The organism is Blastococcus sp. SYSU DS0973 (assembly GCF_054051055.1).
The window spans coordinates 113091-169417 of sequence record NZ_JBJHAN010000002.1 but is presented as its reverse complement, the minus strand read 5'-3'; the positions used below and the strand labels follow the sequence as shown (position 1 = coordinate 169417).

The 56327-nt window shown below is 74.6% G+C and carries 54 protein-coding genes and 2 tRNA genes (2 of these 56 cut by a window edge); 33 read left to right on the top strand and 23 right to left on the bottom strand.

Translation table 11 applies throughout. The annotated features are described in order from the left end of the window. Positions 1-934, top strand: the 3' portion of a protein-coding gene (locus tag ACI791_RS04595; RefSeq protein ID WP_456584963.1) for a circularly permuted type 2 ATP-grasp protein. Its footprint begins 536 nt before the window's first position; the window shows 934 of its 1470 coding nt (coding positions 537-1470); the start codon falls outside the window, past its left edge; it ends in the stop codon at positions 932-934. A gap of 13 nt (positions 935-947) precedes the next feature. On the opposite strand, the gene ACI791_RS04590 is transcribed toward ACI791_RS04595, so the two are convergent. The 3 genes from ACI791_RS04590 to ACI791_RS04580 form a co-directional block, all read right to left on the bottom strand. Then, positions 948-3608 (bottom strand): ATP-binding protein, encoded by a 2661-nt coding sequence (locus ACI791_RS04590; protein WP_456584962.1) that lies wholly within the window; start codon positions 3606-3608, stop codon positions 948-950. Between the two features lie 47 nt (positions 3609-3655). Continuing rightward, positions 3656-4768, bottom strand: coding sequence for a phosphoserine transaminase (gene serC / locus ACI791_RS04585; protein WP_456584961.1), 1113 nt, complete (start codon positions 4766-4768; stop codon positions 3656-3658). A gap of 105 nt (positions 4769-4873) precedes the next feature. Continuing rightward, positions 4874-5992, bottom strand: coding sequence for a citrate synthase 2 (locus ACI791_RS04580; protein WP_456584960.1), 1119 nt, complete (start codon positions 5990-5992; stop codon positions 4874-4876). Positions 5993-6195: 203 nt separating this feature from the next. On the opposite strand from ACI791_RS04580, the gene pdxH reads away from it, so the two are divergent. Both pdxH and ACI791_RS04570 read left to right on the top strand, forming a co-directional pair. After that, positions 6196-6843: a pyridoxamine 5'-phosphate oxidase gene (gene pdxH, locus ACI791_RS04575; protein WP_456584959.1), complete on the top strand. Its 648-nt coding sequence runs from the start codon at positions 6196-6198 to the stop codon at positions 6841-6843. Beyond that, entirely contained in the window at positions 6840-8177 is a 1338-nt protein-coding gene (locus ACI791_RS04570) for an MFS transporter (RefSeq protein ID WP_456584958.1), read from the top strand. The genes pdxH and ACI791_RS04570 overlap by 4 nt, the downstream gene beginning before the upstream one ends. 118 nt (positions 8178-8295) lie before the next feature. Here ACI791_RS04570 and ACI791_RS04565 read toward each other — a convergent pair whose 3' ends face one another. Further along, on the bottom strand, positions 8296-8979 hold the full coding sequence (locus tag ACI791_RS04565; protein WP_456584957.1) for a UdgX family uracil-DNA binding protein: 684 nt from the start codon (positions 8977-8979) through the stop codon (positions 8296-8298). A 142-nt stretch (positions 8980-9121) separates the two neighbouring features. Here ACI791_RS04565 and ACI791_RS04560 point away from each other — a divergent pair, with 142 nt between their 5' ends. The 6 genes from ACI791_RS04560 (at position 9122) to ACI791_RS04535 (ending at position 17270) form a co-directional block, all read left to right on the top strand. Then, on the top strand, positions 9122-10039 hold the full coding sequence (locus ACI791_RS04560) for an ABC transporter ATP-binding protein (RefSeq protein ID WP_456584956.1): 918 nt from the start codon (positions 9122-9124) through the stop codon (positions 10037-10039). Further along, positions 10036-11226, top strand: a complete 1191-nt coding sequence (locus ACI791_RS04555) for an ABC transporter permease (protein ID WP_456584955.1) — start codon at positions 10036-10038, stop codon at positions 11224-11226. Before ACI791_RS04560 ends, ACI791_RS04555 begins: the two co-directional genes overlap by 4 nt. Before the next feature lie 38 nt (positions 11227-11264). Further along, positions 11265-12245 (top strand): TIGR03557 family F420-dependent LLM class oxidoreductase, encoded by a 981-nt coding sequence (locus ACI791_RS04550; protein ID WP_456584954.1) that lies wholly within the window; start codon positions 11265-11267, stop codon positions 12243-12245. Positions 12246-12362: 117 nt separating this feature from the next. Continuing rightward, complete coding sequence (locus tag ACI791_RS04545; protein WP_456584953.1) at positions 12363-13259, top strand: tetratricopeptide repeat protein; 897 nt, start codon at positions 12363-12365, stop codon at positions 13257-13259. A gap of 107 nt (positions 13260-13366) precedes the next feature. Next, positions 13367-16171 (top strand): phosphoenolpyruvate carboxylase, encoded by a 2805-nt coding sequence (gene ppc / locus ACI791_RS04540; RefSeq protein WP_456584952.1) that lies wholly within the window; start codon positions 13367-13369, stop codon positions 16169-16171. Next, complete coding sequence (locus tag ACI791_RS04535; protein WP_456584951.1) at positions 16164-17270, top strand: inositol monophosphatase family protein; 1107 nt, start codon at positions 16164-16166, stop codon at positions 17268-17270. The genes ppc and ACI791_RS04535 overlap by 8 nt, the downstream gene beginning before the upstream one ends. Here ACI791_RS04535 and ACI791_RS04530 read toward each other — a convergent pair whose 3' ends face one another. After that, the gene (locus ACI791_RS04530; protein WP_456584950.1) at positions 17271-18674 is read right to left on the bottom strand and encodes an NADP oxidoreductase; all 1404 of its coding nucleotides are present in this window, start codon (positions 18672-18674) and stop codon (positions 17271-17273) included. An 83-nt stretch (positions 18675-18757) separates the two neighbouring features. Here ACI791_RS04530 and ACI791_RS04525 point away from each other — a divergent pair, with 83 nt between their 5' ends. Next, on the top strand, positions 18758-19066 hold the full coding sequence (locus tag ACI791_RS04525; RefSeq protein ID WP_456584949.1) for a putative quinol monooxygenase: 309 nt from the start codon (positions 18758-18760) through the stop codon (positions 19064-19066). Here the strand turns inward: ACI791_RS04525 and ACI791_RS04520 are convergent. Genes ACI791_RS04520 through ACI791_RS04510 form a run of 3 tightly spaced genes read right to left on the bottom strand, consistent with a single transcriptional unit; the run spans position 19063 to position 21258 of the window. Beyond that, on the bottom strand, positions 19063-19911 hold the full coding sequence (locus ACI791_RS04520; protein ID WP_456584948.1) for a hypothetical protein: 849 nt from the start codon (positions 19909-19911) through the stop codon (positions 19063-19065). The genes ACI791_RS04525 and ACI791_RS04520 overlap by 4 nt on opposite strands. A gap of 48 nt (positions 19912-19959) precedes the next feature. Then, positions 19960-20769 (bottom strand): Fpg/Nei family DNA glycosylase, encoded by an 810-nt coding sequence (locus tag ACI791_RS04515; protein ID WP_347059342.1) that lies wholly within the window; start codon positions 20767-20769, stop codon positions 19960-19962. Positions 20770-20802: 33 nt separating this feature from the next. After that, positions 20803-21258 (bottom strand): GNAT family N-acetyltransferase, encoded by a 456-nt coding sequence (locus tag ACI791_RS04510; RefSeq protein ID WP_456584947.1) that lies wholly within the window; start codon positions 21256-21258, stop codon positions 20803-20805. A gap of 48 nt (positions 21259-21306) precedes the next feature. On the opposite strand from ACI791_RS04510, the gene ACI791_RS04505 reads away from it, so the two are divergent. After that, positions 21307-21379 (top strand) — tRNA-Arg (locus ACI791_RS04505). Here ACI791_RS04505 and ACI791_RS04500 read toward each other — a convergent pair. Further along, positions 21341-22147, bottom strand: coding sequence for an alpha/beta fold hydrolase (locus ACI791_RS04500; RefSeq protein WP_456585326.1), 807 nt, complete (start codon positions 22145-22147; stop codon positions 21341-21343). The two genes, ACI791_RS04505 and ACI791_RS04500, sit on opposite strands and share 39 nt — an antisense overlap. 234 nt (positions 22148-22381) lie before the next feature. Between ACI791_RS04500 and ACI791_RS04495 the strand changes: the two genes are divergently transcribed. The 5 genes from ACI791_RS04495 (at position 22382) to ACI791_RS04475 (ending at position 26445) form a co-directional block, all read left to right on the top strand. Next, positions 22382-23077 (top strand): response regulator transcription factor, encoded by a 696-nt coding sequence (locus tag ACI791_RS04495; RefSeq protein WP_347059344.1) that lies wholly within the window; start codon positions 22382-22384, stop codon positions 23075-23077. Between the two features lie 45 nt (positions 23078-23122). After that, on the top strand, positions 23123-23968 hold the full coding sequence (locus ACI791_RS04490; protein ID WP_456584946.1) for a sulfotransferase family protein: 846 nt from the start codon (positions 23123-23125) through the stop codon (positions 23966-23968). 90 nt (positions 23969-24058) lie between these two features. Beyond that, on the top strand, positions 24059-24505 hold the full coding sequence (locus ACI791_RS04485) for an SRPBCC family protein (protein WP_456584945.1): 447 nt from the start codon (positions 24059-24061) through the stop codon (positions 24503-24505). Positions 24506-24567: 62 nt separating this feature from the next. Then, complete coding sequence (locus ACI791_RS04480) at positions 24568-25425, top strand: NAD-dependent protein deacetylase (protein ID WP_456584944.1); 858 nt, start codon at positions 24568-24570, stop codon at positions 25423-25425. A 105-nt stretch (positions 25426-25530) separates the two neighbouring features. Next, entirely contained in the window at positions 25531-26445 is a 915-nt protein-coding gene (locus tag ACI791_RS04475) for an MSMEG_6728 family protein (protein ID WP_456584943.1), read from the top strand. Here ACI791_RS04475 and ACI791_RS04470 read toward each other — a convergent pair. Both ACI791_RS04470 and ACI791_RS04465 read right to left on the bottom strand, forming a co-directional pair. Continuing rightward, positions 26442-26858 (bottom strand): PaaI family thioesterase, encoded by a 417-nt coding sequence (locus ACI791_RS04470; protein WP_456584942.1) that lies wholly within the window; start codon positions 26856-26858, stop codon positions 26442-26444. The genes ACI791_RS04475 and ACI791_RS04470 overlap by 4 nt on opposite strands. Then, positions 26855-27214 (bottom strand): VOC family protein, encoded by a 360-nt coding sequence (locus ACI791_RS04465; RefSeq protein ID WP_347059351.1) that lies wholly within the window; start codon positions 27212-27214, stop codon positions 26855-26857. Before ACI791_RS04465 ends, ACI791_RS04470 begins: the two co-directional genes overlap by 4 nt. A gap of 134 nt (positions 27215-27348) precedes the next feature. Here ACI791_RS04465 and ACI791_RS04460 point away from each other — a divergent pair, with 134 nt between their 5' ends. Further along, positions 27349-28059 carry a YbaK/EbsC family protein gene (locus ACI791_RS04460; RefSeq protein ID WP_456584941.1) on the top strand — a complete coding sequence of 237 codons (711 nt, stop codon included), beginning with the start codon at positions 27349-27351 and terminating at the stop codon, positions 28057-28059. Between the two features lie 10 nt (positions 28060-28069). Here the strand turns inward: ACI791_RS04460 and mscL are convergent, their stop codons facing one another. The 3 genes from mscL to ACI791_RS04445 form a co-directional block, all read right to left on the bottom strand. Then, positions 28070-28507, bottom strand: coding sequence for a large conductance mechanosensitive channel protein MscL (gene mscL, locus ACI791_RS04455; protein ID WP_456584940.1), 438 nt, complete (start codon positions 28505-28507; stop codon positions 28070-28072). A gap of 38 nt (positions 28508-28545) precedes the next feature. Beyond that, positions 28546-29169 (bottom strand): Flp pilus assembly protein CpaB, encoded by a 624-nt coding sequence (cpaB, locus tag ACI791_RS04450; protein ID WP_456584939.1) that lies wholly within the window; start codon positions 29167-29169, stop codon positions 28546-28548. Positions 29170-29261: 92 nt separating this feature from the next. Further along, positions 29262-29597, bottom strand: coding sequence for an FmdB family zinc ribbon protein (locus ACI791_RS04445; protein WP_456584938.1), 336 nt, complete (start codon positions 29595-29597; stop codon positions 29262-29264). Between the two features lie 264 nt (positions 29598-29861). On the opposite strand from ACI791_RS04445, the gene ACI791_RS04440 reads away from it, so the two are divergent. After that, positions 29862-32252, top strand: a complete 2391-nt coding sequence (locus ACI791_RS04440) for an ATP-binding cassette domain-containing protein (protein WP_456584937.1) — start codon at positions 29862-29864, stop codon at positions 32250-32252. Positions 32253-32265: 13 nt separating this feature from the next. On the opposite strand, the gene ACI791_RS04435 is transcribed toward ACI791_RS04440, so the two are convergent. From ACI791_RS04435 to ACI791_RS04415, 5 genes are all read right to left on the bottom strand, one after another. After that, a complete protein-coding gene (locus tag ACI791_RS04435) occupies positions 32266-32739 on the bottom strand; it encodes a DUF5313 family protein (RefSeq protein ID WP_456584936.1) in 474 nt (157 codons plus the stop codon). 56 nt (positions 32740-32795) lie between these two features. Further along, the gene (locus ACI791_RS04430) at positions 32796-34325 is read right to left on the bottom strand and encodes a carboxyl transferase domain-containing protein (protein ID WP_456584935.1); all 1530 of its coding nucleotides are present in this window, start codon (positions 34323-34325) and stop codon (positions 32796-32798) included. Then, on the bottom strand, positions 34322-35509 hold the full coding sequence (locus tag ACI791_RS04425; protein ID WP_456584934.1) for a CaiB/BaiF CoA transferase family protein: 1188 nt from the start codon (positions 35507-35509) through the stop codon (positions 34322-34324). Before ACI791_RS04425 ends, ACI791_RS04430 begins: the two co-directional genes overlap by 4 nt. Positions 35510-35592: 83 nt before the next feature. Next, positions 35593-36930 (bottom strand): SLC13 family permease, encoded by a 1338-nt coding sequence (locus tag ACI791_RS04420; RefSeq protein WP_456584933.1) that lies wholly within the window; start codon positions 36928-36930, stop codon positions 35593-35595. Between the two features lie 41 nt (positions 36931-36971). Further along, on the bottom strand, positions 36972-37565 hold the full coding sequence (locus ACI791_RS04415; RefSeq protein WP_456584932.1) for a 5-formyltetrahydrofolate cyclo-ligase: 594 nt from the start codon (positions 37563-37565) through the stop codon (positions 36972-36974). A gap of 26 nt (positions 37566-37591) precedes the next feature. On the opposite strand from ACI791_RS04415, the gene galU reads away from it, so the two are divergent. The 6 genes from galU to ACI791_RS04385 all read left to right on the top strand — a co-directional run bounded on the left by galU (position 37592) and on the right by ACI791_RS04385 (position 42560). Next, complete coding sequence (galU, locus tag ACI791_RS04410; RefSeq protein WP_456584931.1) at positions 37592-38512, top strand: UTP--glucose-1-phosphate uridylyltransferase GalU; 921 nt, start codon at positions 37592-37594, stop codon at positions 38510-38512. 112 nt (positions 38513-38624) lie between these two features. Beyond that, complete coding sequence (gene glp, locus ACI791_RS04405; protein ID WP_456584930.1) at positions 38625-40076, top strand: molybdotransferase-like divisome protein Glp; 1452 nt, start codon at positions 38625-38627, stop codon at positions 40074-40076. A gap of 9 nt (positions 40077-40085) precedes the next feature. After that, a complete protein-coding gene (locus ACI791_RS04400) occupies positions 40086-40718 on the top strand; it encodes a GNAT family N-acetyltransferase (RefSeq protein WP_456584929.1) in 633 nt (210 codons plus the stop codon). A gap of 190 nt (positions 40719-40908) precedes the next feature. Continuing rightward, the gene (locus tag ACI791_RS04395; RefSeq protein ID WP_456584928.1) at positions 40909-41628 is read left to right on the top strand and encodes a hypothetical protein; all 720 of its coding nucleotides are present in this window, start codon (positions 40909-40911) and stop codon (positions 41626-41628) included. 79 nt (positions 41629-41707) lie between these two features. Then, a tRNA-Ala gene (locus tag ACI791_RS04390) sits at positions 41708-41784 on the top strand. 131 nt (positions 41785-41915) lie between these two features. Further along, a complete protein-coding gene (locus ACI791_RS04385) occupies positions 41916-42560 on the top strand; it encodes a ScbR family autoregulator-binding transcription factor (protein ID WP_456584927.1) in 645 nt (214 codons plus the stop codon). A gap of 150 nt (positions 42561-42710) precedes the next feature. On the opposite strand, the gene ACI791_RS04380 is transcribed toward ACI791_RS04385, so the two are convergent. After that, entirely contained in the window at positions 42711-44246 is a 1536-nt protein-coding gene (locus tag ACI791_RS04380; protein WP_456584926.1) for a dolichyl-phosphate-mannose--protein mannosyltransferase, read from the bottom strand. Between the two features lie 104 nt (positions 44247-44350). Between ACI791_RS04380 and rsmI the strand changes: the two genes are divergently transcribed. Both rsmI and ACI791_RS04370 read left to right on the top strand, forming a co-directional pair. Further along, positions 44351-45187, top strand: a complete 837-nt coding sequence (gene rsmI, locus ACI791_RS04375) for a 16S rRNA (cytidine(1402)-2'-O)-methyltransferase (protein WP_456584925.1) — start codon at positions 44351-44353, stop codon at positions 45185-45187. 250 nt (positions 45188-45437) lie between these two features. Then, a complete protein-coding gene (locus ACI791_RS04370; RefSeq protein ID WP_456584924.1) occupies positions 45438-46202 on the top strand; it encodes an endonuclease domain-containing protein in 765 nt (254 codons plus the stop codon). Between the two features lie 76 nt (positions 46203-46278). Here the strand turns inward: ACI791_RS04370 and corA are convergent, their stop codons facing one another. Continuing rightward, positions 46279-47403, bottom strand: a complete 1125-nt coding sequence (corA, locus tag ACI791_RS04365; protein WP_456584923.1) for a magnesium/cobalt transporter CorA — start codon at positions 47401-47403, stop codon at positions 46279-46281. Between the two features lie 200 nt (positions 47404-47603). On the opposite strand from corA, the gene ACI791_RS04360 reads away from it, so the two are divergent. The 7 genes from ACI791_RS04360 to ACI791_RS04330 all read left to right on the top strand — a co-directional run bounded on the left by ACI791_RS04360 (position 47604) and on the right by ACI791_RS04330 (position 55257). Then, complete coding sequence (locus ACI791_RS04360; RefSeq protein ID WP_456584922.1) at positions 47604-48275, top strand: hypothetical protein; 672 nt, start codon at positions 47604-47606, stop codon at positions 48273-48275. Positions 48276-48335: 60 nt separating this feature from the next. Next, complete coding sequence (gene metG, locus ACI791_RS04355; RefSeq protein WP_456584921.1) at positions 48336-50135, top strand: methionine--tRNA ligase; 1800 nt, start codon at positions 48336-48338, stop codon at positions 50133-50135. After that, positions 50132-51034: a TatD family hydrolase gene (locus ACI791_RS04350; protein ID WP_456584920.1), complete on the top strand. Its 903-nt coding sequence runs from the start codon at positions 50132-50134 to the stop codon at positions 51032-51034. The genes metG and ACI791_RS04350 overlap by 4 nt, the downstream gene beginning before the upstream one ends. A gap of 120 nt (positions 51035-51154) precedes the next feature. After that, positions 51155-51994, top strand: a complete 840-nt coding sequence (locus tag ACI791_RS04345; RefSeq protein ID WP_456584919.1) for a hypothetical protein — start codon at positions 51155-51157, stop codon at positions 51992-51994. Between the two features lie 347 nt (positions 51995-52341). Further along, positions 52342-53433, top strand: a complete 1092-nt coding sequence (locus ACI791_RS04340) for a ubiquitin-like domain-containing protein (RefSeq protein ID WP_456584918.1) — start codon at positions 52342-52344, stop codon at positions 53431-53433. Between the two features lie 145 nt (positions 53434-53578). Continuing rightward, on the top strand, positions 53579-54307 hold the full coding sequence (gene rsmA, locus ACI791_RS04335) for a 16S rRNA (adenine(1518)-N(6)/adenine(1519)-N(6))-dimethyltransferase RsmA (protein WP_456584917.1): 729 nt from the start codon (positions 53579-53581) through the stop codon (positions 54305-54307). Beyond that, the gene (locus ACI791_RS04330) at positions 54304-55257 is read left to right on the top strand and encodes a 4-(cytidine 5'-diphospho)-2-C-methyl-D-erythritol kinase (protein ID WP_456584916.1); all 954 of its coding nucleotides are present in this window, start codon (positions 54304-54306) and stop codon (positions 55255-55257) included. The genes rsmA and ACI791_RS04330 overlap by 4 nt, the downstream gene beginning before the upstream one ends. Here the strand turns inward: ACI791_RS04330 and ACI791_RS04325 are convergent. After that, positions 55254-55934, bottom strand: a complete 681-nt coding sequence (locus tag ACI791_RS04325; RefSeq protein WP_456584915.1) for a TetR/AcrR family transcriptional regulator — start codon at positions 55932-55934, stop codon at positions 55254-55256. The two genes, ACI791_RS04330 and ACI791_RS04325, sit on opposite strands and share 4 nt — an antisense overlap. A gap of 89 nt (positions 55935-56023) precedes the next feature. Beyond that, positions 56024-56327, bottom strand: the end of a protein-coding gene (locus tag ACI791_RS04320) for an acyl-CoA desaturase (RefSeq protein WP_456584914.1). The gene runs 662 nt beyond the window's last position; the window shows 304 of its 966 coding nt (coding positions 663-966); its start codon lies off the right edge, out of view; its stop codon occupies positions 56024-56026.

Here is a 56327-nt window from a genome sequence, read left to right as displayed (position 1 = left end):
CCTGTGGGTGCCGTCGGGGATCGGGTACGCGCTGGCCGACCGGGCGAGCGCGCGAGCGGCCGTGCCGGAGCTGTTCGCCGGCCTGCAGCCGAGGGAACCGGCCGAGGCCGTCGCGCTGCTGGCCGAGGCGCTGACCGCCGCTGCGCCCCCGGCGACGGCCCGCCCGCCGGGGATCGCCGTGCTGACCCAGGGTGAGAGCGCCGGCGCCTGGTTCGAGCACCGGGTGCTCGCGGAGGCGCTGGGAGCGCCGCTGGTACGGGCCGGTGACCTGTGGCCGCGCGGCGACGGGGGGCTGGAGGCCGCCGTGGACGGCGGCCGGGTGCCGGTCGACGTCCTCTACCGGCGGTTCGACGACGCGCTGCTCGGCGGCTACCCCACGGGAGCGGGCCTGCCGCTGGACCTCGCCCTCACCGAGGCCGTCCGGGCCGGCCGGCTCGGGGTCGCCAACGTGCCCGGGAACGGGGTGGCCGACGACGCGGCGGCTTACGCCTGGGTGCCGGCGCTGATCGGCTTCTACCTGGGGGAGGAGCCGCTGCTGGACTCGGCGCGGACGTGGGTGCTCGCCGACCCCGCCGCGGAGGCGGCCGTCCGGGACCGGTTGCACGAGCTGGAGGTGGAGTCGGTCGCCGGGTACGGCGGCCGGGACGTCGTCTCCGGCCCGGCCTGCTCGGGGGCCGAGCTGGCCGCGTTGCGCGAGGAGATCGCCGCGGCGCCGCACCGGTTCGTGGCCCGCGAGCCACTGGAGCCCTCGACGTCCCCGACGCTGGTCGACGGGGTGCTGCGGCCGCGTCCGGTGGACCTGCGGGTCTTCTCCGTGGCCGGTGCCAGCACCACCGCGCTGCCCCTGGCCCTGACCCGGGTGGCCGCCGGGGACGGGCCGGACCTGCCAGGCGTCCCCGGCGACGGGAGCAAGGACACCTGGCTGCTGCGCTGAGACCGGCCGTCGGTCAGACGGCGGAGAGCCCCGACCGGATCCGCACCGTCGTGCCGGAGGGGCTGGGCACGGCGGTGACGTCGCCGAAGGCGCTCATCAGCGTCGAACCGCGACCGCGGTCCATGCTGGGCACCCGTTCCCGCCACTGCCCGTAGTCGCGGATCGTGATCTCGACGAGGTCGCTGCCGACGGCGGCGGACACCTCGACGAACGGCTCGGTCGGGTGCTGGGCGTGCTCGATCGCGTTGCTGGCCGCCTCGCACGCGGCGAGGAGCAGGTCGTAGGCGTGGTCGGGGTCGACCCCGGCCTCGTCCAGCAGCGCGCGCAGCCCGCGCCGCACGACCGGGATCGACGCCGGTTCCGACGGCAGCCGCCAGTGCGCCCGGTGGGGGCCGGCGGAGGTGGCGGCCGGCGGCACGGGCGACGGATCCGGACCGCCGACCGGGGTGGCGGCCGGCGGTGCGGGCAGCGGCACCGGCTCCGGGGCCCGGACAGCTGCCGGCTCCGGTGAGCCGGCGGGGGCCACAGCGCGCCCGGCGGCCCGCTCGAGCGCCACGCGCACCCGGGCGATGAGCTCGGCGGCGCGGAACGGCTTGGCCAGGTAGTCGTCGGCGCCGGCCTCCAGCCCCTCGACCGAGGCGTCCTGCCCGGCCCGGGCGGTGAGCATGATCACGGGGATGTGCCGGGTGGCCGGATCCGCCCGCAGGGCGCGCAGCAGCTCGAAGCCGTCGATGCGCGGCATCATCACGTCGGTCAGCACCAGGTCCGGCGCGCGCTCGGCGACCGCGGCGAGCGCCTCCTCGCCGTTCGCCGTCGTGCGCACCGTCCAGTGCGGGCCCAGCAGCCGGGTCAGGTAGGCGCGCATGTCGGCGTTGTCGTCGACGACGAGCACGTCGGCGCCGCCGACCGTGCCCGGAGCCGTGCCGGCGGGCCGCGAGGTCTCCTCCTCCCAGCTGGCCGCCTCGCCGCGAGCGGCCTCGGACGGAACCGCGGACGGGCCGGCCGCCGCGGCGTCGGGGTGCCCGGACGGGAACGCCACGGTGAACGTGCTACCCCGCCCCGGCTCGCTGGTGACCGTGACGGCGCCTCCGTGCAGCGCGGCCAGCTCCTGCACCAGGGCCAGGCCGATGCCGGTGCCCTCCCGGGTGCGCGCGGCGGCCCCCCCGACGCGGTGGAACCGCTCGAACAGGTGGGGCAGCTCGTCGGCGACGATGCCCACGCCGGTGTCGGTGACGGTGAGCACGAAGCCGTCGTCCGCGCCGCGCAGGGTCACGCCGATGCCGCCGACGAAGGTGTACTTCACCGCGTTGGCCAGCAGGTTGACGACGATCTTCTCCCACATCCGCGGGTCGACGAAGGTCGGCCGGTCCAGGGGCGGGCAGTCCACGGTGAGCCGCAGGCCGGCCCGCTCCGCGGCCGACCGGAAGACGCCGGCGAGCTCCGCGGTGAAGGCGGCGACATCGGTCTCCACCCGGACCGGCGTCGCCCGTCCGGCCTCGATGCCGGCGAAGTCCAGCAGGTCGTTGACCAGCCGCTGGAGCCGCTGCCCGTTGCGCAAGGCAAGGGTGAGCTGCTCGCGGACGTCGTCGGTCAGCGGCGGCTCGGCGTCGTCCAGGACGTCGTTGATCGGCCCGAGCAGCAGGGTGAGCGGCGTGCGCAGCTCGTGGCTGACGTCGGCGAAGAAGGTGGTCTTGGCGCGGTCCAGCTCAGCCAGCGACTCGGCCCGCTCGCGCTCGCGCTCGAACGCGCGGATGTTCACCACGGCACCGGCGAACTGGCCGGCCACGAGCTCGAAGAACGAACGGTACTCGGCGTCGAGTGCCCGGTTCGGGCTCTTCCCGAGCAGGAGCAGGCCCACCGGCTCCTGCTCGCCCGCAGCCGTGAGCGGGAGGACGACGGCCTCGGAGACCGGGTCACCGAAGGGGCCGCCGGTGATGCGGAGCCCGTGCACAGCCGAGCGGAGCTGCTCTCCGTCGCCCGCCGCGGTCTCCGTGAGGAGCGCGCTGTCGCAGCCGATCGATGCCACGCGGCGGAGCACCGGTTCCCCGGGCTGTGACAGGTAGAGGGCCGCGAAGGGCACGTCCAGGCCGTCGTCCCCCAGTGCCCGGCACATGGCCGTCACCGTGTCCCGCTCGTCACCGAGCCTGTTGCCGACCGTCGACAGGTGGTGCAGCAGCCGCTGGCGCCGGGCGCCCAGCACCTCACCGGTCACCTCGGTGCAGACGGCGTGCATGCCGGCCACCCGACCGGCGTCGTCGAAGGCGGGTGCGTGGGAGACCGTGAAGTAGGTCTCCTCGCGGTAACCGGAGCGGGTCAGCAGCACCAGCAGCTTCGGGATCCACGAGGACTCCATCGTCGCCATGGCGTGCTCGATGGGCGGGCCCACCGTGTGCCATGTCTCGGCGAGGGTGTCCCGGATGCGGTCACCGATGGCCGGGTGCTTCTCGCCGATGACCGGGGCGAAGGCGTCGTTGTAGAACTGCAGCTCGTCCGGTCCCCAGGTCAGCAGCATGGGGAAGCGGGACACCAGGACGGTCCTGATGGCGAACCGCAGGCTGGCCGGCCAGGACTCCACGGGGCCGATGGACGTGCTCGCCCAGTCGATGCCGGCCATGATCCGCCCAGCCTCACCGCCGATGGCGAAGAGGTCGCCCCCGTCGGGACCCGATGACATGCCGAACTCCATCGCCATCTCGCGCCGGGGCACCTGCTCGTCCCCGTTCAGAGACGCTCAGCCACGTAATCGATGCAGGCGGTCAGCGCCGTCACGTCGTCGGGGTCGACGGCGGGGAACATGCCGACGCGCAGCTGGTTGCGGCCGAGCTTGCGGTACGGCTCGACGTCGACCACGCCGTGCGCGCGCAGCGTCGTGGCCAGCGCGGCGGCGTCCACCGAGTCGGCGAAGTCGATCGTGCCCACCACGTAGCTGCGGTGGTCGGGGTCGGCGACGAACGGCGTCGCGTAGGACGACCGCTCCGCCCAGCCGTAGAGGCGGCTCGAGGACTCCCGGCTGCGGCCGACGGCGCCGGAGAGGCCGCCGAGGGAGAGCATCCAGTCGATCTGGTCGGCCAGGAGGAAGAGGGTGGCGACGGCCGGGGTGTTGTAGGTCTGGTCCCTCGAGGAGTTGTCGACGGCGATCGACAAGTCGAGGAACCCGGGGATCCAGCGGCCCGACGCCTTGATCTCGGCGATCCGCTGCAGCGCGTCCGCCGACATGAGGGCCGCCCAGAGGCCGCCGTCGGCGGCGAAGGACTTCTGTGGCGCGAAGTAGTAGACGTCGGTCTGCGAGACGTCGACGGGCAGGCCGCCGGCGCCGCTGGTGGCGTCGACGAGCACGAGCGCGTCCTCGGTGCCCGACGGGCGGGCGATGGGCGCCATCACGCCGGTCGAGGTCTCGTTGTGCGCCCAGCCGTAGGTGTCCACGCCCGCGGTGGCGGTGGGGAGGGCCAGCGAACCGGGGGCGGCCGACACGATCACCGGGTCACCGAGGAACGGGGCCTCGTTCGCGCTGGAGGCGAACTTGGCGGAGAACTCCCCGTAGGTGCCGAAGGCGGCACGGTCGCGGATGAGCCCGAAGAGCGCGGCGTCCCAGAAGGCGCTGGTGCCGCCGTTGCCCAGCACGACCTCGTAGCCGTCGGGCAGGTCGAACAGCGCGGTGAGCCCCTCGCGGACCCGCCGGACCAGGGCCTTCACCGGTGCCTGCCGGTGCGAGGTGCCCATGACGGCCGCACCCTCGCCGGCCAGCGCCCGCAGCGCCTCGGGGCGCACCTTGGACGGCCCACACCCGAACCGGCCGTCGGCAGGCAGGAGCTCGGCGGGGATGGTGATGCTCATCCGTGGGAGCCTTCCGGTTCACGTGCGTGGGGTGTGCCAGGCCCGGACGACGACGGCCCGGGTCGCGGAGTGCGGCCGGGCCGTCGTCGTCGGGAGCGGGCCTGCTCAGATCGAGGCGGCCTCGGGGTTGATGGTGTCCCAGCCCTCGACGTCCTGGGGCTTGCGGGAGTCGGGACCGATGTAGCGGGCCGACGGTCGCACGAGGCGGCCGGTGTTCTTCTGCTCGAGGATGTGCGCGCACCAGCCGGCGGTGCGGGCGCAGGTGAACATCGAGGTGAACATGTGGCTGGGGACCTCGGCGAAGTCCAGGACGATGGCCGCCCAGAACTCCACGTTCGTCTCGACCGGCCGGTCGGGACGCCGCTCCCGCAGCTCCTTGAGGGCGGCGTTCTCCAGGGCGAGGGCGGCTTCGAAGCGGGGCGCACCGAGCTCCTGGGCCGAGCGGCGGAGCACGCGGGCGCGGGGGTCCTCGGCGCGGTACACCCGGTGGCCGAAGCCCATCAACCGCTCCTTGCGGTCGAGCAGGTCCTTGACGTACTTCTCGGCGTCGCCGGTCTTCTCGACCTCGTCGAGCATGTGCAGCACGCGAGAGGGGGCGCCGCCGTGCAGCGGGCCGGACATCGCGCCGATGGCGCCGGACATGGCGGCGGCGACGTCGGCACCGGTGGAGGCGATGACGCGGGCGGTGAACGTCGAGGCGTTCATGCCGTGCTCGGCGGCCGACGTCCAGTAGGCGTCGACGGCGGCGACGTGGCGGGGGTCGGGCTCGCCGCGCCAGCGCACCATGAAGCGCTCGACGATGGTGGAGGCCTCGTCGATCCGGCTCTGCGGAACGGCGGGGACGCCGATGCCCCGGGCGGACTGCGCGACGTAGGACAGCGCCATGACCGCGGCGCGGGCCAGCTGGTCGCGGGCCTCCTCGGCGCTGATGTCGAGCAGCGGGCGGTAGCCCCAGAACGGCGCGAGCATGGCCAGCGCGGCCTGCACGTCGACCCGCACGTCACCGCTGTGCACCGGGATCGGAAACGGCTCGGCCGGTGGCAGGCCCGGGCCGAACTTGCCGTCGACCAGCAGGGCCCAGACGTTGCCGAACGTGACCTTGCCGACCAGGTCCTCGATGTCGACGCCGCGGTAGCGCAGCGAACCGCCGTCCTTGTCGGGTTCGGCGATCTCGGTCTCGAAGGCGATGACGCCTTCGAGGCCGGGTACGAAGTCGTCGGCCATCTGGCATGCTCCTCTGCGCGCGGACCCACGTGCGCGCAGTGGCCTGGCGCACGATTGCGCAACGACCCTAAAGCCGTCGGCCCGGTCCTGGCACATGGGGGGCGCTCCCGTGATCTCCGGGCGGCACGCCGGGTGCCGGGGCGCCGCACCCGGCGTGGCGCCCCTCGCGCGCCGACGCCGCCCGGCGGTGCCAGCATGTCGGCGTGCCCGACCTGACCCGCATGCGCAACGACTACACGCTCGGCAGGCTGCGCGAGGAGGAGCTGGCCCCCACCTGGGTCGAGCAGTTCGACCGCTGGTTCGCCGACGCCGTCGCCGCGGAGATCCCCGAGCCCAACGCCGTCGTGGTGGCGACCGCCGACGCAGACGGAGCGCCGGACGCCCGGATCGTGCTGATGAAGGGCTATGACGCCGACGGCATCGTGTTCGGCACCAGCTACGCGTCGGCCAAGGGGGCGCAGCTGGCGGTCAACCCCCGGGCGGCGCTGGTCTTCCCGTGGCACGCGCTGCAGCGCCAGGTGCGGGTGACCGGGCGGGTGGAGCGGATCGGCGACGCGGCCTCGGACGGGCTGTGGGACCCGCGGCCGCGCGGGTCGCAAGTGGCGGCGGCCGCCTCGGTGCAGTCGACCGTCGTCGACTCCCGGCAGGAGCTCGAGCGGCGCGTGCGGCTGCTCGACGAGCAGACGCCGGAGGGCAAGCTGCCCCGGCCGGCGGCGTGGGGCGGCTACCGGGTGGTTCCGGAGCGGGTCGAGTTCTGGCAGGGCGGGAGCGACCGGCTGCACGACCGGCTGCGCTTCGTGCTCGACGAGGCCGAGGGCGGGGGCTGGCGCGTCCAGCGGCTCGTGCCGTGACGTCTCCGGTCGACCCGGGGGAGGGCGGCGCGCCGGTCGAGGAGCCGGTGCCGGAGCGGGTGCGCACGCGCGGCTGGGCCATCGACACCACACCGTTGCGCGACCCGGGGTACCGGCGGCTGTTCTGGGGCATCGCCACGACCACGATCGGCCAGCAGATGACGCTGGTGGCCGTTCCGTTCCAGGTCTACGCGCTGACCGGGTCCTCGTTCATGGTCGGCGTCACCTCGATGGTCGCGCTCGTCCCGCTCATCGTCTTCGGCCTGCTCGGCGGCGCGATCGCCGACGCCATGGACCGCCGGCGGCTGCTCGTGATCACCTCGGTCGGCGCGGCGGTCACCAGTGCGCTGTTGGCGGCGCAGGCGTTGCTGCCCGGCGGCGGGAACCTCGTCCTGCTGTGGGTGCTGACTGCCGCGGTCTCCGCCTTCACCGCGGTCAACTCCCCGGCGCGCTACGCCGTGATCCCGGCGCTCGTCGGCCCGGCCGGCGTGCCGGCGGCCAACGCCCTGGCCATGACCGTCCGGCAGATCGGCGTCGTCGCCGGCCCGCTGGTGGCCGGCCTGCTGATCGGGCTCGGTTCCCTGTTCACCGCATACGCCATCGACGCCCTGGGATTCCTTGTCGCCGTGCTGCTCCTGCGGGGGCTGCCGCCTCTGCCGCCGGGACGGGAGGCCGGCCCCATCCGGCTGAGGGCAACCGTGCACGGGGTGTGGGAGGGCTTCGCGTTCCTGCGCACCCAGCCGGTGCTGCTCATGACGTTCGTCGTCGACATCGTCGCGATGCTCTTCGCCTGGCCGCAGGCGGTGTTCCCGGAGCTGTCCGCGACCCGGTTCGAGGGCTCGCCGAACGCGCTGGGCTGGCTGTTCGCCGGCATCTCGATCGGCGCGCTGGCGATGGGGCTGACGTCGGGCTGGGTGTCCCGGATCGACCGGCAGGGCGCGGTCGTGGTCGTCTCGATCGCGGTGTGGGGCGTGGCGATCATCGGCTTCGGCTACGCCCCGACGCTGTGGCTGGCGGTGCTGTGCCTGGCCGTCGCGGGGGCGGGGGACATGGTCAGCGCGGTGCTGCGGTCGGCGATGCTGCAGCTGGCCGCGCCGGAGGAGATGCGGGGGCGGATGCAGGGTGTCTTCATCGTCGTGGTGACCGGCGGCCCCCGGCTGGGCGATCTGCGCGCCGGCGGGGTGGCCAGCGCCGCCGGCGTCACCTTCGCCATGGCCTCCGGCGGGGTCGTGGTGGTGCTGGCCATGGTCGCCGTCGCGCTGCTCGTGCCGTCGTTCTGGCTTTTCCGCGCCTCCCGGTCGACCGTCGACCGGGCCCCGGGTCCTACCGCCTGACCGCGGGGCGGGTCCGACCGAGCTCGCCCGCCCCCGAGAGTGGCGAGGTCGGCCGGACCCCGGGTCTGCATATCCGATCCTCCCCGGTCCTACCCACCGGTGATGGAACGGGGCGGAGTCAGGCCAGCGCCGCGGCGACCACCGCGAGGTCGGCGACCAGGGCGTCGTAGGCGGCCGCGCGGGCCTCGTCGGGGGTGCGCAGGATCGCCGACGGGTGCGTGGTCGCGAGGATCCAGGTCTGGTGCGGGGCGTCCTCCTCCTGGTCGGCCTCGGGCAGCGTGGCCTCGGCCGTCCGCACCCCGGGCGGGGTCCAGGGCATCAGCTGCCCGTGCTCGCGGGTGATCCGGAACGACGGCGAGATCAGCGCCTTGGCCGCTGTCGCGCCGAGGGCGACGACGACCTCCGGCTGCAGGACGACGAACTCCGCCTCCAGCCACGGCCGGCACGCCCGCAGGTGCTCGGGGCGCGGCGTCTGGTGGATCCGCCGCTTGCCCTTGACCACGTGCCCGAAGTGCTTCACGGCGTTGGTCACGTAGGTCGCCGACCGGTCGATCCCGGCATCGGTCAGCGCCTTGTCCAGCAGCCGCCCGGCGGGGCCGACGAACGGCTCCCCCCTGCGGTCCTCCTGGTCGCCGGGCTGCTCGCCGACGAACACCACCCGGGCGGTCTCCGGGCCCTCCCCGAACACGGTCTGGGTCGTCTCCTGCCACAGCTCGCAGGCGCGGCACCCGGCTGCGGCGCCGCGGAGCTGGTCCAGGCCGGCGCCGGGGGGCGGCTGGGCCACTCCGTCGTGCTCGCTCATGCCCCCGATGACACCGCACGCAGGCACCGGCCGCGAGGCGGGCGGTCACCCGCCGTTGACCTGCGGGCCGCGACATCCCACCCTGCGAGATCGTGAGGACCGCTACGGTTCGGCGCGGCAGCGCTCGACGGCAGGGGGACAGGTGCTCGAGTTCGACGGCCTCCGCAAGAGCTACGGCGACGACCAGGTGCTCGACGACGTGGGCTTCAGCGTCCGCCCGGGATCGATGTTCGGCTTCTGCGGCTCCAACGGGGCGGGGAAGACGACGACGATGCGGATCGCCATGGGGCTGGTCGTCGCCGATGCCGGCGAGGTGCGCTGGCACGGCCGGCCGCTGGACCAGCAGCTGCGCCGCCGGGTGGGCTACATGCCCGAGGAGCGCGGGCTCTACCCGAAGATGAGGGTCGGTGAGCAGATCACCTACTTCGCCCGGCTGCACGGGCTCGACGCCGCCGCCGCCGGGCGGGCGTCGGCGGAGTGGGTCGAGCGGCTGGGCCTGGGCGCCCGACGGGGTGATCCGGTCGAGAAGCTGTCCCTGGGCAACCAGCAGCGCGTCCAGCTCGCCGCCGCGCTGGTGAGCCGGCCGGAGGTGCTGATCCTCGACGAGCCGTTCTCCGGACTGGACCCGGTGGGCGTCGACTCCCTGGCCGAGGCGCTGCTGGACCAGGTGCGCACCGGCGTCCCGGTCGTCTTCTCCAGCCACCAGCTCGACCTGGTCGAGCGGCTCTGCGACTCCGTCGGCATCCTCGCCCGCGGCCGCATGGTGGCGGCCGGCACCGTCGACGCGCTGCGCCGGCGGGAGGCCGGCCGGCTGCTGCGTGTCGTCGTCCCCGACGCGGCTCCGGGCTGGGCCACCGCGCTCCCTGGCGTCCGGGTGGTCTCCGAGCAGGCGGGCGACACGCTGCTGGAGCTCGCCCCCGGCACCGACGACCAGACCGTCCTGGCGGCCGCCCTGGGCACCGGCCGGGTCGCGCACTTCGCGTGGCGCGAGCCCAGCCTGGTCGAGCTGTTCCGCGAGGCGGTCGCCGATCCGCGCACCGACGAGGAGGTGGCGGCGTGACCGTCTCGACCCGTTCTCCGGAGCAGACGCCGGGCAGCGCCGAGCTCGTGCGGCTCGTCGCCGGCCGCGAGATCTCCACCCGCCTGCGGGACAAGAACTTCATCGTCGGCGTGGTGCTGACGGTCCTGCTGCTCGTCGGGATCATGGCGTTCCAGGTGGCCATCGGCTCCGGCGCCCAGGAGAGCCGGCTCGGTGTCGTGGGCGACGCCTCGCGGCTGGGTCCGGCCGTCGAGGCGCAGGGCGAGGCAGTCGGCCTCGACGTCACCGTGGTCGAGCTCGCCGACGAGGCGGCCGGGCGGCAGGCCCTCGCGGACGAGGACGTCGACGGCGTCCTGCTTCCCGGCGCCCGCCCCGAGCTGCTGGTCGACGACCGCGACTCGACGATGGAGGCGGTGGTGAGCGCGGCGGTCAGCGGGGTCGCCGTCGGCCAGCAGCTCGCCGAGGCCGGGGTCGACCTCACCGCGGTGCCGGAGGTCGAGGTCACGGCCCTCCAGGGGGACGGCGACGAGCAGCAGGTGCTGGTCGCGATCATCGGCGTCGCGCTGCTCTACGGCCTGCTGATCCTGTTCGGCCAGTTCGTCGCGCAGGGGGTGGTCGAGGAGAAGGCCAGCCGCGTGGTGGAGCTGCTGCTGGCCACGATGCGGCCCTGGCAGCTGCTCGCCGGGAAGATCATCGGGCTGGGCGTCCTCGGCCTCGCCCAGATCGTCCTCATCGGTGTGATCGCCGTGGGTGGTGCGTTCGCCTTCGACCTCGTCGCGGTGCCCGGCGACCTCATCGGCACCGTCGTCTCCGTGGTCGCCTGGTTCGTGCTGGGATACGCCTTCTACGCGGCGGCCTTCGCCGTTGCGGCGTCCCTGGTCAGCCGGCAGGAGGACCTGGGCAGCGTGCTGACGCCGATGATGCTGCTGCTCGTGGTCGGCTTCTTCATCGGCATCCAGGCCGCCGCCGAGCCGGGCGGCACGCTCGCCGTCGTCACCTCGTACGTGCCCGGGCTCTCGCCCCTGGTCATGCCGGTCCGGCAGGCGGCGGGTGAGGCGGCGCTGTGGGAGGTGGCTCTGGCGGTCGTGCTCATGCTCGTCGCCATCGTCGCGGCGGTCCGGCTGGGCGGGCGGGTCTACGCCGGGGCTCTGCTGCGCACGAGCGGGAAGACGAAACTGCGGGAGGCGCTGCGCGGCGGTCGCGGCTGAACCGGTTGGGCGCAACCGGGCCGGGGTAGCCGCGCGGCATGGCGATGCAGCTGGGCTACACGATGATGACCGAGCAGGCCGGCCCCAAGGACCTGATGGGGCACGTGGTGGGGGCCGAGGAAGCGGGCTTCGACTTCGCGGTAAGCAGCGACCACTACTTCCCGTGGCTGGACGAGATGGGCCACTCGCCCAACGCCTGGGTCACCCTCGGCGCGGCCGCCCAGGCCACCAGCCGCATCCCGCTCATGACCTACGTGACGTGCCCGAGCTTCCGGTACCACCCGGCGGTCGTCGCGCAGCAGGCCGCCACGCTGCAGATCCTCTCCGACGGACGCTTCACGCTGGGGCTGGGCGCCGGGGAGAACCTCAACGAGCACGTCGTCGGCGCCGGCTGGCCGCCGGCCGACGTCCGCCAGGAGATGCTGGTCGAGGCCATCCAGATCATCCGGAGCCTGTTCGACGGCGACGGCTACACCAACTTCCGCGGCGAGCACTTCGACGTCGAGTCGGCCAAGCTCTGGGACCTGCCGGAGAAGCGGGTGCCGATCGGCGTCGCCTCCGGGGGCAAGCAGGCGTCCACGATCGCCGGGGAGCACGCCGACGCGCTCATCGCCACCGAGCCCAAGCCCGGGCTGGTGGAGCAGTTCGACGCCGCCGGCGGCACGGGCAAGCCGCGGATCGCCCAGATGCCGATCAGCTTCGGCACCGACAAGGCCGCCGCCATCAACCGGGCGCACGCCCTCTTCCGCTGGTTCGGCCTGGGCTGGAAGGTCAACTCCGAGCTCCCCGGCCCGACGGCCTTCGACGCCGCCAGCCAGTTCGTCCGCGAGGAGGACGTGGAGGGCAGCATCCCGTGCGGGGACGACGTCGAGGCGGTGATCGCGGGTGCGAAGGAATACGCCGACGCCGGCTTCACCCACCTGGCGCTGGTGCAGATCGGCGGCGACCAGCAGCAGCCCTACCTCGAGTGGGCCCGGCGCGACCTCATGCCGGCCTGGCGTGAGGCGTTCGGCAGCTGATCTCCGGGCCCGGGGACAGCTGATCGGGTGACCGGAGACCCCCGGGCCGCTCCCTTGGGGTGAGGTTCCCGCGCAGAGGGGCGCGCGAGCGGTCATGGCGCCGCGATCATCGACGTCATGACCGAGGACCTGGACGGGCGGCTGCGGCGGCTGCTCGGCTCCGACGACGCCGACGCCGACGCCGACGCCGACGCCGACGCCGACGCCGACGCGCTGATCGACCTCGGCTGCGACCTGGCCGACGCCGGCCGGCAGACCGACGCCGAGCACTGCTTCCGGCGCGCCTTCGACCTCGGTGACTCGATGGCCGCGTTCAACCTCGGGAACTCCCTCGCCGCCCAGAACCGCTGGGCCGAGGCGGTGGACGCCTACGAGACCGCCCTGCGCGGCGGCGAGGCCGACGCCTGGCGCAACCTCGGCCTGGTGCTGGAGGACCTCGGCGACCTGGCCGGCGCGATGCGCGCCTACCGGGGCGCCGCGGCCGCCGGCGACCTGGAGGGCGGGCTGCAGCTGGCCTTCCTGCTGCGGGAGCAGGGCGAGCGGGAGCAGGCGATGGCGGTGGCGGAGGAGTTCGCCGCTGCCGGTGACGAGGAGGCGGCGGCCGTCGTCGCCTGCTGGCGTTGGTGCTCGACGCTGGACCCGGCCCTGGAGGACGCGCTGCGCGCCGGCCAGCACCACTTCCCGGCCGCCCGCGCCGACCTGGCGCACCTGCTGCGCGAGACCGGCCGCTCGGCCGAGGCCCGTGCGGTGCTGGAACGCGGCGCCAAGCTGGGGGAGCAGGTGGCCTGGCTGCCGCTGGGCAACCTCTACCGCGAGGAGCTGGGCGACGAGGAGGCAGCCGAGGAGGCCTACCGCAGCGGCATCGCCGCCGGTGATCCGTACTGCCACCAGAACCTGGCGGTGCTGCTGGCCGACCGCGGCGATCTGGAGGGCGCCGTCGAGCAGTTCCGGCTCGGCGCCGAGGCCGGGGACCAGCTGGCCGCCCAGTGCCTGCGGGAGCTCGAGCTGGACTGAAGAAGGACCCCGCCCCCCTCACCCTTCGCGAGCTCAGGGCGAGCCTCCGGACGGGGCCGTTGCGGGCAGGACATGAACGTGACACCTGCGTCCCCGATACTCGGGATGTGTCCGAAGCCACGGTTGACGTCGCCGATCTCCGCCACCACGGGTCCTCCGGTCCCGGGGACCGCGCCGACGACGAGCCGCTGCGCGCGGACATCCGGCTGCTGGGCCGCGTCCTCGGCGAGGTGATCGGCGAGCAGGCCGGCCCCGACGTGCTGGAGCTGGTCGAGTCCACCCGCGTGGAGGCCTTCCGCATCCGCCGCTCGGAGGTCGACCGGGCCGACCTCGCCCGCCGGCTGGCCGGGCTCGACGTGCGGTCGGCCAACCACCTGATCCGCGCGTTCAGCCACTTCTCCGTGCTGGCCAACCTGGCCGAGGACATCCACCACGAACGCCGCCGCCGGCACCACCGGCGCGCCGGGTCCCCGCCGCAGCAGGGCAGCCTGGCGGCGTCCTTCGCGCTGCTCGACCAGGCGGACATCCCGGTCGACACGGTGGCCCGCGAGCTCGCCGGCGCCCTGGTCTGCCCGGTGGTCACCGCGCACCCCACCGAGGTCCGCCGCAAGACCGTGTTCCAGGTGCAGCGCCAGGTCAGCCGGCTGATCCGGGAACGGGACCGCGCGGGCGACGGCGACGGCGACGCCGACTGGTCCGCGCAGCTGTGGCGCTCGGTGCTCACCCTCTGGCAGACGGCTCTGCTGCGGCTGTCCCGGCTGCGGCTGCAGGACGAGATCGACGAGGCGCTGCGCTACTACGAGCTGTCGCTGTTCGACGTCATACCTGCCATCAACGCCGAGCTCCGGCAGGCCGTCGAGCAGCGCTGGCCCGGCGCCGGGGTGCTGCGCCGGCCGATGCTGCTGCCCGGCTCGTGGATCGGCGGGGACCGGGACGGCAACCCCTTCGTCACCGCCGAGGCGCTGCGCCGGGCCACCACCCGGCAGGCGGAGACGGCGCTGGGCCACCACCTGGCGGAGCTCGCGCAGCTGCGCAGCGAGCTTTCCATGTCCGACCGGCTGGTCACGCCCACCCCGCAGCTGTACTCGCTGGCCGAGGCCTCGCGCGACGACTCCCCGTTCCGCGCCGACGAGCCCTACCGGCGGGCGCTGACCGGGATCTCCGCGCGGCTGGCGGCCACCGCCGTCCGGGTGCTGGGCTCCGTTCCCGGCGGCGCCGAGGCCGCTGGCATCCTCCCGCCCTACGAGAGCCCCGACGAACTGCGCGCCGACCTCGACGTCGTCGACACCTCGCTGCGCAGCCACGGCGCCGGGCCGCTCGCCGACGACCGGCTGCTGCGGCTGCGGGGGGCGGTCGAGGTCTTCGGCTTCCACCTGTGCGGGCTGGACCTCCGGCAGAACTCCGCCGTCCACGAGCAGGTGGTCGCCGAGCTGCTGGCCTGGGCGGGGGTGTGCGAGGACTACGCATCCCTCGACGAGCCGGCGCGGGTGGCGCTGCTGGCCGGCGAGCTGACGCTGCGCCGGCCGCTGGTGCGCCCGGACGCCGAGCTGTCGGAGGAGACCCGCAAGGAGCTCGACGTCCTGCTCGCCGCCGCCGACCAGGTGGCGCTGCTGGGCCCGCGGACCATTCCCAACTACGTGATCAGCATGTGCGGGTCGGTGAGCGACGTGCTGGAGGTCGCGGTCCTGCTCAAGGAGGTCGGTCTGCTCGACCCGGCCGGTGCCGACGGCCCCACCTGCCCGGTGGGCATCTCGCCGCTGTTCGAGACGATCGACGACCTGCAGGCCGCCGCCACCACGCTCGGCGCCGTCCTCGACCAGCCGCTCTACCGCTCGCTCGTCGCCGCCCGGGGCGACGCGCAGGAGGTCATGCTGGGCTACTCCGACAGCAACAAGGACGGCGGCTACCTCGCCGCCAACTGGGCGTTGTACCGGGCCGAGCTGGACCTGGTGGAGGTCGCCCGACGCGAGGGCATCCGGCTGCGGCTGTTCCACGGCCGCGGCGGCACCGTCGGCCGCGGGGGCGGCCCCAGCTACGAGGCGATCCGGGCCCAGCCGCCGGGCGCGGTGGCCGGCGCCCTGCGCATCACCGAGCAGGGGGAGGTGATCGCCGCCAAGTACGCCGACCCCGACCTCGCCCGCCGCAACCTCGAGGCCATGGTCGCCGCCACCCTGGAGTCCACCCTGCTGGACGTCGAGGGCCTCGGCGACGACGCCGAGGAGGCCTACGCGCTGCTCGACGACCTCGCGGCCCGCGCCCGGCAGGCCTACCGGGAGCTGGTGCACGAGACGCCCGGCTTCGTGCAGTGGTTCCGGGCGGCCACCCCGATCGGGGAGCTGGCCGAGCTGAACATCGGCAGCCGGCCGCCGTCGCGCAAGGCCGGCGACTCGATCGCCGACCTGCGCGCGATCCCGTGGGTGTTCAGCTGGTCGCAGACCCGAATCATGCTGCCCGGCTGGTACGGCACCGGATCGGCGCTGGAGTCGTGGGTGGACGGCTCCGAGGAGCGGCTGGAGCGGCTGCGCGACCTGCACCGGCGGTGGCCGTTCTTCCGCACCGTGCTGTCGAACATGGGCATGGTCCTGGCCAAGACGGACCTGGGGCTGGCCGCCCGGTACGCGGAGCTGGTGCCCGACGAGGAGCTGCGGGCCCGGGTCTTCGACCGGATCACCGAGGAGCACGGGCGCACCTGCCGGATGGCGCTGGCCATCACCGGCGACGACGACCTGCTGGCCGACAATCCGGCGCTCGCCCGCTCGATCCGCAACCGGTTCCCGTACCTGGAGCCGCTGCACCACCTGCAGGTCGAGATGCTGCGGCGCCGGCGCAGCGGCGAGGACGACGAGCTCACCAGCCGCAACATCCAGCTGACGATCAACGGGATCGCGACCGCACTGCGCAACAGTGGCTGAGCGCTGGTTCCTGCGTCGGCCCGCACCGGACGGTGACCACCTGCGGGTGGCGGTCGGCGGCGCCGACGTGCGGGCCGCGGCGCTCACCCTGGGGATGCCGCCCGCCGGGCTGGCGCCGGCGGTGCACGACCCGCGGTTGCGGGCGCTGCTGGGCGGCGGGCAGGCCGCGCTGGTGCGACGGCAGTGGCATCCGGACGGCTACGCCGAGGCGGTCGTGCTCCGGCGCACGGGCGTTCCCCTGGACCACCCGGCAGTGCGCGCGCTGGCCGCCGGGTGGGGCTGCGAACGGGCCCGGCTGGGCAGCACCGACCGGTCGATCGCCGTCCCGGCGCCCGGGCCCGACGCGGCCGAGGCCGACCGGTTCCGCCACCTGGCGGCGCTGGCCGCGACCCGGGTGGAGATCGCGGTGGCGCTCGCCCGCGACAGCGGCGAGGAGCGCACCAAGGGCGACGGCAGCCCGTCGATCGCCGCGGACGAGGCCGCACACGCTGCCGCCGTGGAGGTGCTGGGCCCGCTTGGGATCACCGTGCTGAGCGAGGAGCGGCGGGACCGCCCGGTCGGCGCCGGCGAGCCGTGGATCGTGCTGGACCCCCTCGACGGCACCGGCAACTTCTCCGCGGGGCTGCCGCCGTGGGCGTTCTCGGCGGCGCTGGTGCGCGACGGCGTCCCGGTCGCCGGTCTGGTGGCCGACCTGGCCGCGGGGCGGCGGTGGACCGGGCTGGGCGGGGTGGGCGCCGAGCGCGACGCGGTGCCGATCTCCCCGCGGCCCGGCAGCACCGTGGTGGTGCCGAGCGGGCCCGGGGGCGGGGCGGTCGCCGTCCCCTCGACGGCGCGCCGGGTCCGGGTGACCGGCTGCACCGCCGTCGACCTGTGCCTGGTGGCCGACGGCTCGGCCATGGCCTGGCACGACCTCGACCGCAGCGGCACCCACGTGCACGACGTCGCCGGTGGCCTGGCGGTGCTACTGGCGGCGGGCGGGGTGGCGCGCACCGGCGACGGGCGGCCGCTCTCGCTGGACCCGGACACCGACGGGCTGATCCGGTTCGTGGCCGCCGGGTCGGCCGGGGCCGCCGAGGAGCTGATCCGCGCGGTGAGCTAGCTAGCCCACCGTGGCCGCGCGGACGGCGGCCATCAACGTCTCCCGCTCGTGCAGCGTGGTCCGTGCCCGGCCGCGGGTGGCGCCCAGGGCCTGCTCGGCGGCGTCGATCGCGCGCCAGTCGTCGAGCAGCACCGGTTCCGCGCCTCGGGCCTGGAGGGTGTGCACGAGGTCGTCGACCGGCCCCCGCACGCGCAGCGTGCCGTCCGCGGCGTCGGCCAGGAGCCCCGCGACGGTCTCCCGCGCGTCGTGCTTGTTGTGCCCGACCACGCCGCTGGGACCCCGTTTGATCCACCCGGCGACGTACTCGCCGGCTGAGGGACGGCCGTCGCGCAGCACCCGCCCGATGCCGTCGTGGGAAACGGTCCCGGTGCGCTCGTCGACCGGCAGCCCGGGCAGCGGCGACCCGAGGTAGCCCACCGACCGCACCACCAGGTCGGCCGGGACCACCTCGAACCGGCCGGTGCCGATCGCCCGGCCGTCCCCGTCGACGGCGGTGCGCTCCACCTCGACGCCGGTGACCCGGTCGGTGCCCAGCAGCCGCACCGGCCGCGCGTAGAAGCGCAGCCGCACGCGGGTACGGCCGGCCTCGGGCACGTGGCGCGACCAGTCGCGCAGCACCTTGAGGTTGCGGCTGGCGTTCCGGTCGGTGGCCGCGCGCGCCTCGGCGTCGGCGTCGAGCTCGAGGTCGGCGGGGTCGACCAGCACCGTGGCCGCGGCCAGCTCGCCGAGCTCGCGCAGCTCCTGGGTGGTGAAGGTGGCCTGTGCCGGGCCGCGGCGGCCGAGCACGGTGACCTCCTCCACCGGCGCGGCGGCGAGCACGTCGATGACGTGCTGCGGCATGTCGGTGGGCTCCAGCTCCTCGGCGGTGCGGGCGAGGATCCGGCCGACGTCGAGCGCGACGTTGCCCACCCCGATCACCACGGCCGACCGGACGCCGGCGAGGGCCGCCTCCACGGTGGCGCGGTCGGCGTCGGGGTGCCCGGTGTACCAGGCCACCACGTCGGTGGCCGCCAGGCTGCCGGGCAGCTCCTCGCCCTCGATGCCCAGGTGCCGGTCGAGGGCGGCGCCGTAGGTGTAGACGACGGCGTCGACGTGCGCGCGCAGCTCGGCCAGGGTGAGGTCCGTGCCGACCTCCACGTTGCCGACGAACCGGACCAGTGGGTGGTCGAGACTGCGGTGCAGGGTGTCGCGGATGGCCCGCATCTTCGGGTGGTCGGGGGCGATGCCGTGGCGGACGAGGCCGAACGGTGTCGGCAGCCGGTCGACCAGGTCGACGGCGACGGGGATCTCGCTCTGCCGGGTGAGCGCGTCGGCGGCGTAGATGCCGGCGGGGCCGGCGCCCACGATGGCGACCCGCAGCGGGGCGCCGATGGTCGGGGGAGGGGGAGCGCTGTCGTCGACCACGACTGGCATCCTGACCCGACCGGGGCCGCTCCACCAGAGCAATTGCCCGGGCCGTCCCGTTCCCGCTGCCCCAGGAGGCATCCGTGTCCGTCGTCGTCGTCGCCACCATCACCCCGAAGCCGGACGCGGTGGACGCCGTCCGGGAGGCGATCCTCGCCGCCGTGCCGAAGGTGCACGCCGAACCCGGGTGCGAGCTCTACGCCCTGCACGAGGCCGACGGCGTCTTCGTGATGGTGGAGCGGTGGGAGAGCCCCGAGGCGCTGCGCGCGCACGGCAAGGCCGAGGCCCTCACCACCCTGGGTGCGACGCTGGCCGACAAGCTGGCCGCCCCGCTGGACGTGCGCCGGCTCGCCGCCTGTCCGGCCGGGGACCCGGACAAGGGCGCGATCTAGCCCCGGGCGGGCGCTTCGCGGCAGGCGTGGTCGTGGTCGAGGTCGTCCTCGACGTACTGGACCAGGGCCACGCCGCCGCCGGGCACCAGCGGGTCGTCGTCGCAGGCGGTGCGGGCGTCCGCGCGGTCGTCGGCCCCGGCGAGCCAGCTGTCGAGGCCGGCCAGGTTGCTCTCCCCGGGCACCTCGCCGACGATCCGGCGCCACTGGTGGCCGGTCGAGTACACGCCTACCCGGCCGCCCCGGTCGGTGAGGTACTCGGTCATGCCCTCGAGCGTCGCGCGGTTGCGCTCGAGGGCGTCACCGGACCCCGACTGCCAGGTGTTCGTGGTCTCGACGTCCAGCCACCAGGTGTAGTGCTCCGGCCGGCTGTCCAACTGCACCGCCTGGGTGGCGGGCCGGAAGAACGACTGGACGCTGGTGCGCGCCCGTTCCCAGCCGTACTGCCAGCTGCAGGCCGTGGAGTTGGCGCCGTCGCAGTCGCCGTAGGGCGTCTCCCCGGCGGACGGCCACGTGGTGACCAGGCCGCGCACCTGGCCGGGGTTGGCGGTGTTGAGGTACAGCTGCAGCGGCGGCTGACCGGGCACCGCGCCCGACGAGCCCACCGCCCACTCCAGCTGCTCGGACAGGCAGGGGTTGGTGCGGGTGGCCAGCCCGCCGTTGACCCCGACGACGGCGAACGCGGCGTCGCCGGGCAGGTCGGTGCCGCACTGCGGGTAGGAGACGTCGTAGCCGGTGCTGCGCGAGGACTCGCTCCGCTCCACGGGGGCGGCCGAGGCCGCGGCGGGGACGCCCAGCAGGCCGGCCACCGCGGTCAGCGTGGTGGTCCATCGTGACCGGCGCCTCATCCTTCCCGACGGTACACGCGAGGAAGGGCGTCGAGGCGGAGCCGCAGGTCAGACGGCCTGGCAGACCGGGCACCAGTAGAGATTGCGCCCGGCCATCACCTGGGTGCGGATCTCGGTGCCGCAGAGCCGGCACGGCAGGCCCGTGCGGCGGTAGACGTAGTGCGCGTCCTCCCGCCGGACCGCGCCGCTGCGCCGGGAGCGGTCCTCGGGCCGGGTGGTGACGATCCGGCCCATCCGGACGCCGCTCCGCAGCAGGGTGACCAGGTCCCGCCACATCGCCGCCCACAGGTCGGCGTCGACCTGCCGGCCAGGGCGGAACGGCGAGACGCGGTGCCGGAAGAGCACCTCGGCCCGGTACACGTTCCCGACGCCGGCCAGCACCGACTGGTCCATCAGCAGGGCACCGATGGCGGTGCGGCTGCCGGCGATGCGCCGGTGGGCGGCGGTGCCGTCGGCGCGGGGGCGGAGCGGGTCGGGGCCCAGCCGGTCCAGGATCCGGTCCACCTCGGGGGTGGCCAGGACCTCGCAGGCGGTGGGCCCGCGCAGGTCGGTCCACACGCCGGCGCCGTCGGGCCCGTCGGCCTCCCAGCGCATCCGCAGCGCACCCTTCGCCGGGGGCGGCGTGCCGGCGCCGGTGGTGAAGCTGCCGTAGAGGCCCAGGTGCACATGCAGGCTGTCGCCGCCGAAGCGCGCGAAGAGGTGCTTGCCGTAGGAGAAGACCTCGTCGAGCACCCGGCCGTCGAGCAGACCGGCGCCGGCCTCGAAACGCCCCTGCGGGCTCGTGACGTGCACCGGCCGGCCGGCGAACAGCAGCTGCTGCTCGCGCGCGAGGCGGAACAGGGTGTGGCCCTCGGGCATCCGCGCAGCCTAGGTGGCCCCGCAGAACGGCGCTCAGTGGTCGGCGGTCTCCAGCCCGAAGTGCGGGCGGTCGTCGACGGCCACCAGGTGGGTCAGCTCCGGGTGCTGCTGGATGTAGCGGCGGACGAAGGAGCAGTACGGCAGCACGGTCAGCCCGCGCTCGCGGGCAGCGTCGAGCACGCCGGCGACGAGCGTCGTCCCGATGCCCTGGCCGCCCACGGACGGGTCCACCTCGGTGTGCGGGAGGGTCATCTGCCCGTTCTCCACGTGGTAGCTGGCCAGTCCGACGACGCGCTCGCCCTGCCGGACTTCGAAGCGTCCCCGTTCGGGGACGTCGACCACCGTGGTCTCCATCGTTCGTCCACCCTCCCTGGGCTCCGGCGTCGGTGCCGGAACTCGGCATGCGTCCCAGCACGGTAACCCGCTGGAACCGCGCCGTCTCTCCTCCGTACGGGCGAGTCGGGTGCAGCGCGGGTTCCACCAGGCCACCCGCTAGCCTCTCGGCGAAGGTCCGGGCGCGGGTCAGACCGCGCCGAGGCCCCCGTAGCTCAGGGGATAGAGCATCGGTTTCCTAAACCGTGTGTCGCAGGTTCGAATCCTGCCGGGGGCACGTCGAGCGCGCCGAGGCATTCCCGGCGGCTCGGTCGGGGAGCTCCCGGCCGCGGGCGGCGGTCTGCTCGACGATCCGGACGATCGTCCCGGGCCGGTCCGAATGGGGCGCGTGACCGGCGGCCAGCAGCGGGCGGAACCGGGAGCCCGGGATCCAGGGCAGGTAGCGGACGGTCTGGCCGGAGCTGATCCAGTCGGCGGCGCCCTGTACCAGGGTGACCGGGCACCCGATCCGGTCCATGCCGCGGGGGACGTCGAGCAGCAGCGCCCAGAGCAGGATCCGCCAGTAGTCGCGGGAGTCGGCGAACCCCTCGCGGGCGCCGATCGCCTCGTCGCGCCGGGTCGCCCACGGACGGGCCTTGAGCGGGAACAGCATCGCCGCCCGGCCGACGGCGGAGCGGGAGAGCGGCTCCACCAGCGGCTGCGCGGTGCGCATGACGACCCGGGCGAGCGCCATGCCGCTGCCCTGGACGACGCGCTCGGGCAGGACGTTCAGCCCGGACGGGCCGATGGCGACCACCGAGCGGGCGCGGCCGCGACGGGCGAGCTCCAGCGCGAGCCGGGCGCCCAGGGAGTTGCCGAGCACGTGCACCCGCTGGAGTCCCGCCTCGTCCAGGGTGCGTTCCACCGCGTCGGTGAGCGCGGCGACGGTCGGGCGCTCGGGCAGGTGCGGCGAGCGGCCGGTGCCCGGGAGGTCGACGTTGAGCACGTCGAAGCGCTCGGCCAGGGCGGGGACGACGGCGGTGAAGTCGCGGTGCGAGCTGCCCATGCCGTGCATCAGGAGCAGAGGCTCGCCCGATCCGGATCGGGATCCCCACAGCAGCGGTGCGGTCATCGTCCGGTCGTACCCGCCGGGACGCCAGCCGTGGCGTGACGTGCACCACCGGGGGTGCGGTCCGCGAGCGCCGTGTCCGCTGCCGGGAAACTGCTGCTCAAGCACTGGGTTCACACGGTCGATGGAATGCAGGTCAGGTCGTCACCCCACGTGAGCGGAGCAACCAGCGTGTCCATCCCCAGTGCCGCCGTCACCCGGGTTCTCGTCCTCGCCGATGCGCCGGTCCTGCGTCGCGGCCTCGTCGGCATGATCGACGAGACCGCCGGCATGCAGTCCGTCGGCGCGCCCGGGGAGACCCGGCGGGCGGTCCCGCTGGCCGAGTCCGCCCGCCCCGACGCCGTCGTCGTCGAGCTCGGGGCCGGACGCGGCGCCACGCTGAACGCCTGCCGCGACCTGCGGCGCCGTTTCCCGCGGGCGGCGATCGTCGCCGTGTCGACCTCCGAGGACGCGGCCGTGGTCAACGAGGCGCTGGCCGCCGGCATCCGCGGCTACCTGCTGATGAACACCTCCGCGACCCTCCTCGGCTGGGCGATCCTGGCCGCCCGCGCCGGGCGCACGGTCGTCGACCCGCAGATCCGCCGGGTCGAGGGCGGCGCCGCGCCGGTGGGCCGCGAGCTGACCCCCGAGGTGCCGCTGACCCGACGCGAGTCCGACGTCCTCGACGAGCTGATCCTCGGCCAGTCGAACCGGAAGATCGGCGAGAACCTCTTCATCTCCGAGGACACCGTGAAGTCCCACGTCAAGGCCATCCTGCGCAAGCTCGGCGCCCGCGACCGGGCGCATGCGGTCTCCATGGTCCTGTCGGCCCGCAACGGCTGCACCTGCGGCGCGCACAGCCTGACCGCCGCGCCCGTCGAGGTCTGACCCGGGCAGGCGGCGAGCACCCCGGGGTGGCGCTAGGTTGCCCCGATGCGTCGTCCGACCGTCGACAGCGGCGGTGCCCGTGCGCAGGTGCAGCGGCTGTTCGTCGTCGGCTGCCCGCGGTCGGGCACCACGCTGCTGCAGTCCTTCCTGGCCGCCCACCCCGACGTCCACTCGTTTCCGGAGACGCACTTCTTCTACCGGCTGCGGGCCGCCGGTGACCGCGCCGAGCGGGGGCTGATCGGCGCCGAGCTCGCGGCGGACCTGCCCCAGGTCGCCCGTTTCCTGGGCCGGCCCGGTCTGCCCTGGCCGGTCCCCCCGACCGTGCGGTCCGTGGCCGGTTCGTTCGTGGCGACCGCGGACGAGGTGACCAGGGACGCGGGCCGCACCGCATGGGTGGAGAAGACCCCGGCCAATCTCTACGCGATCGACCTCATCGAGCACCTCGTGCCCGGTGCGCGCGTCCTGCACATCGTCCGGGACGGTGCCGACGTGGTCACCAGCCTCTGCGCCGTGGCCGGCGGCTGGGGCAGCACCTACACCGTCGACCAGGCCCTCGACCTGTGGAGCGAGTGCGTCGCCCTCACCGCAGCGCACCGCGACCGGCCGGGCCACCACGTCGTCTCCTACGCCGACCTCGCTCAGCAGCCCGAGCCCACGCTGCGGGCCACCTGCTCGGCGGTCGGGCTGGAGTACTCCCCGGCGATGGTCGAGGGCCGGGCCGCCGCCGCGCGCGGCCTGATCAAGGACTTCGAGCACTGGAAGGGCGACAACGTCGGTCCGCTGCGGAACCGCCCGCGCGAGAGGTTCGCGCAGGCGTTCGACGCCGCGACCCGCCGTCGGATCGAGGCGCGGGTGGGCGCCGTGCAGCTGCCGGAGGCCGCCGTCCGCTGAGCCGTGGAGCCCGGCCGGGCGGGCCCCTGCGGGTTCCCGTGCTGGGCCACGGTGGGCACAGCCGGTCCACCGGCGGGCAGGATGGGTGGCATGGGTCAGGTCGTCGCCACCACCGAACGGGTCCTTCGCGCACCGGCGGACGTCGTCCGTGCCGCGCTCGCCGACTACGCCGTCACCCGGCCGCAGGTGCTGCCCGAGCAGTACAGCGACTACCGGGTGGACGCCGGCGGGCAGGGCGCCGGCACGAGGGTGCACTGGCGTCTGCAGGCCACCTCCAAGCGGGTGCGCGAACAGGACGTCGTCGTCACCGAGACCCCGGACGGGGCGCTCGTGGAGACCGACACCAACTCCACCATGGTGACCACCTGGACCGTCTCCGGCGCCGACGCCGGAGTCAGCACGGTGCGGGCCCGCACCACCTGGACCGGCGCCAGCGGGATCGGCGGCTTCTTCGAGCGCACGTTCGCCCCGAAGGGGCTGGCCCGCATCCAGGACGCCATGCTGACCCGGCTCGAGCAGGTGCTCTCCGCTCGCTGACCGGGAGGCCCGGGCGACCGGTGCCGGCGGCGCATCCGCCGTTCGGCAGGGACGATGGGCGGGTGACCCTCGCACCACCCGCCGTCCCGGGGGCCGGCGCCGCGCTGGACGCCCTCGCCGACCTCGTCGCCGACGGAGACGTCGTGGTCCTGTCCGGGGCGGGTCTCTCCACCGACTCCGGCATCCCCGACTACCGGGGCGCCACCGGCAGCCTGCGCCGGCACACCCCGATGACGTACCAGACGTTCACCCGCGACCCGCTCGGCCGGCACCGCTACTGGGCCCGCAGCTTCGTGGGCTGGCGGCAGATGCGCGCGGCCCGGCCCAACGACGGGCACCGCGCGGTCGCCGCGCTGCAGGAGGCCGGGCTGCTGTCCGGCGTCGTCACGCAGAACGTCGACGGACTGCACCAGGCCGGCGGCGCCCGGGACGTCGTCGAGCTGCACGGCGGGCTGGACCGCACCGTCTGCCTGGCCTGCGGCGACGTCGCCGACCGCGCGGCGCTGGACGAGCGGCTGCGGGACGCGAACCCGCACTTCGGGCCACGGGTAGATGAGATCAACCCCGACGGCGACGCCGAGCTCCCCGACGACGTGCTGGACGGCTTCGTGATGGTCGACTGCCTGGCCTGCGGGGCCGGGCCGCTCAAGCCCGACGTCGTCTTCTTCGGTGAGACGGTGCCCCGCGACCGGGTCGACCACTGCTTCTCCCTGGTGGAGGACGCCGGCAGCCTGCTGGTGCTCGGGTCCTCCCTCACCGTCATGAGCGGCTACCGCTTCGTGCTGCGGGCGGCCAAGCTGGGCATCCCGGTGGGGATCGTCAACGTCGGCGCCACCCGCGGTGACGCGAAGGCCGACGTGCGGGTCGACGCACCGCTGGGCGGGGTCCTGCCGGCGCTGGCGGCCCGCCTGGCCACGTGAGCCGGGAGGTCCAGAACACCGACGACGCGCGGCGCGGGCGCTGGGAGGCCGCGCTGCGCGCGCCTGGGGGTTGACCGCGCGTCGGACCGGGCAGGAACCGCCGCGATGCAGACCTTCGTGCCCGTGGCCGACTTCGAGGAGAGCGCGCGGCTGCTCGACTCCCCGCGGCTGGGCAAGCAGCGGGTGGAGACGCTCCAGATCCTCCGGGCGCTGGAGCTGCCCGACTACGGCTGGGCGAGCCATCCGGTGGTGGCGATGTGGCGCGGCCGGACGGCGGCGCTGGTGAGCTACGGCCTGGCCATGGTGCGGGTCTGGCGCGAGCGCGGCTTCGCCGACACCACCGAGACGCTGATCGGTGAGTTCGCCCCCGACGTCGTCGGCGTGCCGCAGGCCGAGCTGGCGGCCGCCGGTCTGCTCCCGTCCTGGGTCGGCAACGAGGCGCTGCACCTCTCGCACCGTTCCAACCTGATCGCCAAGGACCCGGATTTCTACCGCAGCCGGTTCGCCGAGCTGTTCGGCCCCGAGCCCGACGACCTGCCCTACCTCTGGCCCGGTCCGGACGACCTGCCGCCGGCGCCCGAGCCCGAGGGTGTGCGGGTCTGGGTGGTGCGGCCGCGTGCGCACAACGAGCTGGGGGCCTGCCTGGCGGCCGGGGTGATCGGGCTGGGTACGCAGTCGGGCATCGACGTCGACGCCACCGGGATGGATCCTCCCGAGCTGCGGGCGCTCTCCAAGGAGATCTCCGGCCGCCGCCCGGCCAAGGACCTTCGCCAGCTGTCGGCGTTCCTCGACGAGATGAAGCCCGGGGACCCGGTGGGCCTGCCCATCGAGCACGGCGCCGGGCTGCTGGTCGGCGAGGTGGTGGGGAACTACCTGTTCCAGGGCCGCGAGCTGCTGCCGCACCGGCGGCCGGCGCGCTGGGACCGGGTGGTGCCGCGTGCGGCCGCCCGGCCGCCGGCGACCCTCCAGGACCCGCGCGCGCTGTTCCAGGTCGTCCTCGACCCGGCGGTGCTGGGCTAACCCGGCAGCGGAACGTTCTGCAGCCGCACCTGGCCGCGGGCGACGAGCTTGCCGTCCTCGGCGCGGGTGAGCAGCACCTGCCAGAGCTGCTGGGTCCGGCCCTGCTGGACCGGCTCGGCGACGACCTCGACCCGGCCGCTGGTCGTGGAGCGGATGAAGTCGGTGTTGTTGTTGACGCCGACGGAGAACTGGCCCTGGTCCCGCACCGCCGTGCTCGCGCCGATGCTGGCGGCGGACTCGACGACCGAGCAGTAGACGCCGCCGTGCACCACGCCCCACGGGGTGTGCTGGTCCGGGCCGAGGTCCACGTGGCCGGCCACGCGGGTGGCGGTGGACTCGGTGACGGTGAACTTCATCGCCGCCACGAACGTGCTCGCGACCCTCGGGTCGACCGGCGGCCGGGGCTCGCTCACGCGTCCCACACCAGGCAGAAGGGGTGGCCCACCGGGTCGGCGTAGACCCGGAAGTCGCCGCCGCCGCCCGGGAGCGTGCGGGCGCCCAGCGCCAGCGCCTTCGGCTCGGCCTCCTCGATGTCGGCGACCCGGATGTCGAGGTGGAACTGCTGCGGGCGGTCGGGGTCCGGCCACGCGGGAGGCTGGAGGTCCGGCGCCTGCTGGAAGGCGATCCGGTACCCGGCGCCGGAGACGACGACCCAGTCGTCGCCGGGGCCGCCCTTGCTCACCTCCATGCCGAGCAGCTCGGCGTAGAAGCCCGCGAGCGCGTGCGGGTCGGGCGCGTCGATCACGACGGAGTGCAGCTGACCGATCATGGCCCCATCCTGGCGCTCCGCCCGGTGCGGCGACAGCCGTCGCCCGGCCACCGGCCGCAGCGATCCGGCCCCGGGCTGCACGCCCGGCGGCGCGTGACCGAGGATTGAGCCGTGCCGTCCCCCCACGCCGCCCGATGACCGCCCCCGCCCTCGGCTCGCTCCGCTGGCTGCCGGCCGCCGAGCGCCCCGACCTGCTGGGGCCGCCGGTCGCCGCCGCGCTGCCGAGGCTGCCCGGCCCGGCGTGGGTCGCCGAGATCGCCGAGGATCTTGCCGACACCGCCGCGTTCTCCGGGGCCTACGCGGTGCCGCTGGCCGCCTCCGCGAACTGCGTGGTCGTCGCCGCGCGGCGGGGCGGGGAGACCACGCTGGCCGCCTGCCTGGTGCTGGCCACCACCCGCGCCGACGTCAACGGGCTGGTGCGCCGCCACCTCGGGGCGCGGAAGGTCTCCTTCGCCCCGCAGGACGTCGCCGTCGCCGAGACCGGCATGGCCTACGGCGGCATCACCCCGGTGGGGCTGCCCGCGTCGTGGCCGGTGCTGGTCGACGCCGCGGTCGCCGCGGCCGAGCTGGTCGTCATCGGCTCGGGCACCCGGGGCAGCAAGCTGGCGGTGCCCGGGGCGCTACTGGTCGGGCTGCCCGGTGCGGTGGTGCTGGACGGTCTCGGCCAGCCGTTGCCGAGCGCCCCGCCCGCAGCGGACCCGGCTGCTGCTCCGGCTCCGGTGCTCCCGCCGCGGGAGCGGGCGCCCGACGAGAGCGACGTCGGCTGGGGCGAGCGCCCCTCGGACGTCTCCGACGACGACCGGCGCTACCTGGAGGATCGGCCGCCGCACTGGGGGAGCGACTGAGCGGGCGCGTTCAGCGAGCCGGGGGGCCGGGCTGCCCCGCGCCGGGCCCTGCCGGACCCAGGCCCTGCTGGGCACGCAGCAGGTCGCGGATCTCCACCAGGAGCTCCAGCTCCGTGGGGCCGACCGGGCCCGGCTCCTCGCCGCGCGCGCGGCGGTCAAAGAGCCGGTGCACGGGCAGCACGACCAGGAAGTAGATGATCCCGGCCGTCAGCACGAAGGTGATGACGGTGCTCAGGAACGCCCCCCAGGTGAAGTCCTGCCCGTCCACCCGGACGGTGCCGCCGAGCTCGCCGCCACCGCCGATCAGGCCGATGAGCGGGGTCAGGAACGACGAGGCGAACGCGTTGACCACGTCGGTGAACGCCGCGCCGATCACCACCGCGACGGCCAGGTCGACGACGTTGCCGCGGAACAGGAAGTCCTTGAAGCCGTTCAGCACGCCGACCATCCAAGCCGTACCGGCCGCGCTGCGCGCAGCCGGTGCGGTCAGGGCGGGGGCAGGCTGACCGTGAGCGTCGCGCCGGCCGAGGCGGCGGCGAGCCGCGCTGCGGTGGCCTCCTCGACGGCCAGGACCAGCAGCCCGGCACCGGGGTCGTCGGCGTCCGACGCTGGTGCGGCCAGGACCCGGGCGCCCGAGGCCACCCGCTCGGCGGACGAGGCGTCGGTGCCGGTGGCCAGGACGTCGACCCGGTCACCGGCGCGGACCAGGGCGGCGACCTGCAGGTCCGCCAGCCGCACCGGGGCCGCCACCTGCCCCGGGAGCAGCAGGGAGCTCAGCCCGGCCCCGACCAGTCGCGCGTCGCTGAGCGGCTCACCGCGGCGGACGTGGCCGGCGAGCACCCGGTGCACCAGCAGGTCGGGCGCGCCCACCACGCCGTCGGGCACCGCGTCCGGCGGCAGCCGGACGAGCGACAGGTCGCCCTGGGCCAGCGCCGTGCCGGCGGGTAGGTCGGCCGCGGCGACCACCACGGGAACGGGAGCCGGCCCGGTCGCCCCGGCCGGGGTCTGTGCCGGCCGGAGCGCGAGCACCAGCGCCAGGACCGCCAGCAGCGCGGCCGCGGCCCGGCGGGCCACCAGCAGCGGGGAGCGGGGACGGCGCAGACGCGGCATGCGACGACCATGCCCGGAGCCGGGGCGGTCCCGGAGGGGCCGGCGGGAGCTGTGGAGGAGCGGCGGGCCTGTGGATGCGGGACCCGCCGTCGTCAGTTGGCGGCCTTGGCCCCGCTGCCGGACGCCGAGGAGGTGGTCGACGAGGTCGAGGGGGAGGAGCTCGACGAGCTCTCCTTCGCGGGGGCCGACGAGGACGTGCCGGACGAGGAGCCGTTGCTGCCCGAGCTCTCCGACGCCGTGCTGCTCTTCCGGCTGTCGGTGCGGTAGAAGCCCGAGCCCTTGAAGACGACGCCGACCGAGCCGTAGACCTTGCGCACCGGGGCGCCGCACTCGGGGCACTCGGTCACCGGAGCGTCGGTGAACGACTGCACGACCTCGAACTCGTGCTTGCCCTCGGTGTTGGTGCAGGCGTACTGGTACGTGGGCACGGCGTGGCTCTCCCTGGTCGAGCGGAGGTGGGTGCCGGGTTGGCACTCTCGCCCGGCGACTGCCAATGATGCGCCATGCCGCCACCCCCGTCCACGTGTGTGGCTGGGTGTCCGCCTCCGGCGCCCCGTGCGGGTGATCACACGGCGGGAGGAGCGACGAGCTGGAGCGCGGTTCGCCCGGCCGGTGTCGCGCGCGCACCGCTCGACCAACCACCCGGGGCTTGGCACCATCCCGGTCGTGACCAGCGCACCCACCGCGGCACCATGAGTACCGACACGACGGCGGCCCCCGGGGCGGCCGCGCCGCACGTAGCCGACAGCCACGACGTCATCCGGGTGCAGGGCGCCCGGGTGAACAACCTCGAGGACGTCAGCCTCGAGATCCCGAAGCGCCGGCTGACGGTGTTCACCGGGGTCTCCGGCTCGGGCAAGAGCTCGCTGGTGTTCGGGACGATCGCCGCGGAGTCGCAGCGGCTGGTCAACGAGACCTACAGCGCCTTCGTGCAGGGCTTCATGCCGACGCTCGCGCGGCCCGAGGTCGACCGGCTCGACGGCCTGACGACGGCGATCATCGTCGACCAGGAGCGGATGGGCGCCAACCCCCGTTCCACCGTGGGTACGGCCACCGACGCCAACGCGATGCTGCGCATCCTGTTCAGCCGGCTCGGGCAGCCGCACATCGGTCCGCCGACCGCCTTCGCGTTCAACGTGCCGACGCGCAAGGCGAGCGGTGTCATGAGCACCGCGAGGGGCGGCCGGGTCGAGAGGAACGTGGTGCGCGACGTCGTCTACCTGGGCGGCATGTGCCCGCGGTGCGAGGGCATGGGCTCGGTCTCCGACGTCGACCTCGCCGCGCTGTACGACGAGGACAAGTCGCTGGCCGAGGGGGCGCTGAGGATCCCCGGCTACAGCATGGACGGCTGGTACGGCCGGATCTTCCGCGGCGCCGGCTTCGACATGGACAAGCCGATCGCGGAGTTCGGCGAGGAGGAGCTGCACGACCTCCTCCACAAGGAGCCGACCAAGATCGAGGTGGAGGGCATCAACCTCACCTACGAGGGCGTCATCCCGAAGATCCGGAAGTCGATGCTCTCGAAGGACGTCGACGCGATGCAGCCGCACATCCGCGCCTTCGTGGAGCGTGCGATCACGTTCCAGCCCTGCCCCGAGTGCGACGGCACCCGGCTGAGCCCCGGGGCCAGGTCGTCGCGGATCCGGGGCGAGAACATCGCCGACCTCTGCGCGATGCAGATCAGTGACCTCGCCGACTGGATCCGGAAGCTGCACGAGCCCACCGTGGCGCCGCTGCTCGCCGGCCTGCAGCACCTGCTCGACTCGTTCGCCGAGATCGGGCTGGGCTACCTCTCGCTCGACCGCCCGGCCGGCACCCTCTCGGGCGGTGAGGCGCAGCGGACCAAGATGATCCGCCACCTCGGGTCCTCGCTGACCGACGTCACCTACGTCTTCGACGAGCCGACGACCGGCCTGCACCCGCACGACATCGCGCGGATGAACGAGCTGCTGCTGCGGCTCCGGGACAAGGGCAACACGGTGCTGGTCGTGGAGCACGCGCCGGAGACGATCGCGATCGCCGACCACGTCGTCGACCTCGGTCCCGGCGCCGGCACGAGCGGCGGCGAGGTCGTGTTCGAGGGCACGGCCGACCGGCTGCGGACCAGCGGCACGCTGACGGGCCGGCACCTGGACGACCGGGTCCCCGTGAAGCCGTCGGTGCGCGCGCCGTCGGGCGCGATGGAGGTGCGCGGCGCCGGCATCCACAACCTGCGCGACGTCGACGTGGACATCCCGCTCGGCGTGCTGGTCGTCCTCACCGGCGTGGCCGGGTCCGGGAAGAGCTCGCTCGTCTCGGGCTCGGTCGCCGGGCGGGACGGCGTCGTGGTGGTCGACCAGGGGGCGATCCGCGGTTCGCGCCGGAGCAACGCCGCCACCTACAGCGGCTTGCTGGACCCGATCCGCAAGGCGTTCGCGAAGGCCAACGGCGTGAAGCCGGCGCTGTTCAGCGCCAACTCCGAGGGCGCCTGCCCGACCTGCAACGGCGCCGGGGTCGTCTACACCGACCTCGGCGTCATGGCGACCGTCGAGTCCACCTGCGAGGACTGCGAGGGAAAGCGGTTCCAGGCGGCGGTGCTGGCGTACGCGCTCGGCGGCCGGAACATCGCCGAGGTGCTGGCGATGCCGGTGGCCGAGGCGGCCGGGTTCTTCGGCGAGGGCGAGGCGCGCACCCCGGCCGCGCGCACCATCCTCGAGCGGCTCGCCGACGTGGGGCTCGGCTACCTCACGCTGGGGCAGCCGCTCACGACGCTGTCGGGCGGGGAGCGGCAGCGGCTGAAGCTGGCCACCCAGCTGGCGGAGAAGGCGACCGTCTACGTCCTCGACGAGCCGACGACCGGCCTGCACCTGGCCGACGTCGCGACCCTCCTGGCCCTGCTCGACCGGCTGGTCGACTCCGGCCGGTCGGTGATCGCCATCGAGCACCACCAGGCGGTGATGGCCCACGCCGACTGGATCATCGATCTCGGTCCCGGCGCCGGCCACGACGGCGGGCGGATCGTCTTCGAGGGCACGCCCGCCGACCTCGTCGCCGCCCGGTCCACGCTCACCGGCGAGCACCTCGCGGCCTACGTCGGCCGCTGAGCGCCCGCATCGCTCAGCGGCCGGTGCGGTCGCGGTAGCGGGCGGCGCGCTTGGCCGCGGCCGCCCGCTTCCGTTCGGTCTCCCGCTGCTGGCGGCCGACGCCGGCCCGGTCCCGGAGCGCGGTGGCGGTGCCCGCCGGATAGCCCGCCTTGACCACCCGGTTCTCGGTGGTCTCCGGCATGTAGGCCAGCGAGAAGATCAGCCCCAGGAAGATCCCGCCGCCGACGACCGCGAGGCGCAGCGCCAGCGGGGCGGGCAGCAGGGTCACGACCAGCGCGATGGGCACGGCCAGCTGCACGAGCATCCGGGCGATGTGCCGGACCCACCAGGTTCCGGTGGTGGTGTCGTGCAGCACCCAGCCGCGGTGCCGCTCGGGCAGCCCGCCGCCGAAGGCATACCAGAGCCAGCGGTGGGGTGCCGGCCGGACGACCGGGTCGTCCTGCTCCGGGCGGGGGTCGGCCATGGCGCTGCCATCCGCGGGGTCCACGCCCCCATGGTCCCAGCGCCCGTGATGATGACCAGGTGACCTGATCATCACGGAGGTCAGCGGCCGAGGTGGCGGTAGCGGTGCAGCCGGGTGCGGAAGCGCTCGGTGTCGTCGCGGCCGAGCAGGCCGGCCAGCTCCTCGCCCAGCACCCGGCCCAGCCGCAGGCAGAACTCGGTCGGCTCGTCGGCGGCGTCGGGCCGCTCGGGCACCACCCGGTCGACGATCCCGGCCCGCCAGAGGTCGGTGGCGCGCACGCCCTGGTCGGCCGCCATCTCGTCGGCGCGCTCGACGGTGCGGTGCACGATCGCCGAGGCGCCCTCCGGGGGCAGCGGCCCCAGCCAGCCGTTGGCCGCGGCCAGCACCCGGTCGGCGGGGACGAGTGCGAGCGCCCCGCCGCCGGTGCCCTGCCCGAGCAGGACCGCCAGCGTCGGGGCCTTGAGCACCACCAGATCGTGCAGGCAGCGGGCGATCTCCCCGGCCAGCCCACCTTCCTCGGCCTCGCGGGAGAGCGCGGCGCCGGGGGTGTCGATGAGGGTCACCAGCGGCAGCCGCAGCTGCTCGGCCAGGTGCATGCCGCGGCGGGCCTCCCGCAGCGCGGCCGGGCCCAGCGGCGCCGAGAACGACTGCCCGCGCCGGTCCTGCCCCAGCACGACGCACGGAGCCCCGCCGAATCGGGCCAGCGCCAGCAGCAGGCCGGGGTCCTTCTCGCCCGCCCCGGTGCCGGAGAGGCCGACGACGTCGGTCGCCGCGGTGCGCAGCAGCCGCCGCACCCCCGGCCGGTCCTCCCGCCGGGAGGCGGTCACGACGTCCCAGGCGGTCCGGTGGTCCTCCGGGTCGTCGGCGCCGGTGCCGTCCTCGGGCGTGGGCCGTTCGGCGTCCCGGACGTCGAGGTGCCAGGTCTGCCGGGCCGACAGCACGCGCAGGGCGCGGTCGGCGACCTCGGCGATCTGCTCGTGCGGGACGACGGCGTCGATCAGCCCGTGCTCGGCCAGGTTCTCGGCGGTCTGCACGTCGGCCGGGAAGGGCTCGCCGTAGAGCGCCTCGAACACCCGGGGCCCCAGGAAGCCGATCGAGGCGCCCGGCTCGGCGATGGTGACGTGGCCGAGCGACCCCCAGGAGGCGAGGACGCCGCCGAAGGTCGGGTGCCGGAGGTACACGAGGTACGGCAGCCCGGCCTCCTTGTGCCGGGCGATGGCGGCGGTGATGCCGATCATCTGGAGGAAGGCGACCGTGCCTTCCTGCATACGGGTGCCGCCGGACACCGGGGCGGCCAGCAGCGGGAGCCCCTCGTCGGTGGCCCGCTCCACCGCGGCGATCAGCCGTTCCGCGGCGGCGACCCCGATGGAGCCCGCGAGGAAGCCGAACTCCCCGGCGACGACGGCGACACGGCGGCCGCGCAGCGTCCCCTCGCCGGTGATGACCGACTCGTCCTGCCGGCTCTTCTCCGCGGCGCGGGCCAGCTCGGCGGCGTAACCCTCGCTGACGTCGCGGGGCGGGACGGGGGAGTCCCAGGACTGCCACGACCCGGGATCGAGCACCAGGTCGCGCAGGGCCCGGGCATCGAGGCGGGCGGGGGTGGCGCTCACGTGGCGGGGCCGTTCAGCCAGGCGCGGATCGCGTCGCCGTCGGCACCGAGCACCGGGGGAGCGGCGTGCTCCCGGCGGGTGGTCTCCGTCTCGCCGTCCGAACCCGGGTGGAAGAATCGCAGCGGCGGGCCGGGCAGCTGCAGCGGGCCCAGCGTGGCGTGCTCGACGTCGACGAGCAGGCCCTGGGACAGCGCCTGGTCCCAGGTGTAGACCTCGTCGAGGGTGCGGACCTTTCCCGAGGGGATGCCCACCCGGCCGAGCCGGGCCAGCAGCTCCTCGGCGGAGATGTCGGCGAAGGCGCCCTCGAGCAGCGCGATCACCTCCTGGCGGTGCTCCACCCGGTCGCCGTTGGTGGCCATCCCGGGTGCTTCGGGGTCGAACCCGAACTCGGCGCAGAGCCGGCGCCAGAGCGAGTCGTTGGCGCAGGCCACCTGGACGCTGCCGCCCTTGCAGCGGAACAGCCCGTAGGGGGCGATCGAGGGGTGGTGGTTGCCCTGCGCGGCCCCGACCTCACCGGCGACGGTCCACCGGGTGCCCTGGAAGGCGTGCACGCCGACAATCGCGGCGAGCAGGGAGGTGCGCACCACCTGCCCGCGACCGGTCCGCTCCCGTTCCATCAGCGCGGCCACCACGCCGTAGGCGCCGTACATGCCGGCCAGCAGGTCGCCGATCGGCACGCCGACCCGCTGCGGGTCGTCCGGCCCGGAGCCGGTGAGCGACATGAGGCCGCCCTCGCCCTGCGCGATCTGGTCGTAGCCGGCCCGGCCGCCCTCGGGGCCGTCGTGGCCGAAGCCGCTGATCGCCAGGGTCACCAGCCGGGGGTTCAGCTCGGCGAGCACGTCGGTGCCGAACCCCAGCCGCGCCAGCGTGCCCGGGCGGAAGTTCTCCAGCAGCACGTCGGCGCGTCGGAGCAGCTCGGTGAGCACCGCCTTGTCCCCGTCGTCCTTGAGGTCGAGGGTGATCGACTCCTTGTTCCGGTTGGTCGAGAGGAAGTAGGTCGACTCCCGCTCGCCCTGGTCGGGCTGGACGAACGGCGGCCCCCAGCTGCGGGTGTCGTCACCGCTGCCGGGGCTCTCCACCTTGATCACCCGTGCGCCGAGATCGCCCAGCATCATCGCGGCGTGCGGCCCCGCCAGGGCGCGGGTCAGGTCGACGACGAGCACGCCGTCCAGCGGTCCGGACACAGGTCTCTCCCTCGGTCATGCCCCGCTCCCGCGGAGGCGTGCGTGCAGTCTCTCAGCGCTAAGCAATCTGGGCCAGGATCTCCTCACAGCCAGCCGGGGACGACGAAGACCAGCCACGACAGCAGCGGCCCGACGGCCACGACGATCGCGGCGTAGGCCAGGATCTGCTTGTAGAAGCGGTCGCGGTCGATGTCCTGCGCATTCGCCAGGACCAGCGCACCGTTCGTGGAGAACGGGCTCACGTCGACGATGGTCGAGGCCACGGACAGCGCGACCACCACGCCCACCGCGCTGATCTGCCCGGCCTCGAGGAACGGAACGGCGAGCAGGATGGCCACGCCGATGATCGCCGTCGACGACGCGAAGGCCGAGACCACTCCGCCGATGTAGGCGAGGAGCAGGGCGATGAGCAGCGGCACGCCGAGCCCGATGACCGCGTCGCCGACGTAGTCGATCGTGCCGGCCTCCTCCAGCACGGACACGAAGGTCAGCACGCCGGCGATGAGGAGGATCGTCGACCAGCTGATCTGCGTGACCGCCCCCTTGTGCTGCTGCGCCGAGAACAGCGCCAGGACGACGGCGACCGTGATCGCCACGAAACCGATGTCCAGGTCGAAGGCGAGCGCCAGGACCGCGACGACGACCAGCCCGATCAGCGTGAGGACCTGCTCGAACCGGACGGGTTCGGGGCGGTCGGGGTGGATGTGCTCGTCGTCGTCGCCGCCGACCGCGGGGCCGGGCGCCGCGCCGTGGCCGCGGACCAGCGTGCCGTGGGCGTGCTCGGTGTGCGCGATGGGCTCGGCGGCCACCTTGCGGCCGATCAGCTTCCGCCCGCCCAGGACGAAGAACAGCACGACCGCGATGGCGATGTTGAACAGGAGCGCACCGAGGAAGACCGTCAGCGGGCTGCTGGGCAGGTCCTCGCCCTCGACGATCGTGTTGACCGTGACGCCGTAGACGCTGATCGGGGAGAAGCCGCCGCCCTGGGCGCCGTGGATGACCATCATGCCCATCAGCAGCGGGCTGATGTCGTGCCGCGCGGCGAAGGTGAGCGCGATCGGCGCGATGATCGCCACCGCGGCCGGGGAGAGCGCTCCGATGGCGGTGAGCACCGCGGTGACGAAGAACATCACCCACGGGATCGCGGCGACGTGGCCGCCGACCATCTTCACCGCGCCCCTGACCAGCAGGTCGACGGTGCCGTTGTTCTGCGCGATGGCGAACAGGTACGTGACGCCGATGAGCGTCAGCACCAGCCCGGCGGGGAAGCCGGCGATGATGTCGTCGGTCGTCAGCCCCACCGACAGGGTGCCGACGACGAAGGCGGCGACGAACGCCAGCGCCCCCATGTTGATCGGCAGGAACGTGGCGATGGCGAAGATGACGACCAGCGCCACGATGGTGACGATCTCTGGGGACACGATCCCTCCACGGCGTCGGGGGCGACGAGGGTCCCACTGTCTCAGTGACCCGCCGGTAGCGCCTGCCATCCGCCGGACGGGGTGACGACCGCGGTCACGCGCACGTCGTGCGCCTCGGTGGGCAGGTGGTCGACCAGTTCGTCGTCGAAGACGACGGCCACCAGCACCACGTCCGGGTGGGTGTGCCGCAGGGCGCGGTCGTAGTACCCGCCGCCGCGGCCCAGCCGCGCCCCGTCGCGGGCGACCGCCGCGGCCGGGACGACCACGGCGCCGGCCGCCCCGATCGCCGCCGGGCCCAGCCGCGGACCGGGAGGCTCGAGCAGGCCGAACCGCCCGGGCGCCAGCTCCCCGGTGTGCTCTGCCCAGTCCAGCTCCCGGCCGCGGGCGGGCACGACCGGGAGGAGCACGCGGGCGCCGCCGACGGCGAGGGCTGCGGGGAGGTGGCCGTGCCCGGCCTCGGTCGGGTCGGGCACGAACGCGGCGATCACCGGGGTGCCCGCCAGCCGCGCCGCGAGCGTCGCCGCCACCGCCGCCGAGCCCGCCGCCCGCTCGCCGCCGGGACGCGCCGCCCGGCGGCGCAGCAGCTCCGCACGGACCGCCGACTTGGCGATGCCTCCCTCGGGCGAGGTGCTCACCGGCGCAGGCTAGCTAGGCTGCCCGCATGTCGACGTCCAGCACCCGTCCGGCCCGGAAGGCGGTCATCCCCGTCGCAGGCATGGGCACCCGGTTCCTGCCCGCCACCAAGGCCGTGCCCAAGGAGCTGCTGCCGGTGGTGGACCGGCCGGCGCTGCAGTACATCGTCGAGGAGGCCGCCCGCGCCGGGCTGCCCGAGGTGCTGATGGTCACCGGCCGGAACAAGGCCGCCATCGAGGACTTCTTCGACCGCACGCCCGAGCTGGAGGCCGCCCTGGAGAAGAAGGGCGACGCCTCGCGGCTGGCCGCCGTGCACGAATCCACCGAGGTCGCGCAGGTGCACTTCGTCCGTCAGGGCGAGGCGCGAGGGCTGGGCCACGCGGTGCTCCAGGCGGCCGCCTTCGTCGGCGACGAGCCGTTCGCGGTGCTGCTGGGCGACGACCTGATCGACGCCCGCGACCACCTGCTCGAGCGGATGCTCGCCGTCCAGGCCCAGCACGGTGGCTCGGTGGTCGCGCTGCTCGACGTGGGCCGGGAGAACATCGACAAGTACGGCGCCGTGGCCGTCGAGCCGACCGCTGACGGCGGCGACGTCGTCGCGATCACCGGTCTGGTCGAGAAGCCGCCGGTCGACGAGGCGCCCAGCAGCCTGGCGATCATCGGCCGCTACGTGCTCGCCCCGGAGATCTTCGAGGTGCTCCGGAAGACGCCCCCCGGCCGCGGCGGGGAGATCCAGCTGACCGATGCGCTGGCCACGCTGGTCGAGCGCGGTGCGCCCGTCCACGGGGTGGTCTTCAGCGGCCGGCGCTACGACACCGGCGACAAGCTGGACTACCTCAAGGCCGTCATCCAGCTGGCCGTCGAGCGCGACGACCTCGGCCCGTCGCTGCGCGGCTGGCTGCGGAACTTCGTCACCGAGCTGCCCGCCGAGGGCGCGTCGTCGTCCTGACCGGCGCCCGCGAGGGCACGATCGGACTGCGGCGCGACGCCGGCCCCCTCCGGGCCGGCGCCGCCGCACGTGCGGCGCCGGCGGACGGCGCCGCGGGACGACGGTGGTGAGGATGTCCGGGCAGAACGACGACGGCAGCATCGGCGGCGGAGGTTCCCGGGTTCACCGGGACACCGCCCAGGTCGACATGCCCATGGCGCCACCGCGGGTCACCGGCCCGGTCGGGCCGCGCGGCACCCAGGCCGGGTCCGGGCCTCCCGGCGACCAGGTGCCCGCGCCGCGCGGGGCCACCGGCCCCGTCCCGCTGCCGGCCGACGGCCGCTCCGACGCCTCGCCGCAGGTGCGCACCGTCGAGCGGCACCTCGACGAGATCCTCGCCGCGGTCCCGCAGCCGGACCCGATCGAGCTGGCGGTGCTCGACGCGCAGGGGCTGCTGTGCGCCGAGGACGTCGTCAGCCAGCGGGCGCTGCCCGCCTTCGACCAGGCGGCGCTGGACGGCTACGCCGCCCGGGCCGAGGACGTCGCCGCCGCCACCGTGGCCGAGCCGGTGGAGCTGCCCGTCGTCGGCGAGAGCGGGGCGGGGGCCGGCGAGCCGTCGTCGATCGGGCCGGGGCTGGCGCTCAAGGTGGCCGCCGGGGCGATGCTCCCCTCCGGCGCCGACGTCGTCGTGCCGGGGGTGTGGACCGACAACGGTGCGGCCCGGGTCTCGGTCCTCGCCGGGCCGCCGGCCGGCAGCTACGTCCGCCTCACCGGTGACGACATCGCCCCGGGGGACCCCGCGGTGCACGTCGGGACCCCGATCGGCCCCGCCCAGATCAGCCTGCTCGCAGCCGTCGGGCGCGAGCGCGTGCTCGTCCGGCCACGACCGCGGGTCGCCGTGCTGAGCGCCGGTCCCGAACTGGTGGACGTGAGCGCCACCCCCGCGCCCGGCCAGGCGGTCGACGTCAACAGCTACGCGCTGGCCGCGGCGGCCCGGGACGCCGGTGCCGACGCCTACCGGTCGGGCATCCTGCCGAGCGACCAGCGGCGCCTGACCGAGGTGCTGGAGAGCCAGCTGCTGCGCAGCGATCTGGTTCTGGTCTCCGGCACCTTCGGCAGCGGCGGGTTCGACATGGTGCAGGAGGCGCTCGCCGGTCTCGGCCGGATGCGGTTCCGCCAGGTCGCGATGCACCCCGGGCCCGCGCAGGGCTTCGGCCGGCTGGGCCGCGACGAGGTTCCGGTGATCTGCGTGCCGGGGGAGCCCGTCGCCGCGCTGGTCGCCTTCGAGGTGTTCGTCCGGCCCGCCATCCGGTTGATGCTCGGCAAGCGCCAGCTGTTCCGCCGGACCGTGCAGGCGATCGCCGGCCAGCAGCTGCTCTCCCCGCTGGGGTACCGCCAGTACCTGCACGGCACCGTGATGCGGCACCCCGACGGCGGCTACGTGGTGGAGCCGGTGGGTGAGGCCACCGACGCCCTCCTGGCCCGGATGGCGCGGGCGAACTGCCTGATCGTCATCGACGAGGACGTCACCGAGGTCGCCGCCGGCGGTCTGGTCACCGTCATGCCGCTGCTGCTCGGTGGCTGACGCGACCCCGTGATCGATCCCGTCCTGCACCCAGGCTGGCCCGCGAGCCTGACCTGGGGCCCGGTGGAGCTCCACCCGCTGCGCCGGGACGACGCCGCGGAGTGGAGCCGCCTACGGCTGGCCAACGAGGACTGGCTCCGCCCGTGGGAGCCGACCGCCACCGTCGGCTGGCAGGCCCGGCACACCCCGGCCGCCTACCGGGCGATGCGACGGGTGATGGCCCGCCGGGCACGGCAGGGCACCTCGCTGCCGTTCGCAGTCCGGGTCGAGGGCCGCCTGGCCGGTCAGGTGACGGTGGACAACATCGTGCGGGGCGCGCTGCGCGCCGGGTCCCTCGGCTACTGGATCGACCGCTCGTCCGCCGGGCGGGGCGTCGCCTCGCTGGCGGTGGCCCTGGTGTGCGACCACGCGTTCGGTCCCGCGGGCCTGCACCGCCTGCAGGCCGACATCCGGCCGGAGAACCTCGCGAGCCAGCGACTGGTGGAGCGGCTGGGGTTCCAGCGGGAGGGCCTGCTGCGGCGCTACCTGGACATCGACGGCGGCTGGCGTGACCACCTGGCATACGCCCTGCTCGCCGAGGATCTGCCGGGCGGGGTGCTCGACCGCTGGCGAGGGATGGCCCCGGGTCGACCCGTCGACTGATCGGTTCGCCGACATAGCACGCAGGGTGGGCGTCGCCGGGGTGGATGACGAGGACGCGCCGTCCGTCGTCACACCGGTCCCACAACACATCGGTGACACGCCCGCGCGCCTCCCTGATCCCGCCCGCCCTGCTGCATAACCTCGCCCGGCGAGTGACTGATGTGACAGGTGGTGTCGTATGGGATCGGGCGTGCTTCTGGCGGCTCTGGTCGTGCTGTGGTTCGTCGTGCTGGTGCCCATGGTGGTGACCCGCGGCGACGGGCAGGACGGCCGGGCGGAGCCTGCCGACTCGGGTCGGACGTTGCAGCGGCGGAGGTCGGTGGACACGGTGCGGCACGCGGAGACCGAGCGGGTGTCGATCGACCGCGAGGTCCTGCGCACCAGCGGCGAGCTGAGGGTGGACGTGCACGCGGCGCGCCGCCGTGCGCTGGGTGGCCTGGTGGCCCTCACGGTCGCGTCGCTGGCCGGCGCGCTGCTCCTCACGCCGTGGCTGTGGATCGCCCAGGCGTTCTTCACCCTCGCGACGGTCGGCTACGTGCTCGTGCTGCGGAAGGTGGCCCGCCGCGAGCGGCTCGCCGCCCGCCGCGCCGCCCGGGCCGCCGCGCGGCAGGCCGCGCGCGCCTCGGTCCGCCCCGCCGCGCGTCCGGCGCCCGCGCCGGCCCCGGCGCCCGTGCAGCGCACGGCCTCCGCAGAGGTGCACGAGACGGTCGCGCAGGACGCCCTGCCCGGGCTGCAGCACCCGAGCCTCCCGCTCGCCCCGGTGCACACGCTCCGCCCGGGGCGGGTCGTCGCCGCCCGCACCCCGGCGCCCGCCGGCTGGCAGAACAGCGCCGTGGTGGGCCTCGACGACGACGACATCGGCTTCGCCGACATCGACGAGTACGAGCCGCCGCGCGCGGCCAACGCCTGAGCGGTCGCGAGCGACTCTCTCCGGCCCTGCCCCGGTGGCAGGGCCGGAGGGGCCTGGCGGTAGTCTTCCTCCAGCACTTGGGGCTGTGGCGCAGACCGGTAGCGCACCTCGTTCGCATCGAGGGGGTCAGGGGTTCAAATCCCCTCAGCTCCACCAGCACAGCGTCGGCGCCGTCGGGGTCCCACCCCGGCGGCGCCGACGTCGTTGTGTCGGACGGCCGATCGCACCGCCGCGACCGCTAGGCTCCCCGGCGACACGGGGCAGGGCGTCCCGCGGGAGGCGGTTGCATGGCTGAGACACCCGTGGGCGCCCCCTCCTCGTCGGGGCGGGCCCGCGGGCGGGCCGGCGACAGCGCCGCCACCCGCCAGCTCATCATCGACGTCGCCGCCCGGGAGTTCAGCGAACGCGGGTACGCGGCCACGTCCCTCGCCGACATCGTCACCGGCACCGGGATGACCAAGGGCGCGCTCTACTGGCACTTCGAGTCCAAGGAGAGCGTGGCGATCGCGGTCGTCCACCAGATGTTCGAGACCTGGCCGGTCATGCTGCGCGGGGTGATGGATTCCCACGACGACGCGCTCGCAGCACTGGTCGCCGTCACCTACGTGGCGGGGGAGCAGTTCGCGCGGGACCCGGTCGTCCGGGCCTCCAAGCGGCTGATGTCCGAGCTCCCGCCGGACGCCCTGGCCAAGCTGCCGCAGCCCTACGTCGGCTGGCAGCACGCGCTGACCCGGCTGATCACCGAGGGGCAGCAGCGGGGGCAGATCAACGCTGCGGCCGACCCGGTGGGCACCGCCCAGGTCATCGTGGCGAGCTTCTTCGGCATGCAGCAGGTCTCGCAGGAGCTCAGCGCCCGGCGCGACCTCGCCGGCCGGCTGGACTCGTTCTGGTCGCTGGTCCTCCCGCAGCTGCAGCCCGGCTCCCCGGCCTGACCGCCGGGCGGGAACCCCCGCCACGGCGACACCGGCGCCGGGCACCCCGCGGGGTGCCCGCCCCGCGCGGGCGCGGCTCGCTGTCGCGCCGGAGGGAACGCTGCTCGACGAGGGGCCCCAGGCCGCAACCACGCGCGCGGCCACCCCGAGTCAGAACCACGACGGGAACCACATGCGCTGCAGCCACTCCGCGTGCGAGAGGGGCTGCCCGGTGAGCACCGGCCAGAAGTGGACGAAGGTGGCCGCCACGACGGCGACGTAGCCGCAGGCGGCGGCCAGGCCGACGCGCCGGCGCCACTCGGCCGCGCCAGGGCGCCCCACCACGTCCTGCAGCGCCAGCGCGACCGCGAGCACGAAGAAGGGGAGGACCGGCGCCATGTAGAAGCTGAACATCGTGCGCTCGAGGTTCACGAACCAGGTCAGCCAGCCCGCCGCGATGCCGACGGCGACGGTCAGGGCCGCCGGATCCCGCCGCGCGACGATCCGCCACAGCAGCCAGACCGCCGCGGGCGCGAAGGCCAGCCACAGAGTCGGCGTCCCGACCATGAGGATGTAGCGCACCACCTGCTCGCCCTCGGCGTCGACGAGGCCCTGCGGGTTCCACAGCAGGATCGGTCGGCCGTTGACCAGCCACGACCAGGGCCCGGACTCCCACGGGTGCGGGCTGGACAGGCCGTTGTGGAACCGGAGCCACTCGGCGTGCTGGTGCCACAGCGAGCGCAGCGCGTCGGGCACCCACGGGAACGCCGTCTCCGGGTTCTGCTGGGCCCAGGCCTTGCCCTGCGACGTCTCGCCGAGGAACCAGCCGGTGAAGCTCGCGAGGTACGTGAGCACCGGCACGGCGGCCAGTGCCCAGAGCGCACCGGGCAGCCCGCGGCGGGCCGCCGTCCGGGTGGGCCGCCGCACCCCGGCCTCGCGCCAGGCCGCGCGGTCCCAGAACAGCGACAGGACGGCGAAGAAGGCGAGGAACCAGACCCCGCTCCACTTGACCGCACAGGCGCAGCCGAACAGGAACCCGGCGGCGATCCGCCAGCCGCGCGGCCCGAGCCGGAACCCGCCGCCCGCGACCTCGCCGGCCGCCCGGACCCGGGCCCGCACGACGTCGCGGTCGACGAGCAGGCAGGCGACCGCACCCAGCACGAACACCTGCAGGAACACGTCGAGCAGGCCGATGCGGGAGATCGTGAACGCGAAGCCGTCCACCAGCAGGAGCAGCCCGGCGAACAGGCCGACCGTCGTCGACCCGGTCAGCCTGCGGGCCAGCCGGAACAGCACGACGACGGCGATCGAGCCCGCCACCGCCGACGGGAAGCGCCAGCCGAAGGAGTCGTACCCGAACAGCAGCTCCCCGGCCGCGATCAGCCACTTTCCCAGCGGCGGGTGGACGATGAAGGAGTAGCCGCGGTTGTACTCGTGGCCCCAGACGAGCAGCTCCTGCGCCTCCGGCGGGTAGTACGCCTCGTCGAACAGCAGGTCGCGCGGGTAGCCGATGCCCCAGAGCCGGACGGTGAGGGCGAGCGCGCCCAGGACGGCGGCGATGATCCACGCCGTCCGGCGGTCACCGGGCAGCGGTGGGACGACGTCCCTGCGCGGCCGGGGAGGAGGCAGGCGGCGCACCCCCGGGGGCACCGGAGGCGAAGCACCCTGCGGGTCCCCGCCCACCCGTTCGGGCGCCAGCACCGCCATGCGGTCAGGGTAGACAACGGACCCGCTCGCCCTCCGGCACTCGCAGGCTCGCGCCGGGCCCCTGCAGGCGGGCCGGAGAGACGGGTCGTGACAGGCTCGTCGGCGTGAGCGGACGGCTGGTGCTGGGTGGCGCGCCCCTCGGGCAACCCGGGGACGTCGGTCCGCGGCTGCGGGCGGCGATGGCCACCGCCGACGTCCTCGCGTGCGAGGACACCCGGCGGCTGCACCGGCTGGCCGCCGACCTCGAGGTCAGGCTGACCGGTCGGGTGGTCACCTTCCACGAGTCGGTGGAGCGCGCCCGGCTGCCCGGGCTGCTGGCGGCCCTGACCGAAGGCCGGACGGTGCTGCTGCTCACCGACGCCGGAATGCCCTCGGTCTCCGACCCCGGGTACACGCTGGTACGTGCGGCGATCGACGCCGGCATCGAGGTGACCTCGGTGCCGGGGCCGTCGGCGGTGATCACGGCGCTCGCGGTCTCCGGCCTTCCGGTGGACCGCTTCTGCTTCGAGGGCTTCCTGCCGCGCAAGGGCGGCGAGCGGCGGTCCCGGTTCGCCGGGCTGGCCGACGAGCGCCGCACGATGGTGTTCTTCGAGTCCCCGCACCGGCTGGCCGACGCGCTCGCCGACGCCGCGGCCGTGCTGGGCGACGACCGGCCGGCCGCCGTCTGCCGGGAGCTGACCAAGACCCACGAGGAGGTCCGGCGCGGCGGGCTGGCCGAACTCGCCACCTGGGCCGCCGACGGGGTGCGCGGCGAGATCACCCTCGTCGTCGCCGGGGCGCCGGAGCGGGCGGTGGACCTGACGCCTGCCCAGCTGGCGGCGGAGGTCGCGGCGGAGGAGGCGGCCGGCGCGACCCGCAAGGACGCGATCCGGGCGGTCATGGCCCGCACCGGGCTGCCGCGCCGCGCCGTCTACGACGCCGTCGTCGCCGCGAAGGGTTAGCCGCGACTGCCCGCTCAGCGTGGCCCTCCACTGTTCGTGCACGAACGGCTGCCTCCCGGAGCGGGAGACACCGATCTGTGCACGTGAGGCTGCCTGTGGACGGCGGAGGGCGCGCTCCGCACGTCGCCGGGGACCCTGCCTCGGTGCCCGACCAGCCGCGCGTTCCCGACCGTCTCCGCGGCACGTTCTTGCTCGGCAGTGCCGCGGTGCGTGCAGGGCTCCTCACCCGGCAGCAGTTGCGCGGCCCCGCGTGGCGCCGTCGCTTCAGGACGTCTACGTCGACGCCACCGTTCCGGTCACGCACCGGCTACGCGCCAGAGCCGCGGCCACGGTCCTGGTGCCGGGTGCGGTGGTGACCGGCGCCAGCGCGGCGGTGCTCTGGGGTGTCGACCTGGTGGACGTCAGGGATGACGTCGAGCTGACCGTGCCGGCCGGATCGAACCCGCGACGGCACCCGGGGCTGATCGTCCGCCGCACGTCCCTGGACGAGTCGGACGTCTGCCGTCGGGCCGGCGTCCGCGTCACCACGTCACTGGCGACGGCGCTGCGCCTGGCAGGCCTGCCGCCCCGGGACGAGGCCGTGGTGGCGATCGACCGGATGCTCGCGGCGACGGGCCTCGACTTGGGCGAACTGCGGGCACGCGCCGGCCTGCCCGGTGCCGCATCGGCACGGGTGCGGGCGGTGTGCGCGTTGGCGGACGGGCTCGCCGAGTCGCCTCAGGAGACGCGACTGCGACTCCTCATGCACCGCGGCCGGCTCCCTGCTCCGGTGGCGCAGCACGTCGTCCGGCACGACGGCGGGTTCGTGGCCCGCGTCGACTTCGCCTGGCCGGAGCTGAAGGTCGCCGTCGAGTACGACGGGGCATGGCACGGTCAGAAGGGTCAGCTGGCCCGGGACAGACGGCGGCTCAACCGGCTGCAGGAGGCGGGCTGGCGCGTCGTCTTCGTGACCGCCGCCGACCTGCACGATCCGGCACGGCTGCTGGCGACGATCCGTTCGGCGCTGGCGCGGTGACAGCGCCGTTCGTGCACGAACGGTCGTGGTGAACCCCTGATGACGACCATCCGTGCACGAACGGCGAGGGTGCGGGTCAGAGCCAGCCGTTGCGTCTGAAGCCCCGGTAGAGCAGCACGATGGCGGTGAGGATGACCAGCAGCACCGCCGGATAGCCCCACTTCTCGTCCAGCTCGGGCATGTAGGTGAAGTTCATCCCGTAGATCCCGGCGATCGCCGTGGGGACGGCGATGATGCCGGCGTAGGCCGAGATCTTCCGCATGTCCTCGTTGTCGGCCATCTGCGTCCGGGCCAGGGACGCCTGCAGGATCGAGGTGAGCAGCTCGTCGAGCCCGCTCACCTGGTCGCGCACCCGGACGGCGTGGTCGAAGACGTCGCGGAAGTAGGAGCGCATCGCGTCCGGCACGACGTCGACCGGCCGCTCGGCCAGCTTCTGCAGCGGCACCTCCAGCGGGGAGACCGCCCGCCGCAGCGACATGAGCTCCCGCTTCAGCTGGTACAGCCGCCCGACGTCGTCGGTGCGCTCGGGGCTGAACACCGAGGCCTCGAGCTCCTCCACGTCCTGCTCGACCGCGGCCGTGACGTCGACGAAGGAGTCCACCACGAGGTCGGCGACGGCGTAGAGGACGGCGGCGGGCCCGAGGCACAGCAGCTCCCGCTGCTCCTCCAGCCGGTGCCGGAGCTCGCCCAGTCCGCCGTGCTCACCGTGCCGGACGGTGATGACGTAGTTCGGTCCGAGGAAGACCATCACCTCGCCGGTGTCCACGACCTCGCTGGTCGCGGTGAGCTCCTCGTGCTCGACGTAGGTGGCGGTCTTGAGCACCATGAACAGCGCGTCGTCGTAGCGCTCCAGCTTCGGGCGCTGGTGGGCGTAGACGGCGTCCTCCACCGCCAGCGGGTGCAGGTCGTACTCCTCGGCGATCGCCCCCAGCTCGTCCTCGTCCGGGGCGTAGAGGCCCAGCCACACGAACCCGCCCCGTTCCTCGGCGACCCGCAACGCGTCCGCCGGGCGCACCGCCTCCTGGCGGCGGCCGTCCACGTACACGGCGCAGTCGATGACGGCCGCCGTCCCGGGTCGGCGCGTCGGCATCTGCTCCTGCCGCCCGGCCGGGCGGGGTCGCAGCGTGGGCGGCGATCCCGGCGGTGGTACCTGGGAGGCCAGTTCGAGCGGTGCCACCGGTGGGTCGTCCCTGGTGCTCACGGCGGGTCCCCCTCCTCCCGGGTCGTCGGGGCGGTGTGCAGCGTAGGCGCGCGCATCCCCGGTGGCCGACGCTGCCGTCCCGTGCGGACGGGCAACGGCACTGACCCCACGGGGTGAGACCGGCCTCCGGCGGGTCCAGCGAGCCACCCGGGGCGCCGACCTGACCGGTGACAGCCCCCACCGGTCAGGGAGAGATCTTCGTGGCGAGCACCGTTCTCGACGTCCGCGACACCGTCGGGTCCCGGTACGCCGTTCCGGCGCGGTCCGCCACGGTGGACGGCGGCTCGTCCGACGTGCGGCGTCGGGTGCCCGCTGCCGCCCTCGCGGCCGAGCTGCTCGCCGTCCTCGAGGCGATCGGCCTGCTGGCCACGGGGCTGACCAGGATCGACGCCGTCCTCGCCGCACCGGTCCGGCCGGCCGGCTGGCTGGTCGTCCTCGGCCTGGTCACCCTGGCCGGCTGGATCGTCCTGTCCGCCGGTGCGGGCGCAGCGCTGGTCGACGGCTCCGGCCGCAGGCTCCTGGTGCTCACCTCCCTCGCCGAGCTCGTGGTCGTCTCGCTCCTGGGTGCGGTCGCGGTCGTGCTGCCGCTGCCGGAGGTCCTGACCGGCCAGGTTCCGCTGCCGTTGCTGTTCGCGGCGGCGATCGCGCTGCCGGTCGGCAAGCTGCTCCTGGCCGACGCGCCGTCGGCGCGGGAGTGGGTACGGCGGGGCCCGCGCGTGCGGCTGCGCCGACCCGATCCGGTGTCGGTCCACCGGTCGCTGTGCACGGTCACCCTCGGCCTCATCGCCCTGGTGCTGGGTGGCCTCGTCGTCCTCGACCCGGCCGACGCGGACCCGGCCGGGCCCGCCACGAGCGTCGTCTCACAGCGCTGAGACCCGCCTCTCCCGCCCGCGCGGGGGATCGGCTGGACCACGCCGCCTAGGCTCATCGGCGTGAGTGATCGGCACATCCTGACCGCAGTCGCCTGGCCCTACGCCAACGGCCCGCGGCACATCGGCCACGTCTCCGGCTTCGGCGTCCCCTCCGACGTCTTCAGCCGCTACCACCGGATGGCCGGGAACCGGGTGCTGATGGTGAGCGGCACCGACGAGCACGGCACCCCGATCACGGTCGCCGCCGACGCCGAGGGCATCACGCCCCGGCAGATCGCCGACCGGAACAACCGGATCATCGTGGGCGACCTGCAGTCCCTCGGGCTGAGCTACGACCTGTTCACCCGGACGACGACGGCCAACCATGCGCAGATCAGCCAGGAGATCTTCCTCGGCCTGCTCAAGAACGGCTACGTCTTCCCGAAGACGACGCTCGGCGCGATCAGCCCGAGCACCGGCCGCACCCTGCCCGACCGCTACATCGAGGGCACCTGCCCGATCTGCGGCTACGACGGCGCGCGCGGCGACCAGTGCGACAACTGCGGCAACCAGCTCGACCCGATCGAGCTGGTCAACCCCGTCAGCAAGATCAACGGCGAGACGCCGAAGTTCGTCGAGGAGGAGCACTACTTCCTCGACCTGCCGGCGTTCACCCGGGCGCTGGGCGACTGGCTGGGCACCCGCACGAGCTGGCGGCCCAACGTGCTGAACTTCAGCGTCAACCTGCTGGAGGACCTCAAGCCGCGCAGCTACACCCGGGACATCGACTGGGGCGTGCCGGTGCCGCTCGACGGGTGGCGCGACCGGCCCGACAAGCGCATCTACGTCTGGTTCGACGCCGTCGTCGGCTACCTGTCGGCGTCGATCGAGTGGGCCCGCCGCTCCGGGGACCCGGACGCCTGGCGGCAGTGGTGGCAGACGCCGGACGCGGACGCCTACTACTTCATGGGCAAGGACAACATCGTCTTCCACTCCGAGATCTGGCCGGCCCAGCTGCTCGGCTACAACGGCGCGGGCGACAAGGGTGGGACCCCGGGCTCCCTCGGCCGGCTGAACCTGCCGACCGAGGTGGTCTCCAGCGAGTTCCTCACGATGGAGGGGCGCAAGTTCTCCTCCTCCCGCAACGTGGTCATCTACGTCCGCGACTTCCTCGCCCGCTATGACGCCGACGCGCTGCGCTACTTCATCGCCGTCGCCGGGCCGGAGAACCAGGACACCGACTTCACCTGGGCGGAGTTCCTGCGCCGCAACAACGACGAGCTGGTCGCCGGGTGGGGCAACCTGGTCAACCGCACGGTGTCGATGGCGGCCAAGAACGTGGGCGCCGTCCCGGCCCCTGGGGCGCTGACCGAGGCCGACCGTGCGCTGCTGGACACGACCTCCGGCGCGTTCGCACCGGTCGGGGAGCTGCTGTCCCGCAACCGGCAGAAGGCGGCCATCGGCGAGGCGATGCGGGTCGTCGCCGAGGCGAACAAGTACCTGTCGGACCAGGCGCCGTGGAAGCTCAAGGAGGACCCGGCCCGCCGGGACACCGTCCTGCACACGGCGCTGCAGGCGATCAAGGACTGCAACGCCCTGCTCACCCCGTTCCTCCCGCACTCGGCGCAGAAGGTGCACGAGCTGCTCGGCGGCACGGGAGTCTGGTCACCCGCCCCGCGGATCGAGGAGGTTGCCGACCTCGACGACGGCTCGCCGTACCCGATCATCACCGGGGACTACGACGAGGGGCAGGCCGGCTGGGGGTCCACCCCGATCCCGCCGCCGGGCACCCCGCTGGTCCCCCCCACTCCGATCTTCAGGAAGCTCGACGACTCGGTGGTGGCCGAGGAGCTGGCCCGGCTGGAGGAGAAGGCGCAGTGAGCCGGTCGGCCGCGTCGCGCGCCAACAGGCGCGGCGAGCCGCCGCCGTCCCCCGAGCCGCTGCCGGCGCCCGCGCTCGACAGCCACACCCACCTGGACATCGTCCTGGGGGAGCGCCCGGCGATGAGCGAGCACGGCGAGTGGGCGTCCGAGGCCGCCGTCGACGCGGAGATCGCCGCGGCCGAGGCGGTCGGCGTCCCGCGGTTGGTGCAGGTCGGTGTCGACGTCGCCTCCTCGCGGTGGTCGGCGGCGGTGGCGGCCCGGCACCCCAACGTGCTGGCCGCCGTCGCGCTGCACCCCAACGAGGCCGGTGACGGCCGGGCGACCGACGAGGCGCTCGCCGAGATCGACCGGCTGGCCGCGCTGCCGAGGGTGCGCGCGGTAGGGGAGACGGGGCTGGACCGGTACCGCACCGGCCCGGGGGGCTGGGCGGCCCAGGAGGCGTCGTTCCGGGCGCACATCCGGATCGCCAAGGAGCACGGCGTCGCACTGGTCATCCACGACCGGGACGCGCACGAGGAGATCCTCCGGGTGCTCGAGGACGAGGGCGCCCCCGAGCGAACCGTCTTCCACTGCTTCTCCGGCGACGCGGTGTTCGCCAGGGCGTGCGTCGAGCGGGGCTACGTGCTGTCGTTCGCGGGCACGCTGACGTTCGCCAACGCCGGGTACCTGCGCGAGGCGGCGGCGCTCACCCCGCCGGCCCAGCTGCTGGTGGAGACCGACTCACCGTTCCTCACCCCGGTGCCGTTCCGGGGCCGCCCGAACGCCTCGCGGCTGGTTCCGCACACGGTCCGTGCGCTGGCCGAGGTCACCGGCACCGAGCTGGCCGAGCTCTGCCACGCCCTCACCGCCACCGCCGAGCGCGTCTTCGGCAGCTGGGCGGACGACGCCCACCGGTAGCTGCAGGGTCGTTCCGAGCGGGGGGGGCGGAGCCTCCCCCGGCGTGGGGTATGTGAGGCTCAACAGAAATAGCGGACGGCACGTGGCCGCGGTGTCGTCCGGAGGACGACAATCAGCACCGTGGGTCGTCTCATCGCGGTCGTGGTCTTCGTCGCTCTGCTGGTGCCGGGCGTGCTGCTGGCCCGTGCCTGGAAGCTCGCGGCGGATCGCCGCGCGGTCGCCGGCGGGGCGGTGGAACTGGCCGAGCCGACTCCGGAGGGGGCGGCGACGCTGCGTCGGCAGGCGGCCCACGGACGCCGCTGGCGCCGGCTGGGCCTGCTCCTGGGCCTGGCCGGGATCGTGGTCAGCGTGGTCGTCCTCGCCGAGGCATCGGTGTTCCTGTGGATCCCCGTGCTCTCGGTCGGGCTGCTGGCCGGGGTCCTGCTGGCCGAGGTGACCCGCCCGCGCCCGCGGTGGGCGCTGAGCTCACCGCCGCGCCGCCCGCGCCAGGTCGAGCAGATCTCCGCCTGGCTGGTCTGGACGATGCGCCTGGTGGTCGCCGCGGAGCTGGTGACGGCCGGGTGGCTGTGGTCCTCCGGTGCGTTGGGTGACACCACCGTCTGGGCGGTGGTCGTCGTCCCGCTGACGGCCTGGCTGCTGGCGGAGGGCGCACTGCTCAGGGCGCTGGTCCGACCGCTGCCCGCCGAGGGGGCCGATGTGCCGATCGACGAGGCGCTGCGCACGTGGACGGCGCACCTGGTGGTTGCGGCCGCGAGCGTGACCGCCCTGCTGCCGTTCGGCACGCTCCTGCTGCGCGCCGGGCTGGACCTCGGGGAACGGGTCAGCGAGAACTTCGACGTCCTCCCCGTTGCTCTCGTGGCCGGTGGGTTCTCCGCGCTGGCCGCCGGGTTGGCCGTGACCGGCTTCCTGCTCAGCTGGCTCCGGCCGGTGCGGACGAGCGCGCCTGCGCTGGCGGGCTGACACCGCGCCGTCCCCTTCCCGCGGTGGCCCGCCCACGCCGTGTGCTTGGTCACCCCCGTACGAGTGGCCGCGCTCACGTCACATCCGCACCACCCGGCTCGTCCGTCACGATCGGTGTGGGCGCGTCTACGGCGCGCAGCTGGCCGGTCTGTTTCACTCGTCGTGCACCGATGCCACGCGCAGAGTGTTCGTTATCGTGTCGTGATCGACAGCCGGGGTGGAGAGCGACCCGGGTGGCGCGCGACCGGGATCTCCCGGCGGCCGCTGCCCGAGCCGGCACCCGCGGCCGGGCCGCCCCGGTGGCCCGGCCGTTCTCCTGCCCGGGTTCTGTGACCCCTGGAAGTGTCGTGCGCCGCTCCCTGCAGCTCAGCCTCTTCGCCCTCGTCCTCCTCGGACTGGTGGGCGGGACGCTGGCCTTCTTCCTCGCCCAGAAGTCCGTCGCGCTCACCGTCGATGGCCAGGCCCGCGACGTCGGCACCTACGCCGGCACCGTGGGCGACCTGCTGGAGGAGGAGGGCATCACCCTCGCCGCCCACGACGTCGTCCTGCCGGCGGCGGACCAGGAGGTGGCCGACGGCGACACCGTCGTCCTCAACCGGGCCCGGCCGCTGCAGCTCACCGTGGACGGCGTCTCGCGCTCGGTGCAGGTGACCGCGCTGTCGGTCGAGGAGGCGCTCGACCAGCTCGGCTTCCGCGCCGACGGCCTGGTCCTCTCCGCCAGCCGCAGCGACCGCCTGCCGCTCGAGGGCATGCAGCTGTCGATCACCACGCCGAAGCAGATCGTGCTGGTGGCCGACGGCGCGGAGCACACGGTGACCACGACCGCCGCGACGGCCGGCGACCTGCTCGCCGAGCAGGGCATCGCGCTCAGCGACACCGACCGCACCAGCCTCAAGCCCACCCAGGCGCTGCTCGACCGGATGCGCCTGCAGGTGTTCCGGGTGCAGGTCACCGAGGTCACCGAGACCACCCCGGTTGCGCACGGGCGCGTGGAGACCAAGGACGCCGAGGCGTTCGCGGGCGACGAGACGGTCACCCGGCCGGGCGTCGACGGCGAGCAGACCACCACCTACCGCGTGACCGCGATCGACGGCCGGGAGACGTCCCGGGAGCAGCTGTCCACCACCGTCAGCCGGGCGCCGGTCGACGAGCTCGTGGCGGTCGGCACCAAGGCCCGCCCCACGAACAGCCCCTCCGCCGACGGCCTCAACTGGGCCGCCCTCGCGGCGTGCGAGTCCGGCGGCCGAGCGAACGCGGTGAGCAGCACGGGGAAGTACCACGGGCTCTACCAGTTCTCCGTGGCCACGTGGCAGGCGGTCGGGGGGAGCGGTCTCCCGTCGGCTGCCTCCGCCGACGAGCAGACCTTCCGCGCGCAGCTCCTCTACGACGCCTCGGGCGCCGGCCAGTGGCCGCACTGCGGGCCCCGCCTGTTCAGCTGAGCCCCCGCTGAGCACCACACCCGAACAGGCCGACGGGCTGCTGGGCCCGGCCGCGATCCGCGACCTGGCCCAGCAGCTCGACCTGCGTCCCACCAAGGCGCTCGGGCAGAATTTCCTGCACGACGCGAACACGATCCGGCGGATCGTGCGCACCGCGGGGGTGCGGCCCGACGACGTCGTCCTGGAGGTCGGCCCCGGCCTCGGCTCGCTCACCCTGGGCCTGCTCCCGGTGGCGGCGCACGTGACGGCGGTGGAGATCGATCCCCGGCTGGTGACCCTCCTGCCCCGGACCGTCGCCGAGCGCCGTCCCGACCTGGCCGACCGGCTCACGGTCGTGGAGGGCGACGCCCTCCGCGTGACGGAGCTGCCGGGGCCGTCCCCGACCACGCTGGTCGCGAACCTGCCCTACAACGTCGCCGTCCCGGTGCTGCTGACCCTGCTGGAGCTGCTGCCGACCCTGGACCGGGCGATGATCCTGGTGCAGGCCGAGGTGGCCGAGCGGCTCGCCGCGGCACCCGGGGCCCCGGCCTACGGCGTCCCTTCGGTGAAGGCGGCCTGGTACGGCGAGGTGCGCCGGGCCGGCAGCGTCGGACGCCGGGTCTTCTGGCCCGAGCCGAACGTCGACTCCGGCCTCGTGGGCCTGGTCCGGCGCCCACCGCCGCCGGGCGACCGAGAGGCGACCTTCGCCGTCGTGGACGCGGCCTTCGGCATGCGCCGCAAGGGCCTGCGCGCGGCGCTCGCACGGTGGGCGGGCAGCCCGGCCGCGGCGGAGGCGCGGCTGCGGGCGGCCGGCATCGATCCCTCCGCCCGGGGCGAGCAGCTCTCGGTCACCGACTTCGCACGCCTGGCGGCCACCGAGGCGGTGCAGGCGTGAGCAGCGGCGCGACCGGGACCGCCCGGGAGGCCGTGGTCGTCCGGGCGCCGGCGAAGCTGAACGTCCACCTGGGCGTCGGCCCGCTGCGCGCCGACGGCTTCCACGGCCTGGCCACCGTCTACTTCGCCGTCTCGCTGTACGACACGGTCACCGCCCGGCCGGGGGAGGGGCTGTCCCTGCGGCTCTCCGGCGAGGGCGCCGGTGCGGCGAGCGGCCCCGGGCAGGTGCCCAGCGACCGCACCAACCTCGTCTGGCGCGCGGCCGAGCTGCTGGCGGAGTCCGCCGGCGTCCGGCCCGACGCGGACCTGGAGGTCGCGAAGAACATCCCTGTCGCCGGGGGGCTGGCCGGCGGCAGCGCGGACGCCGCCGCGACGCTGGTGGCCCTCGACGCGCTGTGGGGCACCCGCGTCGGCCGCGAGGACCTCCTGCGGCTGGCAGCCCAGCTCGGCAGCGACGTGCCGTTCGGCCTCGTCGGCGGTGTCGCCCTCGGCACCGGGCGGGGTGAGCACGTGTCTCCGGTGCTGGCCGCCGGCCGGTGGCACTGGGTGCTCGGCATGGCCGGAGAAGGGCTCTCCACCCCGGCGGTCTACGGCGAACTCGACCGGCTGCGCGCCGAGGGCCGGGTGCCGGACGTGGCCGGGCCGACGCCGCCCGACCCCGTCCTCGCCGCCCTGCGCGTCGGCACGGCCGCCGAGCTCGCGGCCGCGCTGTCCAACGACATGCAGCCGGCCGCGCTGAACCTGCGGCCCGACCTTCGCCGGGCCCTGCGCGCGGCGGAGGACGCCGGTGCTCTCGCCGCGCTGGTGAGCGGGTCGGGGCCCACGGTGGCGGCGCTGGCGGCCGACGAGCAGGGCGCCGTCCGGCTGGCGGCCGAGCTCGCCGGTGCCGGGGTCTTCCGCACCGTGCGGGCGGTCAGCGGGCCGGTGCCCGGGGCCCGCGTCGTCCCCTAGCCAGCGGGCGGCCCGGAGCCAGCGGGCGGATGCGGGAACGGATGGGGGTCGAGGTGGGCCAGGCCGTTGTAGGCCAGGTTCACCAGGTGGGCGGCCACCTCGTGCCTGCCCGGGGAGCGGGTCTCCAGCCACCACTGGCCGGCCAGCGCCACCATGCCCACCAGCGCCTGGCTGTAGAGCGGGGCCAGCTCCGTCTGGTAGCCGCGGATCGCGAACTCCCGTGCCAGGACGTGCTCGACCTGGCGGGCGAGGTCGCCGATCAGCGACCCGAACGAGCCGCCCCCGCTCGTCACGGGGGTGTCGCGGGTGAGCACCCGGAAGCCGTCGGTGTCCGCCTCGATGTAGTCGAGGAGGACCAGCGCCGCGCGCTCGAGCAGCTCCCGGGGGTGGCCGGGCGCCGACACGGCGGCGCCGAACCGGTCGAGCAGGCGGTGCATCTCCCGGTCGACGACGACGGCGTGCAACCCCTCCTTGCCGCCGAAGTGCTCGTAGACGACCGGCTTGCTCACCGCGGCGTGTGCGGCGATCTCCTCGACCGAGGTGGCCTCGAACCCTTTGAGGGCGAACAGCTCGCGGCCCACGTCGAGCAGCTGGCTCCGCCGCTCGGGACCGGTCATGCGCACCCGGCCCCGCTTCGGACGGGACCCGGCCGGGGACGCCGTGCCGGATGCGCTCACCCCGCCACCGTGCCCGGAGGACGGCTCCGGCCCGGGCGCCCGGGAGATCGCGGGATGCCCGGGCGGAGGAGACGCCGGGGAGGGGACCGTCAGCTGCCGGCCGCAGCGGGGGCGCGACGCTTGGCCGCGAGCCGCACCGGGTCGGGCCACTTCACGTTCGACGCCCAGCCGAGCTTCTCGAACACCCAGATGGTGCGGGCGCTGATGTCGATCTGACCGCGCAGCACACCGTGCCGCGCGCACGTGGGGTCGGCGTGGTGGAGGTTGTGCCACGACTCGCCCGCGCTGAGGATCGCCAGCGGCCAGAAGTTCGTCGCCCGGTCGCGGCCGGGGGAGACGAAGGGCCGGTCACCGACCACGTGGCAGACCGAGTTGATCGACCAGGTGACGTGG

Bases quoted from the DNA above. Each gene is read 5' to 3' on its own strand.
- ACI791_RS04580 (WP_456584960.1), bottom strand. From the start codon at position 5,992: ATGGCCGACGACTTCGTACCCGGCCTCGAAGGCGTCATCGCCTTCGAG.
- cpaB (WP_456584939.1), bottom strand. From the start codon at position 29,169: ATGCCGCGTCTGCGCCGTCCCCGCTCCCCGCTGCTGGTGGCCCGCCGG.
- ACI791_RS04565 (WP_456584957.1), bottom strand. From the start codon at position 8,979: ATGAGCGAGCACGACGGAGTGGCCCAGCCGCCCCCCGGCGCCGGCCTG.
- serC (WP_456584961.1), bottom strand. From the start codon at position 4,768: ATGAGCATCACCATCCCCGCCGAGCTCCTGCCTGCCGACGGCCGGTTC.
- glp (WP_456584930.1), top strand. From the start codon at position 38,625: ATGTCCGGGCAGAACGACGACGGCAGCATCGGCGGCGGAGGTTCCCGG.
- ACI791_RS04380 (WP_456584926.1), bottom strand. From the start codon at position 44,246: ATGGCGGTGCTGGCGCCCGAACGGGTGGGCGGGGACCCGCAGGGTGCT.
- ACI791_RS04550 (WP_456584954.1), top strand. From the start codon at position 11,265: ATGGCGATGCAGCTGGGCTACACGATGATGACCGAGCAGGCCGGCCCC.
- ACI791_RS04515 (WP_347059342.1), bottom strand. From the start codon at position 20,769: ATGCCCGAGGGCCACACCCTGTTCCGCCTCGCGCGCGAGCAGCAGCTG.
- ACI791_RS04490 (WP_456584946.1), top strand. From the start codon at position 23,123: ATGCGTCGTCCGACCGTCGACAGCGGCGGTGCCCGTGCGCAGGTGCAG.
- ACI791_RS04500 (WP_456585326.1), bottom strand. From the start codon at position 22,147: ATGGGCAGCTCGCACCGCGACTTCACCGCCGTCGTCCCCGCCCTGGCC.
- galU (WP_456584931.1), top strand. From the start codon at position 37,592: ATGTCGACGTCCAGCACCCGTCCGGCCCGGAAGGCGGTCATCCCCGTC.
- ACI791_RS04545 (WP_456584953.1), top strand. From the start codon at position 12,363: ATGACCGAGGACCTGGACGGGCGGCTGCGGCGGCTGCTCGGCTCCGAC.
- ACI791_RS04475 (WP_456584943.1), top strand. From the start codon at position 25,531: ATGCAGACCTTCGTGCCCGTGGCCGACTTCGAGGAGAGCGCGCGGCTG.
- ACI791_RS04465 (WP_347059351.1), bottom strand. From the start codon at position 27,214: ATGATCGGTCAGCTGCACTCCGTCGTGATCGACGCGCCCGACCCGCAC.
- ACI791_RS04460 (WP_456584941.1), top strand. From the start codon at position 27,349: ATGACCGCCCCCGCCCTCGGCTCGCTCCGCTGGCTGCCGGCCGCCGAG.
- ACI791_RS04485 (WP_456584945.1), top strand. From the start codon at position 24,059: ATGGGTCAGGTCGTCGCCACCACCGAACGGGTCCTTCGCGCACCGGCG.
- mscL (WP_456584940.1), bottom strand. From the start codon at position 28,507: ATGGTCGGCGTGCTGAACGGCTTCAAGGACTTCCTGTTCCGCGGCAAC.
- ACI791_RS04385 (WP_456584927.1), top strand. From the start codon at position 41,916: ATGGCTGAGACACCCGTGGGCGCCCCCTCCTCGTCGGGGCGGGCCCGC.
- ACI791_RS04520 (WP_456584948.1), bottom strand. From the start codon at position 19,911: ATGAGGCGCCGGTCACGATGGACCACCACGCTGACCGCGGTGGCCGGC.
- ACI791_RS04440 (WP_456584937.1), top strand. From the start codon at position 29,862: ATGAGTACCGACACGACGGCGGCCCCCGGGGCGGCCGCGCCGCACGTA.
- ACI791_RS04590 (WP_456584962.1), bottom strand. From the start codon at position 3,608: ATGTCATCGGGTCCCGACGGGGGCGACCTCTTCGCCATCGGCGGTGAG.